The organism is Fictibacillus fluitans, assembly GCF_030418125.1.
Taxonomy (GTDB): Bacteria; Bacillota; Bacilli; order Bacillales; family Fictibacillaceae; genus Fictibacillus_C; species Fictibacillus_C fluitans.
Window position 1 is genome coordinate 1 of the sequence record NZ_JAUHTR010000007.1, and the last position, 55,603, is coordinate 55,603.

A 55,603-nucleotide genomic window follows, 5' to 3' on the forward strand; every position below is an offset into this window, starting at 1 on the left:
AGCTGGCTCATCTGAGCCAGCTTTTTATTATGATTAAAACATCGGATTTTCTTCAAGAAACTTATAAATATTTTCAACCAGCTCGTCCGGCGTTTCGCCGCGCACAATTTCACCATTTACCAATGCGAATAGAGAACGGGCACAGTGACCACAATATCCGAGACAGCCGTATTCAATCACATCCAGATCATAATCCTGTTCCAGTTTTTCAAGTGCACGCTGTGAACCGTTGGCCAGGTTGCTGACACAAAATTCGATAATCGGTCTCATCTTTTCACCTCGCCTTACTTTTCTATCGTATATTGCCCCGGCTTCTCCGTCAAACCCTTTTACTTCTTCCTTTTGTTTTTAGGAAAATAGTTGAGAATTTATAGTAAAATGCTATACTAAGAAGTGTTTGAATGTGAAATCGCTTCCTGAGAAGCTTTAAAAAATGCGGGATTGCCGCTACTAATGTTGCCATTATTTACACATAGTGCCATAGAAAGAAGGGAAAGACAATGAAACACCTTGTATTGCTTGGCGGAGGATATGGAGGTATGCGACTTTTAAAACGTCTTTTAAATTCTCCTGAGCTTCCATCCGATGTCCAAATTACCTTAATTGACAAGCAGCCTTATCATTGTTTGAAAACAGAATATTATGCACTGGCGGCTGGAACGATTTCTGACCACCATATTCGTGTTCCTTTCCCGGAGCACCCACAGCTTAAAATAAAATACGGGATTGTTACTGAACTTGATTTTAACAACAAACAAGTCCAGCTGGCTGACGACGAACCCGTAGCATATGATGAATTGATCATCGGCCTTGGCTGTGAGGATAAATACCATAATGTCCCTGGAGCGAAAGAATATACACTGAGCATCCAGAGTGTGGACAAGTCACGTGAAACGTACCAGGTCCTGAACAATCTTCCTCATAATGGAGTAGTAGGTGTGGTAGGCGCCGGTCTAAGCGGCGTGGAACTTGCCAGTGAACTGCACGAAAGCCGTTCAGACCTTAAAATTATTCTTTTTGATCGTGGTCCAATCATACTTAATGGTTTTAAACCCCGCTTGAGCAACTATGTTCAAAACTGGTTCATTCAGCATGGCGTTGAAGTTGTTAATAATTCCAACATCACCCGTGTGGAAAAAAATGTTTTGTACAATCATGACACCGCCATCGAATGCGATGCGATCGTATGGACAGCCGGCATTCAGCCCAACAAGCTGGTTCGCGATCTTGACGTGGAAAAAGACCCGCAAGGCCGTGTGAAGCTGACGAAGTACCATCACCTTCCTGATAACGAAGATGTGTATGTAGTAGGTGACTGTGCCAGCATGCCTTTCTCACCAAGCGCCCAGCTTGCTGAGGAACAGGCAGAGCAAATTTCTGATATTCTTCTTAAAAAGTGGAAGAATCAGCCGATGCCTGAACTTGAGGAAATCAAGCTTAAGGGAGTTATGGGTTCATTAGGGAAAAAGAGCGGCTTTGGAACCATGGGCGGCGCTTCCCTCATCGGACGTGTGCCTCGTCTGCTAAAATCCGGTATTCTATGGCTTTATAAATATCAAAACTAAAAAGGACTGTAAAAAACCCCGCAGGGCGTCCCTGCGGGGTTTTCATATGATGACAAATCCTTTAGCCGACATCCTTATAACCGTTTAGTTCCATGATGGCATATATGTCCTTAAGCCTTGGGTTGCCTTCTGCTACAATTTCATCATTAATAACAACCACAGGATAGAAGAGGTCTTCTTCCACTATTTGATGCGCAAACTTTTGATTCTCCGCTTCAACCGTCGAAAAGATATCAATAAATTCGATGGTAAACAGTTGATCGGGATATTTACGTGAAATGGCCGCCTGCAGCCATTCCGCGGTTTCTTTGGAAGATGGCAAATTCACGCAGCTTGCACATTTCTGCTCACCGCCGAATACCTTGATCGTAATCTGTTTCCTGTCCATTCGCCTCACCCCAGCTTAAAAGTCCCTGCACGTTTTATTGTAATCGATTACGGGAACTTAATAAAGATGAATTCTTTTTAAATGTTGTGATGCGCGCACATGGATTTTTTGAATCAAAACCCGTATAATAAGGGTAAGTTGTTTATGAAAGGAGTTTTCTATTATGGCTACTGAAGTTTCTATGCGTGATCAAGTTGAAGAAGTTCTAGATAAATTACGCCCATTTTTGCTTCGTGACGGCGGAGACGTGGAGCTTGTTGACATTGAAGATGGAATTGTAAAAGTCCGTCTTATGGGTGCTTGCGGAAGCTGCCCTTCCTCCACGATTACACTAAAAGCCGGTATTGAGCGTGCTCTTCTTGAGGAAGTACCCGGCGTTGTTGAACTGGAACAAGTATTCTAATAATCGCTTATAAAAAACCCCCGTACCGCGTGAACTGTAATGGTTCATCGAGGTACGGGGGTTTTATTTATGCCGGGAGGCAAAGCTGCTGGACAAGAACGCCTTTCACATCAGGAGAAACCACCTTGCATACATAGCCCTCAAATGCGCTGGCGATCTGGCCGCATACCTTTGTGCCTGAACCTGCAGGTACAAAAGAAACCATGGCAGGCCCCGCTCCGCTGATGGCTGTTCCATAGGCGCCTGCTTCAGCAGCTTTTTTCTTGATCTCTGTAAAATCCGGAAACCACTGCTGCCGGTAAGGCTCGTGAAACCGGTCCTTGTTCATCATCTTGCCTGCTGTTCTCCAATCCCCCCGCAGCAGTGAAGCTACCAGTACATTGCTGACCGCACTTGCCTGAACCGCTTCAGCGTGCGCCAGGTTTTCGGGCAATGCTTCCCTCGCCATGCTTGTGGCAAGCTCAAATGATGGAATAGTGAGAACCAGTTCAACCGATAAATCGGTGACATGAACGGTTTCCACCAGGTTTTCATCATACCAGCTGATCGCCAGACCCCCAATTAAGGATGGAACCACATTATCCGGATGCCCCTCCATCTTGCAGGCAAAAAGTGCTTTTTCGTCCTTTGAGAGCGACAGAGAAAGCACGCGGTTTGCCCACTCAATCCCTGCCACGATTGCTGCTGCACTGCTTCCCATCCCTCTGGATAATGGAAGTTCGCTTTCCACTTCCAGGGAACAGCAAGGCAGGTCTTTATTATAGGCACCAGCAACCATTGTTGCTGCCTGGAGAATCAAATTATTCTTTTCGCCATTGAGGCTTTCAAGCTCTTTTCCGAAGTATGTGATCTTCTGCTCACGGGATGGAAAAACATTCACCGTTAAATACATGGACAACGCCATGCCCACCGAATCAAATCCAGGTCCTAAATTAGCCGTGCTGCCCGGTACTTGGATAGAAAAAGGAGCAAAGGTCATTGTAATACACAACCCTTCATGGCCTCCCTTAAATCTTCCAGTTGATTGGATACTTTTACTGGATTGACCGTAACCGTGTCCATCGCTGTTTCCGGGTCTTTCAATCCGTTTCCTGTCAATACCGCTACTACTTTTGTCCCGGGAGCAAGCTGGCCGCTTTTCACAAGTTTCCATACCCCTGCAATGGAAGAACAAGAAGCCGGCTCGGCGAAGACGCCTTCCTTCCTGGCCAGCAGGTGATACGCCTCCACAATTTCCTCATCAGATACACTGTTTACACCGCCGCTGGACTGCTCTACGGCTTCCAGGGCAAAATTCCAGCTGGCCGGATTTCCTATGCGAATAGCTGTTGCAATGGTTTCGGGATTTTTGACAACGGCTTTATTTACAATCGGCGCAGCTCCCTCCGCCTGAAATCCTTGCATACGGGGAAGCCCGGTTCCTAACTTTTCATTATATTCTTTAAAGCCTTTCCAGTACGCTGAAATGTTTCCGGCATTCCCCACCGGGATGGCAAGAACATCCGGTGCTGAACCAAGTGTGTCCACAATTTCAAAGGCTGCAGTCTTCTGGCCCTCGAGACGGAACGGGTTTACTGAGTTAACAAGTGTCAATGGCTCTTCTTCGCTCAATTTCCGTACCATTTGGAGCGCTTCGTCGAAATTCCCTTCAATTTCAAATACTTCCGCACCATACATTTTTGCCTGTGCCAGCTTGCCAAGAGCTACTTTACCGGACGGGATGACGACAAGACAGCGAAGACCAGCTCTCGCTCCATACGCAGCTGCTGCGGCACTTGTATTCCCTGTGGAAGCACAGATGATGGCTTTGCTGCCTTCTTCTTTGGCTTTTGCCACAGCCATTACCATTCCACGATCTTTAAACGATCCTGTTGGATTCGCTCCTTCATATTTAACAAAGAGCTCGATCCCCCACTCTTTAGAAAGATGCTCAAGCGGTATAAGCGGTGTATTGCCTTCCTGCAGAGAAAGTTCAGGTGTTTGATCGGTAACCGGTAAAAAGTCCTTATATTTATGAATTAATCCTTTGTAGCTCATTGTGCTCCTCCTTCTACGCGGTAGTGGCTTTTGATTTGATTAACAACCCCGGAATCCTTGAGCTGCTGATAGATTTTGTCATTTTGCTGCTTGGTCGTCGTATGGGTGACAAGTACCACCTCGGCCACACCGTTATCTCCAACCGGCTGCTGAAGCAGCTTTTCCAAGCTTACTTCATTCTGGGCGAAAACCGATGTCAGTGCAGAGAATGTGCCTGCCTCATCTTTAACATGCAGCCTGTAGAAATACTTTCCAGAGATTTCATCGTCCTTCTTGAGCTGCTTATCAAATTGGGGAGCTACAACGCTTCTACCGTTAACACCGAGGCGCATATTCCTAACAACAGCTACAAGGTCTGACACGATGGAAGTTGCGGTGGGCAACTGGCCGGCACCAGGGCCAAACAGCATGGTCTCGCCGACTGCCTCGCCATAAATATAGACGGCATTGTACTCATTTTGCACGGCCGCAAGCGGGTGGGAATCCGGCAGAAGTGTCGGTTCCACACTGACTTCCACCTTGCCATTGTCTTTCTTTGCATTTCCGATCAGTTTCATGGTGTAGCCAAACTGACGTGCATATTCCAGGTCTTCGCTTGTGATGCTTGAAATTCCTTTTACCTCCACATCATCCAGATGAATATTCATGGAAAAACCGAGAGAAGCCAGAATGGCCATTTTGCGTGCCGCATCAATTCCTTCCACATCGGAGGTAGGATCCGCTTCAGCATAACCCAGCTCCTGGGCTTCTTTTAAAACTTCTTCAAAGGTCAAGTTTTCTTTATCCATTTTCGTTAATATATAATTGGTGGTTCCGTTGACAATCCCCATCATTTTCGTAATCCGGTCAGATGCCAGTCCATCTACCAGCGTACGGATAATCGGGATTCCCCCGGCTACACTCGCTTCATAAAATAAGTCGCATCCATTTTCTTCAGCTGCTGATAAAAGTTCAGCGCCATGTAATGCCATAAGGTCCTTGTTGGCCGTAATCACATGCTTCTTGTTGCTGAGCGCCTGCAGAATATATTCTCTTGCCCGCTCAATTCCGCCGATCACTTCGATCACCACATCAATTTCAGGGTCCTTAACGACCTCATCTGCCCTGCTCGTCAATAGCTCGGGCTTAATGTTGCATGACCGTTCCTTATCAAGATTTTGAACAAGCACTCGTTTTATGTAGACCGGACAGCCTACACGGTGAAGCAATTCTTCCTGATGGCCTTCCACCATTCTAACGACACCGCTGCCTACTGTCCCAAGCCCCAATAATCCTACAGATACGTTCTGAACCATTGCCAACACTCCTGTCCTCACTAGAAATACATCTGTTTTTGTATTAAGGACAATTGTAGACGTAATTTGGGCTTGGCACAACCAGTAGTTTTGTAAAGATTTTGGAAGCGTTTTCAGATACAGAGAAGACAAGCACCTTAATGTTAATAAGCTGCTATTGTACTACTTATCGCATAAACCCGCCTTCGGAGTGAAGGATTTGTCCGGTAATCCATTCGCTTTCATCGCTTGCCAAAAAAGCCAATAATCTGGCAGCATCCTCAGATCTGCCTGCTCTTCCTTTTGGAAACAGGGGCAAAAGAGCGAGACGGGTGTCAGCGTCCATCCAGCCTGTATCGGTCGGTCCTGGATTAATCGCATTTACGTTGATTCCCCGGGAGGCCACCTCAGCACTTAATGTCACTGTCATGGCATCAATGGCTCCCTTCGTTGACGCGTAAGCCCATTCACCAGGCATTGGTCCTTTGGATTGCCCGGATGTTATATTAATAATTCTTCCTCCGGTTTTTCCAGTCCAGCGCCGGACAAATTCAGCCGAGAGCATGGCCGTCGCCCGGATATTAATCTCGTAATACTTATCCCAATGTGCTGCTGTAATGGTATCCAGACTGTCATTTACGGAATAACAGGCATTATTCACCAAAATTGCTGGAGATCCCACCATGCGTTCTGCTTCATCGAATAATAGCCTGTACGATGATTCACTGGCCAAATCAAGCTGAATCATACCCGTTGCCGCCCCAATGTCCTTTAGCTCCTGTAGAAGTATACCTGGATCACTTTCTTTTTTCCCCCACGGCATCTCTTCATCATAAGGAGTGTAATACGTAAAGAACACGGATGCGCCTTCATGGGCGAGCGCCCTGCAAAACGCTGCACCCATCCCTTCAAGACGGCTGACACCTGTTACCACAGCGGTTTTTCCTTCCAGTCTCCTGTTCATGTTCCTGCCCCCCTACTTATCCGTTTACTGGTGCAGGAGGTATAAGCCCCTGCAGAACGTTCTCAATATTTTTGCATGCTAACCGGGCCATTTGCATCCGCGTCTCCAGAGTGGCGCTTCCGATATGGGGAAGAGCAACCAGATTGGCATGCTTTAATAGGAAATGATCCGCCTGAATCGGTTCTTCGCGAAAAACATCGAGCCCGGCCCCTCTGATCCACCCCTTGGTCAAGGCTTTGTCCAGCGCTTTTTCAACCACTACTCCTCCCCGGGAAGCATTGAGAAAGATAGCGGATTCCTTCATGGTTTGAAATGCATTTTCATCAAACATATCTTTTGTCTCATTAGTTAGAGGTACAAGGCAAACCACATAATCGGACGTTTTTAGCACGTCTTCAAAGGAGCGGTAGGACAAATTCAGTTTTCGCTCCACTTCTTCTTTCCGGCTGCGGTTATGGTAGAGAATATTCATATTAAAACCAGCCGCTCTCTTGGCAACGGCTTCTCCAATTCGTCCCATCCCGACAATCCCCAGGGTTTTATGATGAATATCCGTTCCTGCAAGCAGCAAAGGGGCCCAGCCCGTCCATTTTCCTTCTTTTATATACTGTGCAGCCTCTGTGATTCTTCTTGCCGTGGCCATCAGCAGAGCAAAGGTCAAATCAGCCGTCGTATCGGTGAGGACGTCCGGCGTATTGCAAATGGTAATCCCTTTTTTAGTTGCATAAGGAACATCAATATTGTCATAGCCGACTGCCAGATTGGCAACCACTTGAAGATTTGGCGACTGATCCATCAGCTCTTCATCAATTTTATCTGAAAGCAGGGTAAGCAGTCCGGTTGCTTTTGCAGCCTCTTCAAGCAGACGTTTACGGGGAACCGGCTTAAATTCATCTTCCCACATCGTCACAACGGCAATTTTCTGTAATTCGTCCATTGTTGTTTCAGGAATTTTTCTTGTTATAAAAATATACGGTTTCATTCTGGCACTCCAAACCTTTTTCCTTATTTTCTCATGTTCCCGCTTTCATTTCAAAAGAAAAAAGCGCTCTTTAATGAGAGCACTTTTATCCGTTTGGAATCAGCCAATCCACCACAGGGATCTGCAGACGGTCTGCCGGAAGACCGATGATTGGGAAAAAGGAGCGTAAAAACTCTTCATTCTGCTCTTCCATCAGCAAATACTCGGTAAATTTATGCTGAGACAGCTCTTTGCCAATCTCCCGTTCATTCTTGTAATGGTTTTCGATCATGTCATAATACCAGACAGGAAAAAGGAGCCTTCCGTACAGCAGTCTCCATCCTTCTCTTTTTAACGGAGTCACCTTCTCATACTCATCCAGGAAGGATGTAACGGTGTCCGGACTGAAATTTCTTTGGTACACGCATGAACGGATCCATTCTGCGATATCACGTACAGGGTGATCTAGCACCCAACCCGTCGGAAGCTTTACATAATCGTTGTCAAACTGCAGCCAGGAGTTCTCCTGAAAGCGTTCATGCACGATGGATGGCCCTTCCTCCTCCCTCATGGAATCCTCCAGGTTGTAATCAATAATGTATTGAATGGCATTCTCTGATAAACCCTCAAAATACGGAAAGGTGGTTAAAAACAACGTGTCAAATTCATTTTTCACCGGCTTGGCAAAGACCTCCTGATACCATTCCTTTGCCTGGTCAACCCGGTTCATCCAAAGCGCCGCCCAGCTTCCATACAAATAACTATCTGTCGGAACCGGCGGAGGAGGAAGGTCTTTGCCGTTTCTGTGGAAATGAGCGAGTTCCTCACCCATCGTTTTCTTCTCTGACGTATCCCGGTCTGATTGTTCAATCTTAAACAGCAGGATGGACTCGCCTTCAATGTTTGCATTGGGCATATTGGTCATCGTTGGAAAAAGCCCCGCAATTCCGGTTTCTCCCTTATATCGCAAATAATCGCTGAAGTATACGATCTCTTCGATCCGGTCAATCGTAATCTTTTTTTGCGGAACAACGAGGTATGGTTCCCCTTCAGAAACAAAATATCGGTATCCGCTGATGCTCCGCTTCCCTTCGCAATATAATTGATAATGATGATAAACGTCTCTCTCGAACATAGCCCTCACCTCAAGTTCTTCAATAATTATAGTCTATGACCCAGGTGCCCTGTTGGTTATTAATTTTTGGCCGGACTCATAAGTTAGGTCTGGACACATATACTATAAAAACCCAAACGTCGCGGAAGATAAGGAGATTTTTTATGAGAGAGAAAAAGGTAGAGAATGTTGAGGAATCGGCCATGCGCCTGCTTTCGGAGCGGGGCGTAACATTAAAAGATATCGCAGAACTTGTTTATTTCCTTCAGGTGCCTTACCATCCAGACCTGGAATTGTCCGTCTGTCTGCATAACGTGGAACGGGTGGTTGCCAAGCGGGAGGTACAAAACGCCATATTGACCGGTATACAGCTTGACATGCTCGCCGAAAAGAAAATGCTGGAGGGACCCCTTCAGGAGATTTTGGAGCGGGATGAGAGCCTGTACGGTATTGATGAAGTGATAGCACTTTCCATTGTTAACATATACGGATCAATCGGCTTTACCAATTATGGTTTTATTGATAAACAAAAGCCAGGCATTCTGGAAAAGCTGAACGATAAATCCAGCGGAAAAGTCCACACTTTTCTTGATGATATTGTCGGGGCGATTGCCGCCGCAGCATCAAGCCGGCTGGCCCACCGTGCGGCAAACGCAGAATAAAAAAAACAGCACCCAATGTGCTGTTTTCATTGCACTCAGATACTGTTTCTTAACAGCATCGAGTGCTTTTTTTATTCAAATGCTTTCCATTCATCCAGGCGATTTACAGTATAGGTAGGCTGGATCTCTACATCAGTGAGGTGTTCTTTCATGGTAACCCCTGTATGCACAAGAAGAGTATCCATACCAGAACGGATTCCCGCAAGAATGTCGGTATCGTAATTGTCACCGATCATCAAGGTTTCCTCTTTGGACGTGCCAAGCTGTTCAAGCGCCATTTCCATAATAACCGCTTCCGGCTTGCCGATAAACACAGGCTCGGTTCTGGTCGAAACTGCCACTACGGAAGTTAAAGAACCATTGCCGGGCAAAAGACCTCTTTCGGTGGGTAAAGCTATGTCCCCGTTGGTCGAAATAAAACGGGCTCCGCCTCTTACAGCGAGACAGGCCAGTGCCAATTTTTCGTAATTAATGGAGCGGTCGATCCCGATTACGACAAAGTCGGGCTGTTGAGAGGTCAGCGTGAAGCCCTTCTCTTCCAGTGCCTGCCGGATTCCTTCCTCCCCGATACAATAAACGCTCGCATCCGGTTTCAGTTTTTCGATGTAATTGGCCGTTGCCATGCTTGTAGTGTATACATGGTCAGACGTTGCAGGGATTTCAAAGTTTTGAAGCACCCTTGCCACTTCTTCTTTGGTTTTGGAAGAATTGTTGGTTACGAATAGGTAAGGCAGTTCTCTGCGGTTTAATTCGTTTACAAATTCAACTGCTTCATCAATTCGTTCTTTTCCTCTGTACATGGTTCCATCGAGGTCAATCAAATATCCTTTATAACTTTTCATCATCTTGACTCCTTTTTTATTGACGGCTTTAGTGTACCAAAAATAGGCGGTTTCTAACAAAGATTGAGATTGGCGAATCAATCATTTTCCTCATGATGTATATTTTTCCATAAAGTACACACTCTATAAAAAAAGGAGGTCATCCTATGGCTAAAAATAATAATGAGACCGTTGTTCCAGGCGTACAAAATGCTCTGGATCAAATGAAAATGGAAATCGCAAGAGAGTTTGGGGTTAATCTTGGACCGGATACGGCAGCAAGACAGAACGGATCTGTAGGCGGAGAAATCACCAAACGCCTCATTCAAATGGCAGAACAGCAGCTTTCATAGAAAAACAGGAGGGTCGCTTCAACATGACCCTCCTGTTTTTTTCTTTTCTTGTTGGATGACATGACGTCTTATTGGCCGGTTGGAACAGGGCTGGTAACAGCCAGAGCCTGTTCAAGGTCGTAAATAATATCATCAATCGTTTCAATGCCAACCGACAGTCTTACCATCTCAGGAGCAACTCCTGCTTTACGCTGCTCTTCTTCGGTCAGCTGCTGATGCGTTGTGCTTGCCGGATGAATGATAAGTGATTTTGAATCCCCCACATTGGCAAGGTGGGAAAACAGTTTCACGCTTTCAATGAGCTTGCTTCCTTCTTTTACTCCACCTTTTACACCAAAGGTAAGAATGGCACCTGCACCTTTTGGCAAATATTTGTTTGCCAGTTCATGGTACTGGTTGTCTTCAAGCCCAGGGTAGTTTACCCAGTCAACAGCAGGATGCTGCTGAAGGAACTTCGCCACCTTTAATGCATTTTCGCAATGGCGTTCTACCCGCAGCGCCAGCGTCTCAAGTCCCTGGATGAACAAAAAGGAGTTGAAAGGCGATACGCAAGAGCCCAAGTCTCTGAGAAGTTGAACACGGGCTTTAATAATATACGCCAGCGGTCCGACTGCTTCTGTATAAACAACGCCTCCATAGCTGTTATCCGGTTCGGTCAAACCAGGGAACTTGCCATTGGTCCAGTCGAACTTCCCGGAATCAATAATCAGCCCGCCAATGGATGTACCATGCCCGCCAATAAATTTGGTAGCGGAATGGACAACGATATCTGCTCCAAATTCAATCGGACGGCAAAGGTAAGGGGTGGCAAACGTGTTATCTACAATCAGCGGAACTCCCGCTTCGTGTGCAATCTCCGCAATGCCTGAAATATCCGCTACGTCAATTTTCGGATTCCCGATGGTTTCGATATAAAGAGCTCTGGTTTTTTCCGTGATGGCATCTCGGAAGGATTGCAGATTATCAAGCTCAGCAAATTTCACGTTGATTCCGAGCTTTGGAAGAGTATTAGAAAACAGGTTATAGGTTCCGCCGTACAAGGAACCTGAAGCAACAACCTCATCACCGGCACCGGCAATGTTTAATATGGAATAAGTAATGGCTGCCTGTCCGGAAGCCACAGCAAGTGCCCCCACTCCGCCTTCCAGCTTGGCAATGGTCTGCTCAAACGCATCCTGTGTCGGATTCATGATCCGGCTGTATATATTTCCGAATTCTTTAAGTCCGAATAAATTTGCTGCGTGCTCTGTGCTGTCAAACTGGTAGGAAGTTGTCTGATAGATCGGCACCGCCCTTGCCCCTGTCGTCGGATCTACCTTTTGTCCCTCATGCAATGAAATTGTTTCAAACCCGTATTCTCTTTCTTCGCTCATGTTCCATCTCTCCTTCTGATTATGTATTTGTTTTTTTAAAGAGCCTATAAAAAAGACCCCTTCCAAAAGAAGAGGTCGCAGTTTACACCGTCGGCTCTCATCTTTCAGAACATACTGTTCTGCTGAAATTAGCACCATGCACAAATGCTGGTTGCCGGGTTTCATCGGGTCAGTCCCTCCACCTCTCTGGATAAGATACATCTGAATATTAAGTTAGTTTGAATAATACTGAACTTTATCCTTCGTGTCAATTGTTTTTTATTGTTAAAAGGTTTGCTGCTGTTTTTGCGAAGGTTTTTTCGCAGCAATCACGTAGCCTGCCACTGAAAAGCACATCAGGAAAAATGCGAGAAAACCGTACACTGCCCCTTCAAAGCCCCTTACCACTTTTAATAGTAAAGGAGATACATTGACCCGCATGCTGCCAGCATACTTGGAAATACCCTCACAAAGAAAGATAATTTTCGTTTTCTGAACCACCAGCTCAAAAGAATGACGACAATACCCGGAACTGCAACGATCAAAAAAGGCATGCCAACCAGCACGTTTATTCCCCCTGCTTTCAATCAAGTCTACCCTACCATATATGTAAATTATTGTAAAAATTATTATTATTTTTACTACTTCCTCATTTTTCTGCTGTTTAACCCAGTCTGTTCAAAGGGTATTCTTATGGGGTGTCAGATAGTCTGATAAAGGAGGTATTTCATGTCTTTTCAAGCCATTGTTCTCGAGAAGAACAACGATGAAGTAGAAATAACGAAAAAGGAATTATCCCTCGGTGACCTTCCAGAAGGAGAAGTTACGATCAGGGTGGCTTATTCCAGCGTCAATTATAAAGATGGGCTGGCAGCGCAAAATCAAAGTTCCATCGTAACCAACTATCCCCTTATTCCAGGTATTGATTTATCAGGAACCGTCACACATTCTTCTTCACCTGACTTTCAGGAGGGAGACGAAGTTCTTGTTACAGGCTACAAGCTCGGGGTATCGCATTTTGGCGGATACAGTGAGTATGCAAGAGTTCCCGCAGAATGGGTGGTTCTCCTGCCTAAGGAACTGTCTTTAAAAGATGCCATGCTGTATGGAACCGCGGGCTTCACCGCGGCATTGTCCGTTCATCGCCTGCAGGAGCACGGAATTACCCCTGAAAGCGGCCCTGTGATTGTGACGGGAGCAACAGGCGGCGTAGGCAGCCAGGCAGTAGCCATGCTCTCCAATCTTGGCTACAGGGTGACAGCAAGTACCGGGAAGGAACCAGAGCACAGTTATTTAAAAGAACTGGGAGCGGCAGAGATCATTGACCGCGAGGAAGTTGTGAAAAAAGACGACCGGCCCCTTTATTCCCAGCGCTGGGCAGCTGCCGTTGATCCCGTTGGAGGCAAAACCCTTGAGTTTTTGCTGAGCTCGATTCAGTACGGCGGTTCTGTTGCTGTTTCTGGACTGACCGGGGGAACCGATATTCATACGACGGTGCACCCTTTTATTTTACGGGGGATCAATCTTCTCGGTATCGATTCGGTTTTTTGTCCGGCATTTCTCAGGAATACCATTTGGGAACGAATTGCATCTGATTTGAAAACAAAGCATGTCGGGGACAAAATGGGAAAAGAAGTGACCCTTGATGAGCTTCCGGACATTTTACGCGCGACAGTGGAAGGCAACAACAAAGGACGGGTTATTGTAAAAGTTCAATGAGTAAAAAAACACAGGAGCCTGTCATCGGGCTCCTTCTTATTTTTCCATAAAAAATAACCCTACCGGTATTCTTCCGATAGGGTGTTACGCGTTTTTCTTTTCAGAAATCAGGTACTTGCAGCAGGAACCGCCTTTAGCGAGACACTGTATTCGTTCAATCTGTTCTGTACCAAGCAATCTTTGGAACAGAGACAGCTCACAGGAACAGGCCTGTTGGTATACATTTGCCACTTTGGCAATGGGGCAATTAAATTCCTTGAGTTCAAATTGTCCGTCAACGCTTTTTTCCCATTCCACCATATAACCGGCTTCATTTTGGATGGTGGCGAGTTCGGCAACTTTTTCCTCGAAGCTTTTATTCTCCATCCGTTTGCTGTATCTTTCATTCAAGCGGTCTTCCCGGCGCACAAACAGTTCGTGCACCGCTTCTTCGCCTGCAATCACTTGTATGTCCTTCATAAACTCGACGGTCAGTCCAGAGTAATTGCGGGGAAATTGTTCATCCGCTGTTTCAGACAATTGATATACACTCAGCGGACGGCCCATCGGCTGCCGGACAAGTGTAGATTCAATCAGTTGGTCTCTCTCTAATGTATTTAAATGGCGGCGTACACCCATTTCGGTAATACCGAGCAGGCCGGCCATTTCTGTAACGGTTAATTTTTTGTGGCGCTTCAATAAATGAATGAGTTCTGAACGGGTAGAGGTGTTATTAGCCATAGCCATAAACCATCACCTTCCTTACCCTTATCTTACAACAACAGTAAACAAAAGTATATTTTAAACAAAAACGTTTAGAAACGCTTCTTACTGCTGATCCTCGGGCAAAAACGCCGAAACAGGACCCAATTCTTTTTCAATATATTCCCTCACTCTGGACGGAAAGCTGCTTAACGGCTCACTGTTGTCTGCCAGTACGGAAAGGATAGCCTCATGGTCTACATTCGAGAACTCCTGCACAAGCATTTTCCTCAGCGCAATAACCTGTTTCAAACCTTTCGCATCAGCCGCGGTAATGACTTTCTCATCTTCCAGTATATCCAGAATGTCATCATAACTGCCCGGGTCCCTCATAATAAATCCATCAATCATGGCATTGCCCACATCCATCATACCTTCAATAATGACATGTGCCGCACGCTCAAGGGCCAATTTTTCAACAGCTGATCCGCTGGCGGAAAGTTCATTTACATTTTTCAGTAAAAACTCAAGATATACCAGGTTTTGTTCTATTTTTTTTCTGTCTACAAAATACATAGCTTTCACCCTGCCTTGTTAATGTTCTTCCTGTTTAGTTTATCACAAAACCTGATACAAATTGGCTATACAGGCTGCTATTTGCAACTTTTCTGTTGTCTGATATGATGAAATGGAAAAGAAGCAATTCGCCGATGGCAAAGGAGGGCTGAAGATGGCCGAAGAACGTTTTTTTCTATACGACGATACAGAAAAGTCAGAAACGCGGTTTGTCAGCTTTATGGGGACAAATACGCGATTTGATCTCGCCATTGTTAAAACAGGAAAACACTATGGCAAGAGCTTGATTCTCGATATGCAAGGCAGCCGTTTTGCCATTATTGGAGAAGATGATCTGGATGAAGAAGGCTATCTGGAGCATGCCTACAATTTGACAGAAGAAGATGCCCAGGAGCTCCGGGAATTTTTATACGAAACCCTTTGATGGGAATTTTTGATCATGCAAAAAAACCATTCCATGGGCAATGTAAGAAGGATGGAAATTTTCCATCGTTACTCTGCCTGAAGGGAATGATTGTTTTGTATAACAAAGACGAAGAGACCTATACGGACTTTTCCAATGTTGAAACCGGAAGACGCTATGTCCTTCCTGAGGACTTTCCGGAGGGTCCTTATGGCTCGCCCATTAACGCCAAACTCGGAAAGTCGACGCCCTGGAAGGAAAACCAGCGGTCTTATAGTGCATTTAACTATGAGTACAAAAATCTTCATGAAGGGCTGGAACGCCAATTTCCTGGTGCCCATCCGACCCATGATGATCCGGATGAAGATACAGAAGAACCTTACCAAAACTACAAGGCTTGAGGTAGTGCCAATAACCCCTTATTTACCGGGGGTTATTTTTTTCAGGACAAAATAAGGACATCCAAAATTGCAGTACTCATAGATGTATTCCGGAAGAGTGCTGATCTTTGTGTCATATGTCGCTTTATCATGGGCATCTTCAAAAAAGCCGCGCAGCCGGAGCTGTTCATAGCCAATATCGCCAACAAGATAATCATATTTATGTAATATTTCACTGTACCTTGACTTCAGCTGTTCCTCGTCAAAGGCCTCTTTGTTATTTTCTACCAGTTCGTAGCAATGCTCACCTATACAAATCATGAACTCACCTCACCTTTATAGTTTACCACGTCCTTTAAAAATACAGCCAACAATTTCTTCGTAAAAAGTTCATTATTGTGGTCACCCTATGGAGAAGGAGGTGAAATCCAAATGAACAAGAAACTGAAAATGGCTGCTCCCCTGATGATTTGTATCGCCGTATTAGCCGGCTGTTCAGATGACGATACAAGAAAAGAAACTACAAGCGGTTATAAATTTTCCAAAACCAATTATAAACAATATAAAAACGATAATGACAATATGGGAACCGACAGAAGATACGGGGACTTCGGTTATGTCCGACATGAATATAAAGGCGAGAACACCAAGCCCCTTTCCGCCAACAAAATACCGAAAATGGACCGCCAGAAACTGGCCGATATGATCACCGACATGGCCATCCGCCTGCCGAACATTAAAGATATGGCTGTTCTCGTGACCGATGAAGAGGTTCTCATGGCCTACGAAACGACAAGCAAGAACAGAATGGCCATCGCAGATAACGTAAAAAGGACAGCCTTCTCTGTCGTCCCGCGCTACTACCATGTCTATGTCTCCGATAAAAAAGGAATGATCGGAAAACTGGAGCAATACCGCTCCGTGAACTACGACACAGACAATGCAGAAGGCATTATTGACCGGCTCATCAAAGAGATGAAGCAGTCACCGCAAGGCTATAAAGTGAGTGACGGCGAGAATCCGAATGGTGAAATGAAGGGTGAAAATGAAAATATGTCCAATACGGACATGAACAGGAGAAAATAAAAAAGCCGGATGAACATCCCGGCTTTTTCTTTTTAGTTGCTTTGAACAGCTTGGTTGGCTGCGTTAACCTGCTCATCTGCATGATACGAAGAACGTACAAGCGGTCCTGACTCACAGTGTTTAAACCCTTTGCTAAGCGCAATTTTGCGCAGTTCAGCAAATTCATCCGGGTGATAGTACTTTTGAACTTTCAAGTGTTTCTTGGTCGGCTGCAGGTACTGCCCTACCGTTACGATATCTACATTGTTGGCGCGGAGATCATCAAAGGTTTCAATAATCTCTTCCCATGTTTCTCCAAGTCCGATCATGATGCTGGACTTTGTCGGGATGTTTGCGTTCATTTCTTTTGCACGGCGCAAAAATTCAAGTGTGCGGTCATATGTCGCACGTGCGCGGACTCTTGGAGTCAAACGTTTGACGGTTTCAATGTTGTGGTTCATGATGTCGGGTTTCGCGTCCATCAATGTCTCAAGGTTTTCATAAACCCCCATCATGTCAGAAGGCAATACTTCAATCGAGCAGAATGGATTGCGTTTGCGGATGGCCCGTACGGTTTCTGCAAACACGGCAGCTCCGCCATCTTTCAAATCATCACGTGCAACCGCTGTAATAACTACGTGCTTTAATCCCATTTGTTCTACAGATTCGGCCACGCGTTCCGGTTCCTGCAAGTCAAGCTCTGTTGGCAACCCCGTTTTTACTGCGCAAAAACGGCAGGCACGGGTACATACATCGCCCAAAATCATAAAGGTAGCAGTTTTTCTTACTGCCCAGCACTCATGAATGTTCGGGCATCGCGCTTCTTCACAAACCGTATGTAGCTTTTTCTCGCGCATCATTTTTTTGAGGCCCTTATAATTATCGTTTGTGTTCAGCTTTATTTTTAGCCATTCCGGTTTCCGGATGTGCTCTTCCTTCTTAGCCAAGATCCTCACTCCAATTCATCGTCCTGCACAACGGATTCAGTCGTGCTTTAAAAGTAGAGATACACTAGAAACTTTAACATACATGCCAAAAAAACTCCAATCAAGGATTTTCCATCATTTATATAAAATGAAATTTCTTTTAGCAACCAAACTAAAGATATGATGCAAGAAAGGAGTTGATCTACTCACCATGAAAAAATGGCTAAGTCTTTTCTTAGTTGCTTCATGTATCGGGTTCATTCTGCCCGTCAAACAAGCACAGGCTGCGACTCCTTCTTACAGTAAAGAAGATGTCCAGCGGCTCGCTCTTTATAAGAAGATGGAAACCATCACGAACATTCCCTGGTACTATTTTGCCGGTGTTGACCAATATGAGCGAAGCGTCCGCCGTGCAAGAACCGACATTCCCAAAGCCTCGGGTCTTGTAGGCATTTATTTCTCACCCATACAGTGGTCCGGGCCTTTAAACCCAAACATGGATGATAAAAACCCAGGCTCCATCCGGATTTTTGGCGGTGCGGGCATGGATGGAAACAACGACGGAATCGCTGACCGTAATAACGATGAAGATTTGCTTTATACCTTTTCCGATTTCATAAGTAAGTATGGATTCGATGAAGAGAATTTTAAAATTGGCTTGTGGGATTTTTACCGGAGGGATAAAGCGATCAGTATCGTCATGGAAAACGCCAAAATCTACAAATCGTATGGAACGGTGGCGCTCACCCGGCATTCATTTGTTGTTCCTCTGCGCTCCAACTACAGCTTTAAAAATACGTGGGGAGACCGGAGGGGATATGGCGGTCTTCGCATCCACGAGGGCACCGACATTTTTGCTGATTACGGAGTTCCCGTTAAAGCGACCTCCTACGGTATTGTGGAAATTAAAGGATGGAACCGGTTTGGCGGCTGGCGAATCGGAATACGCGATATCAACAATGTTTATCACTATTTTGCTCACCTTTCCAGCTTTAATAAAGGCATAAAAAAGGGCAGCATTGTTGAGCCGGGAATGGTCGTCGGTTATGTAGGAAGCTCAGGATACGGGCCACCCGGAACCTCCGGCAAATTCCCGCCTCATCTGCATTACGGCATGTACCGCGATAACGGCTATACGGAATGGGCTTTTGATCCTTATCCTTACCTGCGTGCCTGGGAGCGGCAGGACCGGATAGCGAGCAGAAGACATTAAAAAATCCACCCGGCATCAATACCGGGTGGATTTGTTTATTCATTTATCGGGATTTTCTGGAGACACGCACCACATTAAGGATACTTGCCAGCAATCCGCCCCAGATGACCACCATACCAACGAGCATCATTGTAATTGCACTACCCGACATGTCAGATGACCTCCTTTTTCTCTTGCTCTGTGTTATTGTTCCAGCCTTTAGCAGAGAAGAGGATCCCAATTATAATGACAGCTGCAGCCACGAGCCATCCTGCGTACGTAACCAGCTGAGTAGAATAGTCCCCATAGTTACTTGCAATATTTTGCTTGATATTATCGTACATCATGTAACCCAAAACAACTGGTGTTAATACCCCAAGACAGATTTTCCACCACAGACCTGTAAGAAGGTCTGAAACACCGTTTGCATGATGCTGAAGTCCTCCAAGCTGCTTAAAGAACCAGGCTACGAGAATAACTTCTACCAGTCCCGCAAGAGCGATACCGAGATTATTGATAAAGTAATCCACTACATCGAGCAAATACATTCCGCCATTTGTAGCGTAAAGAAGAGAAATAACGGTAGCAATCAGTCCGCCTGTAAGCACTGCTTTTGTACGGGAGATATTGAACTTCTCCTGCACGGCAGCTACATAGGTTTCACAAATGGAGATCAGGGAAGTCATTCCTGCAAAAACAAGGGAAAGGAAGAACAAGACCCCGAATAATCCGTTAAGTCCAGGGAATTCATTGATGATGTTCGGAAAGACCACGAAGGCAAGTCCTATGCCGCCGCTTACCACCTTCTCCACCGGAACCCCTTGCTGCATGGCCATGAATCCTAATGCGGCAAATACACCAATACCCGCCAGCAACTCGAATCCTGAATTCGCAAATGCTGTTATAAACGCATTGTTGTTGATGTCCGATTTTTTCGGAAGATAACTGGAATACGTAATCATTATGGCGAAAGCAATGGACAGCGAGAAGAAAATCTGGCCGTAGGCAGCTACCCAAACTTTACCGTCCGCAATCTTGCTCCAATCCGGCTTAAAAAATGCTTCGAGCCCCTGTGTGGCTCCATCGAGCGTTAATGCCCGTACAACGATGATCAAAAACATGACCACAAGCGCCGGTATAAATATTTTATTAAGTCTTTCTATCCCTTTGGATACGCCTTTGTATAGAACAATAAGGGTAACCAGCCAGACGAAAAGGAGAGGAACCACTACTCCCGGTACAAGTCCTCCGATTTCACCCGGCTTCTCTGAAAGTTTTAATACCTTGCCAAAGAAAAAGCCTTCTGTATCTGCCCCCCATTTGGTGCCGAGCGAATAAATACAGAACTTTACCGCCCAAGCGATGATGACCGCATAATAGGTTGAAATGACGAAGGCAATCAGTACCTGCCACCAGCCCAGCCATTCAGCTTTTTTGTTCATTCTGAAAAGCGAAAGCGGAGCCGAACCCCTGAATTTGTGCCCGAGGGTAAATTCCAGAATCAAGATAGGAATACCTGCTGTTAAGAGCGCAAATAAATAAGGAAAGAAAAAGGCGCCTCCCCCATTTTCATACGCTACTGCCGGGAATCTCCAGATATTACCCAGTCCGACAGCTGAACCTACAGCTGCCAGAATAAAGCCATATCTTGAACCCCATTGTTGTCTCTTTTCCATCCGTATGCCCCCTAACTTGTAAGATATATGAAATAATTCAGATAATTTCGTCTTTACTATACGTTTTTCTAGGCAGAAAGTCAAAGGTTTTTTCGGATTTTATGTCGAATCCTGTACTTTTTACCCATAATAAAAGCCCTCCTTCCTTTGTATGGAAAGAGGACTTCATGAGTTTATTTTTTCTCTAACGTGAGAAATTCGTGTGGATATTTATTTTTTTCATCAAGAATACCGTTTGATCGTTCAACAACGTTCCATTCAGATTCATTATATTCGGGAAAGTAAGTATCTCCCTCAAACGACTCGTCAATATGCGTAACGTACATTCGCTCTACATAAGGCATAAACAGACGGAAGACCTCTGCTCCTCCAATCACGCAAAGCTCTCCGTCCTGCCTGTCCAGCGCGTCCTGAACCGTATGCAAAACAGTGCAGCCTTCCGGTTGATATGATTTATCTCTTGTTAAGATAATATTTTCACGTCCGGGGAGCGGCCGTCTGATGGAATCATAGGTCTTGCGTCCCATCAGGATCGGTTTACCCATGGTCACTTTTTTAAAATGTTTCAAATCTGCGGGCAGATGCCATGGCAGATCATTCTGCTTCCCGATCAAACGATTCTTGTCCATTGCGAACACGTAGGAAATCATACGGAAACCTCGCCCTTGATTTTGGGATGATGCTCATAATTCAAAAGCTCAAAGTCATCAATTGTAAAATCAAAAATGGACTTTACTTCCGGATTGATTTTCATGGTCGGCAGCGGCTTCGGATCCCTTGTCAGCTGCAGCTTCACCTGTTCCAAATGATTTAAATAGATGTGAGCATCACCCACCGTATGGATAAATTCTCCCGGTTTGAGGTCACACACTTGTGCAATCATCATGGTCAGCAAGGCATACGACGCAATGTTAAACGGCACGCCTAGGAAGAGGTCTGCGGACCGTTGGTAAAGCTGGCAGGATAATTTTTCATCAGCAACATAAAATTGAAAAAGGGTATGGCATGGCGGGAGTGCCATATTGGGAACATCGGCCGGGTTCCATGCGGAAACAAGCAGTCTTCTTGAATCCGGGTTATGTTTTATATCATGAATCAGATTGGAGATTTGGTCAATGGTCTCCCCGTTTGGCGCCTGCCATGAGCGCCATTGATGGCCGTATACCGGGCCGAGATCACCATTTTCATCTGCCCATTCATCCCAGATAGTTACCTTGTTCTCACGCAAATAGGCGATGTTTGTATCACCTTTTAAAAACCAAAGCAATTCATGAATGATGGAACGCAACGCCAGCTTTTTGGTGGTTACTACCGGAAATCCATCCTGGAGATTGTACCTCATCTGCCGTCCAAAAACAGAGATGGTTCCTGTGCCTGTCCGGTCTTCTTTTTTTGTTCCGTTTTCCAGTGTATCCTGAAGCAAATCCAGATATTGTCTCATTCGGGCCGTGCACCTCTCTTAATCATTTCTACTTCCTCTATCCTACCTTAAATAATACAAGGATTAAAGTCGAAAAATGTTTGTCTCATTTTAATTACATTTTTGAAATTTTCGCGCATTTTGTCTCTATCATTGGTATACTGATAGTGGAGTTAACTTGGTATTGAAATACAGGGGGGATGACCTTGGATTTCAAAAGGCTGTTACAATGGATGTATTACTTGCAGATTGCCTTTTTTGTTAGCGGCGTTTATCTTTTGTTTGTGTATATCCTTACCAGCAATACGAAACGGGTTCAGGTCATGATTGGCGTTCTTTGCTTTAACCTCATAGCGATAAAATTAATGAAAGACCGTTATAAAATTTAAAAAACTGTACTCGAAAATGGAGTACAGTTTTTCTTTATACCATTTTAAGAAGTGCGTCCCTGCCGGACATTCCCACTTCTATGCCAATGGCATATGCTTCGGTTGTAATAGATTCCAACGGTGCGTTTATGAGCTGATCAATCGTTCGTACACCAACAGCTCTCCCTGCAATTATTTTGCGGTCAGAGAGCTTTTCATTAAGGAGGCTCACATCTAAAGCCCCGCACATGATATAGCCTTTGTCATTGTAGACCGCAAGCAAATTGGTTTTGGGCAGCTGGACGGTTACCGCAGTGAATGGGTTTCCGTCAATGATAACCGGGTTCAATTCAATCACGCTTCCACCCCTTTCCTCCTATACTTTATGTACAAGATGAGAAAGAGTGCGTCCACGTTTTACCCAATCATGGATGAGAGCTTCCATTCCAGGAGGTCACGGAGTGTTTCCGGAAGCATAAAGGTTTTATTCTTGTTGCGTGCAATCGCAGGATACAGCTTGCCAAATGTAAACATGTCAATGACGGCAACCCTGTAGATTTCTTCATCTTTGACCGGTTCTCCGTTCATTTCAATACGCCTTACATGCAGCTGCCGGTCTTCAAGCAGCTCTTCCTCTGCCGTAATTCCTGAAAAGGCCATCCGCCCCATCACTTTGCCGCGGAAGCCAAATCCCTTCACTTCCCTGTGAATCATCTCCTGGCTCAGACTGGCATTCACAATTTCCTTTATTTCGTCACCGGTTAAATCCACCAGACATGGATTAATCGGATGCGGACAAATCCGGTGCAGATCGCCTTTTGTTACAGTGCCTGCAGGAAGGCTTTCCAGTATAACGCCGGCATTAATCATGGAATAAGAGGTCCCGCACCATTCCTTCAGTGCATCTGCCATCAGCTGGCCAAATGGCGAAGGCTCATACCATGAGATATGGAGAGGATGCTCCAGTGTTCCCACTTCTTGTTTCAGCTCTGTTTCTCCTTTAAGCCTCAGATCGTTTAAAAGCTGCTGTCCTTCCAGGTCTTCCTCTTCATCGAAGGGGTCAATCAGGACGGCAGATTTAGAGGTGATCTCCTTGGTAGATGCGTCATATTGCACCTGGACTTCTCCCAGATACGTACCGAATTTCCCTGTCTGGGCAATAAGCGTTCCATTGATCTCCCTGCCCCGTGGAAGCACGTGATGCGTATGAGCTCCCAGAATCAGATCGATGCCTTCAATTTCTTCCGCCATTCTTTCATCAAAATTTAATCCCAGATGTGAGAGTACAATGACGATGTCGCTTTTCCTTTTCAGCTCATCAACAATCTCCGGCAGCAGCAGAAAAGGATCTTTCACCTGCCATCCAAGAGATTGATAGAACGCCTGGAAAGCAATGGTTACGCCAGTGACACCAATCTTAAGTCCATCTTTTGTTGTAAAAATCTCAGATACTTTTGCCCATGGCGGGCGCTCTCCCTGGTCATTAAAAATATTGGCCGCAAGAACGGGAAAGTCTGCTTTGGTATAGAGGGCTTCCAGTTCGTCTTTTGTCAGAGTTATGCCCTCATTGTTTCCGATCGTCGCCGCATGCGTGCCGGCCTGATTCAATAAAAGAGTGTTGCCCTGGCCAAGCGTTCCCTCGGTTAGCGGGTTAGCCCGGTCCATAAAGTCACCGCAGTCAAAATAAAAGATGGGCTCTTCTTTTTCCTGCGCTTTTTTTTGCGCCGTTTTTATATGATGAACAATTCGTGTCCAGCTTTCAAAATGGCTGTGAATATCATTCGTATGATAAATGGTTAGTGTATTTAGCATAATGCCCCCTGAACCTTAAGAACCTGCCAAAACTAAGGCAGGTCAAGCTGTATAGTATTTCGATTATAACGCAAGGCTTGTGTGCATTAAAATAAATCCAGCTGCCTTGGCGAAAGCCCTTCATAATCCAGATGAAGCATGTCAATAAACTGTCTCGCGTTATCAGCTGCATCTCCGCCGGAATTATTGTTAAACAGCACAACAATATCTTTGGACTGCTTATTTAACGCTTCAACATGTTGTTTCCATTCCAATAACTCTTTTTTATTATACCTGTACAGATACCGCACTTCTCTCCAGTTAGCTTGTCCATGATTGTTCCATCCATGTACATTTCTCCCATGGAGCCTGATGATGGTTACGTCCGGTGAAGCAGGTTCCAGAACTGTCGGGACTGAGCCCTGTCCTGCCTGGGGTTCATCACAGATGGTATGGATCCATTGCTCGTCCTTCATAAAGTCCACCGTCTTGTCCTTCATTTCATCCGTAAACCAGGATTGATGCCGGAATTCCAGCGCCACCGGAATATCTTCCATCATCTCGCGCGTAAACCTGAGCATCTGGACGCTTTCCTTGTCACATTCCAACCAGGGCGGATACTGAAAAAGAACGGCCTTCATTTTTCCGGCTTCCATCACCGGCTTAATGGACTCCTTAAAAAGGTCGAACATTTCCTTCGTCGTTTCAAAAGGAATTTTCCCTCGGGCATGACCGGTCATTCCCTGATAAGCTTTAATGACGAATGAAAAGCGGTCCGGTGTATCCTTGATCCATTTTTGATAATTCTTCAGCGGCTGTATCGCATAAAACGATGCATCCACTTCCACAACAGGAAAATAACCGCTGTAAAGCTTTAATTTATCGGTAGATTTCGTCCCTTCCGGGTATAAAGACTGGTGATCACCCCAGCCGGTCACTCCAACTAATATCATTGGGATTCTCCTCTTTGACAATAAGTTTACTATTCTATTCCCCAAATTCCATTATGTAAAAAAGCGAACCCCCTTCGGTGTCCGCTTGTATTCATATCTTCTCATTTAAAAAGAAAAAGAGGGAACATACGCACCCGCTTCTTCCATAATTATCTCAAAATCTGATATCGATATCAAGTATTTGCTTCCCGCTTGCCACGCAAAGAGGAGCTTTCTATTTTCATGGATGCCGCAATGTTCCTGGCTGTTCTTTCCATGTTTTGACCCGCTTGTTCAAAAGCTTCTGAGAGCGAAGTAACGCCTGGAACAATGCTGAACAGTGCGTCGATTCCGTGCTCATAAACCACGCTGCTGTCATCAGAGAGAGAGCCTGCGAGCGCAATGACCGGCACCCCGTACTTTTTCGCTGCTTTTGCAACACCAACTGGGGTTTTACCGCAGATGGTTTGACTGTCGATGCGGCCTTCGCCTGTGATCACAAGATCCGCATCCTTCACGACATCCTCAAAGTTGACAGCTTGAAGTACAATTTCGATTCCTCTTTTAAGCTCTGCATTAAGAACTCCCATCAGGCTTGCTCCAAGTCCTCCTGCTGCACCCGCCCCTTCTTTGTTTCTCAATGACATTCCCAATGTTTTTTCAGCGATGTCGGCAAAGTGTGACAGGCTTCGATCAAGCTCTTCCACCATACCGGGAGTTGCCCCTTTTTGGGGACCAAACACAACGGATGCTCCCCTGGGACCTGTTAACGGATTATCCACATCACAGGCAACTTGAATGCGTACTGCCTGAAGCCTCGGATCAAGACCAGATAAGTCAATGGAAGCAAGTTGGGCAAGTGAACCTCCTCCAGGTTCAATTTCATTTCCTGAAGGGTCCATCAAGCTTCCGCCAAGCGCCTGTATCATACCGGCTCCTCCATCATTTGTTGCACTTCCGCCGATTCCCACAATAATGTCCTCTGCACCATAATCCAGAGCAGCCAGGATTAATTCTCCCGTACCTTTAGTTGTAGTGATGAGCGGATTCCTGCTTCCTTGTGGCACAAGATGGAGCCCTGACGCTGCGGCCATTTCAATCACGGCTGTTTTTTTATCTCCCATCATTCCAAAGAACGCCTGAACCGGTTCTCCCAGCGGACCTGTCACCTCACATTCCACGATCGAACCGTTAGTGGCATCCACCAGGGATTGAACCGTTCCTTCCCCTCCATCTGCCATGGGCAGCTTTATATACTCCGCGTCCGGAAAAATCCCCTTAAGTCCCTTTTCAATCGCATGGGCCGCCTCCAACGCCGATAAACTTTCCTTAAATGAATCAGGAGCAATCACAATTTTCACATCCACCACACCTTTCTGCTATCCAAAAAATTTAAACACACCAAAGATCAGTGTCGAGATGACCGCCAGAGTGAGCCCAATCAGAGATTCATAGGGCATAAGCTTCAATCGTTCCTTGATATTCATGTTGACACTTCCTGCCGTTGCGTGAAAGAAGCTGCCGTGCGGCATATGGTCAAGCACTGTGGCACCTGCGTGGACCATTGCAGCTCCCGCAAGGGCTGAAACCCCAAGCCCGATAATCGTACTGGCAAAAACACTGCTCGCCACGGCGGTACCCGCTGTTGTGGACGCAGTAGCACCGGACATCAGGATCCCTGACACAGGAGCCAGTAAAAAGGCCGGCATACCGGAAGCGTTCAAGCCTTGCACAATTACATCCTTTAATGAAGAATTAGCAATAATTCCTGCCAACGTTCCCGTTCCCAGAAGCATGATCGCCACGCCTGACATTTTGCTTAACCCCGAAACTGCATAATCATTAATCTTCTTTGTTTTTTTCATGGCAATGGCACCAATCAGCCCGCCAATCGGCAGTGCAATCATTGGATCAATCGTAATATTGAACAGCGGCCTTAAGGCCAGCAAAACAATGGTAACAAGAGGTCCTGCCAATGCAGCTATAAACAATGGAACATCATTATTGTCTGTTGCATTAATATCTTCTATCTGTACCTCTGTCCCTTTATGAACAAGCCTTTTTGCCAGGATGTAGGTTACAGCTACTCCAAAGACAGCGGGTATCACTCCGGCTGCCATCACGGATGTTAACGGTACATGGAACGCATCTGAAGCGGCAATGGCATTCGGGTTCGGCGACATAATATTTCCTGCCTTTCCGCCGCCAATCATCGCAAGCAGTATCGCTGTTTTGGAAAGACCGGCACGTTTGGCTATGGCAAGTGCGATTGGCGAGACCGTGATAACAGCGACGTCCACGAACACTCCGACAGCGGTCAGGATCATGGTGGCTATGGCCAGTGCCAATAAGGCACGCGATTGCCCAATTTTATTTACGATGGTTTCAGCTATAGAGGAGGCCGCTCCTGATTCGATCAGCACTCCTGCCAGAATACCAGCCGCCAGGATTCTTAATACTGCCGGAATAATATCTTTTGCTCCTGACATCATTAAATTAACCGTTTGGGCAATGTCAGCGCCTCCAATCAATCCCCCGATGAAGGCTCCCGCAACCATTCCGTATGCAGGCGGTACTTTTTTCAAGATCAGTATAATTGCAATCAATAAAGCACTAATTGCCCCTAAAGCGCTTACAGTAATATCCATGTTCTCTTTCCTCCCTGATGAACGAAGCTACTCCGTTTATTGTAAGCGTTTTATTTATCGGAAGCATTGTGAAAGAGAATAAGGATTGAGAACAAAAACGAAAGTATTTTTGTGCAGATGCACAATTACCGAACATCGTGCAAAACGCTAGCCATATACAATTGGATCAGGTCTTTCGCCTGTCGAGGATCTTTGCCTGTTAGTTCCTTGATTTTATCAAGGCGGTACCTCAGCGTATTTCGGTGTATAAACAGGCTTTCCGCGATTTTGTTCAATTCTCCTCCTTCACGGAAATAAGCCTCCAGGGTGTCTGTCAGTTCTCCCTTTCGTCCCCGGTCAAGCAGTCTCTCATAGAACCCGAAGATCTGCTGCTCATGTTCATTCTGAACAAGCTTCGAGAGAAGGATTTCCAGCTGGAAGTCTTCATAATCGTAATAACGGAGAGCAGGCTTTAGTTTAACTCCCACCTGGATTGCCTTTTTCGCCTGTCTGAATGATATTTTGATTTCATTTAGATTTCTGGCAGGCTGTCCCCATCCTAACAAAACATCCTCTCCCACTGCCTTTTGAAGCCTCTTGGATAAAATGTTGATACTTTCTTTTGAATGAACAATGCCGGTTTCTTTAAGCACCACCACTTCGTTATTAAACGTAATGCCTGTTAAAGCTGTGTTTTCCATTTCATACTGAACCAAACGTGCTAAGGTGTGATTGGATATATCTTCTGAGTTCAGAGATTTCAGGAGAAGGACGGTTCTCGGTTTTTCAAGATGAATTCCGAGCAATGCAGCACGTTCCTTCGTCCTTTCTTCATCTACCTGTTCTTCAGAGATCAGCAGATTGACAATCTCGCTCTGCATTCTTTGTTTCCATTGGACTCGCTCAAGCAGAAACGACTGCTCCAAGACGAGTTCTGCTGCCATTTTTACGAGCTGCGCATAATGTTTAATGTCCTCAGGTTCACCTGTAATTCCGATGACACCGACGATTTGGTTGTTAAATCGGATGGGAAGGTTAATTCCCGGTTTTGCTCCCTTCATTTCTCCCGCTTTTCGTGAATCAATTTCAACACTCTCACCTTTTTGAAGAACAAGAAGGGCACCGTCATGGATCTGGTTCATCCTTTCACTCTCCCCAGATCCGATAATCACTCCTTCGTTATTCATAACGTTGATATTTTGGTTTAATATTTTCATGGTTCGTTCAACGATTTCATTAGCCAGTTCATGCGTTAAAAATTGCACGTATCCATCCCTGCCTTCCTGTCTGTATCTTAACCAATTTACCATAGTGAAAATGCACAAGCATAAGAAAAACGGAGCACACGTTTTCGTGTACTCCGCTGCATCTACATATTTCAGATATAGTTTTTCTTATAGCTTATCGCACATAAAACTCAGGAGGCTCGATTCCGAGCAGGCGAAGGTAGGTGAAGCCCTGGCCACGATGGTGAATTTCATTTTCGAGTGCATATTGAAGCCGTGCGAAATGGCTCATTTCCGGGCCAAAGAACGAATCCTGCATTACAACATTCAGCCTTTCCTCATCCATCTCCTGAAACAGCCTTCTCGTTTGATCACGAACTTCCTTGCTGATTTCAAGAAAATCCTCTTTTTTACTTATCCCTTCAAACATGTCCTTGTATTCCCACTTGTCCAGTGCCACACCATTTATATAGCCGCTTTCGATATTCACGATTTCCTTTATCATTTCTGAAAAAGGACGAAGCTTTTCATCCGGCGTAAAATTGAAGAACTTGTCTTCAGGAAAAGCCTCAATGGCTCGCAGCGTCAATCTTCTGTTGCCTTCCATGATTTCAAAAAAATCGTTTTTGGTCAGAAACATTTCAATTCTCCTCCCTTTGTTTCATTTCCTTTTACAAATTCCACTCAGGTAACGAAAACCCTGTTATTTAATATAATCTTTATAACAAAAAAGCCCCGGTATAATAACCAGGGCCTGCTATAACAATTATCCAATTGAAACTTTCATCTCGAAGTTGATAAATTGGCGTAAAACAACATTCATATTATTTATCTGTTTGTTTTTGCTTCTTTTTCAAATAATCCGCACGTATTTTTTCAAGTTGCTGCTTTTTATCAAATTTGGCAGGCTTGTGTTTTTCATGATATTTTGTCACAGCTACCTTACCTTTGGTATCTAATTGATATTTCCCCACTTTGTTCACCTACTTTTCTTGTCCCTAAAGAGAATCTATTCCACTCGATTGGGATATAAAACGATCAAAACAACAGCGGATACTGTTTCTTGATATTACTGAAAAAACAGAAGAAGACGAACTTCAAAAGTTCGCCTCCTACACTAAAAGATAAAATCAAATCGTTCGCCGGCAATACTTAGCCGATTGAACCTTCCATCTCGAACTTGATCAGGCGGTTCATTTCAACTGCATATTCCATTGGAAGTTCTTTTGTAAATGGCTCGATGAAGCCCATTACGATCATTTCTGTTGCTTCTTGCTCAGAAATACCGCGGCTCATGAGATAGAACAACTGATCTTCTGAAACTTTTGAAACCGTAGCTTCGTGCTCCAGTGTGATGTTGTTGTTCAGAATTTCATTGTACGGAATTGTATCTGATGTGGATTGGTTATCCATGATCAGCGTATCACACTTAATGTTGGACTTGGATCCTTCAGAACGGCGTCCAAAGTGTGAAATTCCGCGATAGGTTACTTTACCGCCATGTTTTGAAATGGATTTCGAAACAATGGTGGATGAGCAGTCAGGTGCCAGGTGAAGAACTTTCGCCCCTGCATCCTGATGCTGTCCTTTACCGGCAATCGCGATAGAAAGAATGGTACCTTTTGCTCCGCGGCCTTTCATGACAACTGCAGGATATTTCATAGTCAAACGTGAACCGATATTTCCATCGACCCATTCCATGGTTGCATTTTCTTCGGCAACCGCACGCTTTGTCACCAGATTATAAATGTTATTTGCCCAGTTTTGAATCGTTGTGTAACGCGCATAAGCGTTCTTTTTAACAATGATTTCTACAACCGCACTGTGAAGTGAATTGGTTGAGTAAACCGGTGCTGTACATCCTTCTACATAGTGAACTGAACTGTCTTCATCAGCAATGATCAACGTACGTTCGAATTGACCCATGTTTTCCGAGTTGATTCGGAAATACGCTTGCAGCGGAGTATCACATTTAACGCCTTTTGGCACATAAATGAACGATCCGCCGGACCATACCGCTGAGTTCAATGCTGCGAACTTGTTGTCGGATGGAGGAATAACAGTACCGAAATATTGTCTGAAGATCTCTTCGTGCTCACGAAGTGCTGTATCTGTATCAGTAAACAGGATACCGAGATCAGTAAGATCTTCTTTCATGTTGTGATAAACAACCTCTGATTCGTACTGTGCAGAAACACCAGCAAGGTACTTTTGCTCAGCTTCAGGGATTCCAAGCTTGTCGAAGGTCGCTTTAATTTCTGGCGGCACTTCATCCCATGATTTTTCAGACTTCTCGGACGGCTTTACATAGTACGTAATGTCATCAAAGTTCAAGTCTTTTAAATTTCCGCCCCATTGAGGCATAGGCATTTTATAAAATTGCTCCAGTGATTTCAAACGGAAATCGAGCATCCATTGTGGTTCATCTTTAATTTTGGAGATTTCTTCTACAATTTCTTTTGTCAATCCGCGTTTTGAGCGGAAGATCGAAACGTCTTTATCGCGAAATCCATATTTGTATTCGCCGATCTCAGGCATTTTTTTAGCCATCGTTTCATCCCTCCTTAAAGGATACAGTTCTCTTGCAATGGCACTTATTATCATTGTAGCACATCATGCATTTATCACAAGGAAACAGGCAGGGCACCTTGCTCCTGTCCTGTTCGCCTTTTTAAATCTCTTCTTCTTTTCCGACACCCTTCTCCATTGCCTTCCAGGCAAGTGTGGCACATTTGATTCTGGCAGGAAATTTGGAAACGCCTTGAAGAGCTTCAATATCCCCCAGGTCGAAAGTGGTGTCATCATAATCTTTTCCAAGCATCATATCATAAAAAATATGGGCAAACTTGATCGCATCCTCAACAGATAAGCCTTTTACCGATTGCGTCATCATACTGGCAGAAGCCAGGCTGATGGAGCAGCCTTCGCCATCAAACTTCGCGTCAGCAATCTTCCCATCCTCGACTTTCAGATGGAGCTGGATACGGTCACCGCATGTTGGATTATTCATATTGATGGTCACTGTGTCTTCCCCGAGCTGTCCTTTGTTGCGCGGGTTTTTGTAGTGATCCATAATAACTTGGCGGTAAAGCTGATCTAAATTAGAAGACATGGCCGAAATACTCCTTTGTCGTGACCAATCCTTTTACGAAAGAATCAATCTCGTCTTTGGTGTTATACAGATAGAAGCTTGCACGGGCAGTGGAAGAGGCATTTAACCATTTCATCAGCGGCTGGGCGCAATGATGTCCGGCACGCACTGCGATCCCTTCTGCATCAAGTACAGTAGCCACATCATGAGGATGGACTTCGTCAATGTTGAAGGTTACGATTCCGGCACGTTCTTTCGGTCCGTAAATCGTAATGCCCTCCATTTCTGACATCTGTTCAATCGCATATTTCGCAAGTTCTTCCTCATGTCTGTGAATGTTTTCAAGCCCGATGTCCGATAGAAAATCGATCGCGGCACCAAGTCCGATAGCACCGGCAATAATAGGCGTGCCTGCTTCAAATTTCCACGGCAGTTCTTTCCATGTTGAATCGTAAAGATCAACGAAATCAATCATTTCTCCGCCGAATTCAACCGGTTCCATCTTGTTGAGCAGCGCCTTTTTCCCGTATAGTACCCCAATGCCTGTCGGACCGCACATCTTATGGGAAGAAAAAGCAAAAAAGTCACAATCCAGGTCTTGAACATCAACCTTTAAATGAGGTGTGCTCTGTGCTCCGTCAACCACCATAATCGCTCCGTGTTTATGGGCAATGGCGCCAATTTCTTTTACAGGATTAATCGTGCCAAGAACATTGGAAACGTGCATAACCGATACAATCTTAGTATGTTCTGTTACAGTGTTTTCCACGTCAGCAAGATCAATGGAACCATCTTCTTGCAAAGGGATATATTTCAGTGTTGCTCCGGTTTTCTTTGCCACCTGCTGCCATGGAATAATGTTGCTGTGATGCTCCATCGGCGTGATGACGATCTCATCGCCCTCTGACAGGTTGGACAGACCGTAGCTCGCTGCGACTGTATTGATGGATGTTGTTGTCCCCCGTGTAAAAATCACTTCCTGCGTGGACTTTGCATTAATAAAACGGCGGACTTTTTCGCGTGCACCTTCATAGGCATCCGTTGCCCGGGTACCCAGCGTATGGACACCCCGGTGAACGTTTGAATTGTACTCGCGGTAATACTTTTCCAGCGCTTCAATGACAGGTACCGGCTTTTGGGAAGTTGCGGCACTATCAAAGTAAACAAGCGGTTTTCCATTCACTTCCTGATGCAGGATCGGAAACAGCTTTCTTACTTCTTGTGCGTTCATTATCTTACTTTCCTTTCTATTACCTCAACCAAACGTTTTTTCACGGATTCAAGCGGCATCTCGTTAACAACAGGTCCAAGGAATCCGTGGATGATCAATCGTTCAGCCTCAGCTTTTGATATACCGCGGCTCATAAGATAGAACAATTGAATCGGATCAATACGTCCGACTGAAGCAGCATGGCCTGCTGTTACATCGTCCTCATCGATCAAAAGGATCGGGTTGGCGTCGCCACGTGCTTTTTCACTCAGCATCAGGACGCGTTCTGTCTGTTCACCGTTCGATTTTGTTGCGCCATGCTCAATCTTCGTAATTCCGTTAAAGATGGAGCTTGCAGCATCCTTCATTACACCATGTGTCAGGATGTAGCCTTCTGAGCTTTTTCCGTGGTGGAAGATTTGAGCCACAAAGTTTTGCTTTTGGTCACCGAGTCCGATATTTACCGTCTTCGTATCGGTAAATGAACCATCACCCACAAGGTGAGTTGTGTTGTCTGAAACCGTATTTCCGTCGTTCAGCTGACCCAGAGCCCATTCGATTCTGGCATCGCGTCCCACACGGCCTCTGCGGTTAATGTAAGAAGTCATGCCTTTTGCCAGGTTGTCTACAGCACCGTAAACGACTTTCGCCCCAGAACCTGCAAAAACTTCTGACACGATGTTGGAAACTGACTCTGCTTCATTGTTCATGGAAAGGTAGTTTTCAACATAGGTGACAGAACTGTTATCTTCGGCTGCCACGATTACGTGGTTTACAAGACCTGCCTGCTCGTCATCATGGAAATAAATCGCTTGTAGAGGAGCCTTTACTTCAACATTTTTTGGAACATAGATAAATGCTCCGTTGCTGACCAATGCTGCATGAATGGCTGTCAGGCGGTTTTCATCAACGCTGACTCCATCGTTCATGAAATATTTCTGAAGAAGGTCGCCATGTTCTTTCACAGCTGTAGCAAGGTCAGTAAAAATAACGCCTTGTGAAGTTAACTCTTCCGTTACTGATGAACGAAGCGTTTTACCGTTTTGAATCACAAGTAAATTCCCTGCTTCACTATCTTCGCCAATAAGGGCTTTCACTTGTTCAGGCAGTTCAGTTCCGTTTTCTTTGCTGCTGATATGATTAAATTCTGTAAGATTCCATTTATCAATTTTCGTTTTATCCGGCTTTGGCATTGGCAGCTGCTGTGCCAGCTCCAAAGCGCGCAAGCGAAGATCCAAAAGCCACTGTGGTTCCTGGCGGCTTTCAGAGAACTTGCTTACATAATCTTTGTCGTATTTAAATGAAGTTTCAACTGACATGTACAAATCCTCCTAACTTGCTTACGCCTCTTGGCCAACAGTTTCGTCTTCGATTCCTAGTTCTTCTTTAATCCAGTCATAGCCTTCTGCTTCAAGGCGCTGCGCAAGTTCAGGTCCTCCTGATTTAACAATGCGGCCTTGCATCATTACATGGACTTTATCCGGAGTAATGTAGTTAAGCAAACGCTGGTAGTGAGTGATGATCAAGCATCCAAACTCAGGGTTTCTCATTTCATTTATGCCCTTGGCAACCACTTTAAGCGCATCAATGTCAAGACCGGAGTCAATTTCATCAAGAATCGCAATTTTTGGTTCAATCATCATTAATTGAAGAATTTCGTTGCGTTTCTTTTCACCGCCGGAGAAGCCTTCATTCAAATAACGGTGTGCAAATGAGCTGTCCATTTCTAGAAGCTCCATTTTCTTATCAAGTTCACGGATAAATTTCATGAGAGAGATTTCTTGGCCTTCTTCACGGCGAGCATTAATTGCAGAGCGCAAAAAGTCTGCATTCGTAATACCGCTTACTTCACTTGGGTATTGCATCGCCAGGAAAAGACCTGCTTTTGCACGTTCATCCACTTCCATCTCAAAAAGGTCTTCACCGTTGAATGAAACATCACCCTCTGTTACATGATATTTCGGGTGTCCCATTAACGCAGAGGATAAAGTGGATTTACCTGTTCCGTTCGGTCCCATGATTGCATGGATTTCTCCGCCATTTATCTCAAGGTTTAACCCTTTAATAATTTCCTTGTCTTCGATAGAAACCCGCAGGTTTTCAATCTTTAAGTTTGGTGTAGACATATGCATTTACCTCCATCTTATATTTCAATGAAATATATTGTTAATGTGAACAAGAATGAAAGCTTCTCTCATTCCATTCTCAATTTATTCTCATTCTAATATTATAACAAATTTATTTTATCTTCAACCTTAGGGGCTTTTAGGGAAAAGATAAACCACATAGAAAATCAGCATCCAAGATTGAATGCTGACCTCTCTTCATATACTATAGGATTTTCCGTTCCATTTCATTACTTACTTCTAAACTTTTTTGATATTCTTTTTCACGTTCCTGTTCAATGTCCAATCGTTTGTCAAGGTTGCGTTCATACTCAGCGTAACCAATGCCATGATTCTTGTGCATAGCCTTTTCCATTTCAGCAGTATGGTTAACTTTAATCGAGTGAATAATAAATCATCCTTTCGTGTTATGAACACTTATTGTGAACTACAGTTATCCTAACAAACATGTTATATCACATCAATTTCCATATGATGTGATATAAAAAAGACGAAAAGGGTATGAACCCCCATACCCTCAATGCCTGCTATATCCTTATAAATGCGGTTATATCCTCACCAATTCTCCCATTTTCTGAAAAACGAAAAAAAGAAGCTCCCTCAGGAACTTCTTTTAATGCATGGGATTATTTAATTCCTGGATGCACTCCTGAACCAGTGTCACTCCTTGGCTCATCGCTGCTCCTCCGCCAAAAGCCGCAGCCACTCCAACTGCTTCCAGGATTTCATTTTCACTTGCTCCCTGGTCCAGACATCCTTTTGTGTGATAAATAATGCAATATTCGTCCTGGGCGCAAATGCTGATTCCCAGTGCAATCAATTGCTTGTGTTTCTCCGAGATTTCCCCCTCTTTAAAACAGTTCCGGGTAAATTCGTTGTAGGAATGAGCCAGTTCCGGCATATGATCCGTGTACTTTCCAAGACCTTCCTTATACCTGATCAAGTGAAATTGGGTGGAATTTTTTCCTGGCATTTCTTGATGTTCCATATGTCCTGATCCTCCTGTACTTAAAGTAGACAAGCCTTAGTATGAGTTATTGCTTCTTTTCTTATGCCCTTCACTTTTTCCAGCCATAATTTTTATTTCTCCTTAAAAAGGGAATATAATGAGAGAAATTAAACAAAGAATTTTTAGAAACAGAAGGAGAAAAGGATGGAAGAAGAAAAAGTTAAGAAATCATTGATTGCCGGATCTGTTGGATTAGGGACACTAGCAGCTGCAGCAGGAACTGCCGCATTTTATTCTTCATTTATTGAACCTTACTGGTTTGACATTAAAAAAGTGACCATCAAGCTGCCGCATCTTCCTGATGCGTTTAAGGGACTTCATATTGTTCAAATCAGTGATTTCCACCTGGGGTTCCATTTCAGGGCAAGACACATCAATAAGATGGCTGAAAAAATACAGGAGCTAAAACCGGATCTTGTGATTTTTACTGGAGACCTGGTCAATTCAAAGCGTTCCCGCAGGTCGGCGGTAAAAAGCATACCGGGCTTAAAAAGCATCGATGCTCCACTGGGGAAATTTGCTGTGCTTGGAAACCATGATTACCTTGAAAACATCGACACAATCGATGAGCTATTGAGAAAAAGCGGCTTTGATCTGCTTGTAAATGAGAACAGAAAACTTACCAAGGGGAATGACAACTTCTATATTGCCGGCATGGATGATTACTTGCAAGGAGATGCAGATATAGAGAAGTCTCTGGAGGGTATTCCGGAGGATCAATTTACTCTTCTTCTGGCTCATGAACCTGATTATTTTAAGGTAAGCTCAAAATTCCCCATCGATCTTCAACTGTCGGGCCACAGCCACGGCGGGCAGGTGCGGATGCCGCTGTACGGGCCCATTATCACGTCACGCATGGGAAGAAAATATCACACCGGCCATTACGAGTCAGAAGAGAAACATCTGTACACCAACAGAGGAATGGGAACGACCCATCTCCCCTTCCGCTTCTTTTGCCGGCCGGAGATTACCTCCATTACGTTAAAATGAAAACATCTTTGTGAAAAATCTTCGTTGCCAGTTGATTTCCGTTTCAGGATGCTCGCTTTCCTCGGGGCGGGCGGTGAGCCTGTAGTCTCACCTGTCCCGCTAATCCCGTAGGAGTCTCGCACCTTCCACTCCAATCAACTATTTTCTTCAATAAAAAGCCTACAAAAATTTTTAAAAAACGGCGCCCGGACCTGGGCGCCGTCTTTTTGCTTATCCTTCATTTTGGGGCGGAAGATGGGTAACATAGGTTCCAGCGATAAAATCATGAATGCTTCTTTTATCTTTTCTTATACCCACCATAAAAGCACTGACGATCAATCCGATTCCAAGTGTTACTACATAAATGATACCACCGACCAGAACCCTCAGTAGCATGGCGCCGATCCCCAGCCTGCTGCCATCAGCTTTAACGACACGCACCCCACAGATTCTTTTTCCAACCACATAGCCATGCCAATAAATGGGGAGCAGCAAGGCATAGAGAAGACTGATGATATCAAGATACCAATTCTCTCCGGGTTGATCTGAAGCAAAATCTCCCGTAATTAAAAATCCGATGATGGCTAATGGAATACCGATAATGATTCCATCCAGCAAACAGGCTCCTACCCTGATCCAAAATCCCGCCGGCTGTTGAACGTCCATCTTGCACCCCTCCCTGATTGGTTAAATAGAAGTCATCTAACTTTATTAACAATGGACAAAAAAAAGAACAGCCTGTGGCTGTCCTTTTAGGGCATCTTATTTGTTTACAGGTACAACCGCACCTTTGTACTTCTTCTTGATGAAATCCTGGATCTCTTTTGAATGAAGAACCTCTACTAAGGTTTTCACTGTTTTAGCATCTTTATCGCCTTTGCGTACAGCGATAATATTGACGAACGGAGAATCTGCTCCTTCAAGTGCAATCGCATCTTTTTGAGGATTTAATCCCGCATCAATCGCATAGTTGGTGTTGATCAGAACTGCGTCACCTTCGCCATTTTGGTAGGCTTTTGGAAGAAGTCCTGCTTCAACGTCTGCTTTGAATTTAAGATTCTTTGGATTTTTCGCAATATCTTTGATTTGGGCATTATAGCCTTTCCCTTTTTTAAGCGTAATAAGTCCTTCTTTTTCAAGAAGTGACAGCATGCGGCCATGATCAGCCACGGAGTTACTCATAATAATGGTGGCGCCCTTTGGAAGATCCTTTAATGCTTTATACTTTTTGGAATACACGCCAATCGGCTCGATATGAATTCCGCCCGCATTTTCAAACTTGTAGTTTTTGTTATCCTTCATTTGTGATTCCAGATAAGGAATATGCTGAAAGTAGTTCGCATCAATCTCTTTGTTCGCTAGAGCTTTGTTGGGCAGTACATAGTCCTGAAACTTTTTGATTTCAAGATCGATTCCTTTTTTCTTCATTAACGGTACAGCCTGTTCAAGAATTTCCGCATGCGGAACATTGGATGCACCAACGACAATTTTGTCTTTAGCAAGCTTTTTGTCTCCTCCGCCATTGGCACCGCAAGCAGCGAGTGCTGTTGTCATGGCAAGCAAAAGAACGAGTGTAATGATTTTCTTCATGATGTTCCTCCTGATAGTCAATTTTTATCTTTTATCCAGACGCCGGGTAATCGTATCCCCGATAAATTGGATAAGAAAGACGATGATTAAAATAATAACAGTGGCAACGAACGTCACATCATTCTGCGAACGCTGGAAGCCGTCAAGGAATGCCCGGTCCCCCAAACCGCCAGCTCCAACCACACCGGCCATGGCAGTATAGCCGACAAGTGCGATAGAGGTTACGGTGATGCCTGAAATTAATGCAGGCAAGCTTTCGGGGATAAGTACCTTAAATATGATTTGGGTATTGCTGGACCCCATGGACTTTGCAGCTTCAATGACTCCTTTATCCACTTCGCGGAGAGCGATCTCCACCATTCGGGCATAAAACGGTGCTGCCCCAATGATCAGTGCCGGCAGCGCCGCATTTGCGCCAAGCATGGAACCAACCAAAAAGAGCGTAAATGGGATAAGCAAAATGATTAAGATGATAAAGGGTATCGAACGGAAAATGTTAACGATCGCTGCTGTTAGCACATTAAAAAACCGGTTGTCCCACAGATTCCCTTTACCCGTAAGAAACAAAGCCAATCCTAAAAATAAGCCAATAATGAAGGTGGCAATGACAGCCACTGCAGTCATGTACAGTGTCTGGCCTGTAGAGGTCAGCATCACATCCCATTCAACATTCGGGAAAAGATTACTCATAAGAAACCACCTCCACTTCTACCTGCTGCTGGTTCATGTAGCTGATCGCTTCAGAAACCTCGCGGTCAGCTCCTACAAGCTGGATATACAATGTTCCATATGCCCCTTTTTGCGTTTGCGAAACCTTGCCCTGCAGAATGTTGATTTGTACATTAAATTTGCGGATAACATCCGTGATAACGGGCTGCTCGGCTTTTCCTCCCACAAATGTCAGCTGCACAATTTTATATTGAGGCTTTTCAAAAGCCAGTTGTTTAATCAGATCCGTAGTTTCTTCTGGTTCTGTGACCTGCTTCACAAAATCCTTCGTAATTTCTTCAGAAGGATGACGGAATACGTCCAGCACCGGCCCCTGTTCTACCACTCTTCCGTTTTCCATAACAGCCACCCGATGACAGATCTTCCGGATCACATGCATTTCATGTGTAATGAGAACAATCGTCAATCCGAGTTTTTCATTTATTTCAACGAGCAGATTGAGGATGCTGTCGGTGGTTTTTGGATCAAGCGCCGATGTCGCTTCATCACAAAGAAGCACTTTTGGATTATTGGCCAATGCCCGGGCAATACCGACCCTCTGCTTTTGTCCTCCGCTCAGCTGGGAAGGATAGGATTCTCCCCGGCCTTCGAGTCCGACGAGCTTAATCAGTTCGTCAACCCTTTTTAACCGCTCAGCTTTACCGATCCCGGCAATTTCAAGAGGGAACGCAATGTTTTCTCTAACGGTACGGGACCAAAGCAAATTAAAATGCTGAAAAATCATGCTGATTTCCTGACGGGCTTTCCGAAGTTCGGCCTTGGTCAGCTTAGACAAATCCTTACCGGCTACCGTTACACTTCCGCTCGTCGGCCTTTCCAGCATGTTGAGCATACGGATCAGCGTACTTTTCCCGGCGCCGCTGTATCCAATTATTCCGAAAATTTCACCTTGCTCTATTGAAAGATCCACCTGGTCCACCGCATTGACCGGACCGTCTTTCGTTTTAAAGATCTTGCGGACTGCATCTAAAGTTATCAAAAGACTGAATTCCTCACTTTCTAAAAAATGCCCTTCTGCGAATATGAGCAGAAGGGCATTCGTTTATATGCACCATTCTCTCATCTCCCAAAGCATATGCTTTGCAGGAATTGGCACCATTTTAAACAGAACATCTGTTTAACGGTTGCCGGGTTTCATCGGGCCAGTCCCTCCACCTCTCGCGATAAGAACGAAATATTTTAAGTTTTCAACTTGCTGTATGGATTTTATCATCACGTACTTTTACTGTCAAACCATTTCTCCTGCCCGGCATCGTTCACTTCGGGCCAAGTACAATAACGATTCGAGTTTCAACTGTTCTCTGTATGTACCTGTAAAAGACAGCTTCCCTTGTTTAATCAGCTTGCCCAGATGACACTCACCCGTGCAAACAAGCCGTATATCTTCAGTACTGCCTGAAACCAGGATGTTTCTTTCCTGCCCTGTAATGGTATTGGTAAAAGTGAAACAAACCGTTTGCTCTTCCGGTGTCACCCTTGCCTTTTGCATGCCGACAAGGGGCTTTAGAAAGTCTGTTCTTTGAATATGATCCGCCCATAGGTCCCAATTCATGAAACATCCCCCTCATAAAATCCCTTTTAAAGAAATTCGTGGAGGAGGAATCTTCTTCCTGTAAGGATCCTTCGACAGTTCACACGGCATCTGTCGATTTTTAGCTTACTTTCTTTTTAGCATGAGGAGGAGGGCCCGGAGGTTTCTTTTTGTTTTTGGGTGGAGGTGGAGCATGGCCTCTGTCCCTCTTTTTTTCATGATGATTCCGCTGCTTTTGTAGATCGCTTTTACCTTTGTTCATCTTGTTCTTATTCTCATGAACAGGTACTGTTTTAACCTTCATCTTTTTTTGGCTTTTAGGCGGAGCCTGCGAAGAGGGCTCCTTTTTAGATTCGTTAGGATGGCTGTGTCCCGGTGGTGTCTTCAATTTTTTATGGTGTTGATCTTTATCAGGGCCGACGGGATGGACCTTAACCGGTTTACTTTGTGCAGTCACTTTCAAATTATCCTGCTTTTGCTTGGCAGGTTTCTGCTGTTTGTGCTTTACAGGTTCTGCAGACTTAACATTTACTTTTTTATTATTATTTTGCAGCGTGTTCGCTTTTTTCTTTCCTTGTTTCTTTAAGCTCTGTTCTTCCGTTACCGGCTTTTGGGATGGTTGTTTATCCACTTTTTCTACATGAATCTTTTCAGGCTGGAGATCTCTGTCGTTCCGTAATACTTTTTCAGGAACTTCTATCTTTTCTTTGCGTTTTTCCTGTTGCTGATCATTTTTTTTCTCCACCTTTTTTTTCAGGTCGGAAAATGACATTTTTTTAACATCTTTTAAAGAAAGCGGATTGTGCTTTTGTTTCGCATCAAGATAAAGCAAATATTTCCCTGGCGATACTCCATTTTTCTTTGCGGCATTTCGCTTTTTCACATCCAGCTTCTTGATTACGATGGCAGCTTTTTTATTATAGAAGGATGCATTGCGTTTGATGGCTGTTACTGCTTCCTGGATTGATGCTGATACTTTCTTGTTGCTTTGATCGACAACAGTAGATGCAATCAGAACATCAGGATTCTTGGACAGATATCCTTGCTGGTCATAAGCATTGAAAACGGAAGAAGCAAATTGAAAAAGGCTGATATCCTTCGCATACTGGAGGGAGTTGACCAGATTCTCTCCTTCAGTATTGAATGCTTTCACATGGATGACCTGAAGGTTTTCATTAACCGCAGCCTCAAGGCTCGGATTGACGTCAAAACTTACATAAGCCGCAACAGTTTCGTCGTTGCGGCTTAAGGGATTTACACCCGAAAATAACACAAATATGAGCAGTGCTCCTATAGTTACTGAAAGTGTAGGAAGAAAAAAGCGGCGTGTCCGGCTTCTGTATAAACTGGAGACGTCATATTCCATTCCAGGCACAAGTTTTTTTCCTTTTGGCAGTTTAACCGAGATAAACGATCCGTCTTTTGTTAAAAGAATCGCTTTTCCTTTCTTAACTTCCATTAAAATACCGTTCTTCATTCCACATATCCCCCCTGAAGGCGAAGGATCTGCTTCGTATCATAACCATCATGCAGCCGGTTTTAGACTCCACAAATAATTACAACCGTTTAACTTCCCCTTATTTAAGGCTGAATATAAGACTTCAATGCTTTAAAGTCCCCCAAATATATTAGCGATACCGCTATTATATACTTTCGATTCCGTTCTATTGTTTTACGACTGCAGGAGACCATGCTCAACAAATCTTTTATGGGAAGTTGTTTTTTCTCCAACAAAAATTCTGCCATTTCCCGGTTCTCAACAAGCAGCCGGGCAATTTCTTTCGCATTTTCACGTGCATCAACGTGCTTCGGGCAATGTTTGCTCAGCACTTTGAAGTTTAAGCTGAAATCTTTGAGCAGTTTTTGGTATTCTTCAATTTCATATACTCGATTTTCAGCCTGGATGCTTTCTTCATAATGATCCATTGCCGCTTTTTGCTCAGCATAGCTGTCCTCTACACGGCCTTCTTCGTCTTCTTCATCAGGCTGAAGATAAATTAACCGATTTTGCCTTACTTCTTTACGAATATAATCAATCACTCTTCTGCGGATTACCATATCAGCAAAAGAAAGGAACCGGCTTCCCTGTCCCTCCTGATATTGATCAATCGCTTCATTGAAGGCATAGAGACCTACACTAAATTCGTCCATTGTTCGATCTATATATTGACTGCAAACCTTAGACGTCACCTTTTTAATAAAGGGCTGATAGGCTTCGATCAGTTCATCCCGTAAAAAATCATTTCCTTTTTGAATGATCATTACTTTATCTTCAAGATTATTTATAGTGTTGTTTTTTAATGTTGATACCAATGCAGTAGACATTATTTCACCTCTTAAATCAGGTTGTTTAACTTTCGGGTTCGAAATTTCCGCAAAAGTCGACAGGAGCATACAAGTTTCAAGCTCTCCTATACATTTATACCATTGATTTGTAGGTTTGTAGGATACAGTTGTATAACAATATTACAGGACTGGCCACTTTTTGTAATCTTTCTGTTACCTTTTTGAAAAACTCCAACCCGGCCTTACGTCCCATCCATTGTCAGAAAGCACTGTCTAGCTTGGTATCATCGCTTATTCAAGGGATCTTTATTTGATTTTGCAGCTGAAAATCTGTGTAAAACGATTTACATATTTTTGTTTTATTTTACCACATTAACCATGTATTGCATGAGAAAATACCCCCTAAAAAAGAATAAAAGACACTGAATGTGCCTTTTACAGGTACTTTTTTAGGTTTTGATACAAAAAATCAACAGATTGCATGGCATAAATCTTGCGTACGGCAATCCCGCGGTTTAAAAACAACAGGCATGGCACACTTGTAATGTTGTAGTTCTCAGCCAGTTCAGGCATCGCATTTAAATTGATTGCGCCGACTTTTGGCTGCTTTATCCCAGGCTGGTTTACAGCTTCCAATGTAATCTCGAGCATCCGCCTGCCCATTTTACAGGTGCCGCAAAGTGGTGTTTGAATATAGAGAGCCGCGGGCTCCTCTGCCGACTGCTCAATATATTCCCTTGTCTCTAAGTTGGTTAAATCCTTCATACTTCTCCCCAATCCTTTAAAAACTGCTCATTTCAAGCATCTTGTCATCATTTTTTTTCGGTGTTCCTCTGCCATCTTTATTATTCGTTATGAAATAAAGCGATCCGTTGTGGACTTGAACATCCCTGAGACGTCCGTAATTGCTGGCCACCGTTTCCATCTGCTTGCCAGAGGTATTTACCCTGAAAATCTTTTCTCCACGCAAACTGGCGATGTAAATCTTGCTGTCCTTAACGGCAATACCAGACGGTGCCCATGTCTCTCTATCCGAATGAAGAAGAGGCTTTTCCATGTTTTCTTTGGATTCATCCCCTTTTATGACCGGCCATCCGTAATTTTTTCCTGCTTTAATCACGTTTATTTCGTCATAATTGGTTGAACCATGTTCACTCGAAAACATTTTCTTACCCTCCCATGCGAGTCCCTGTGGATTGCGGTGTCCGTATGAATACACATAGGAATCGGTAAAAGGGTTATCTTTTGGTATGGATCCATCAGCGTTCATTCTTAAAATCTTTCCTCCGAGACTGTCCTTTTCCTGGGCAAGCGAATCGTCTCCTGAATCTCCGGTTGTGGCATACAGCTTCCCATCCGGTCCAAATTTGATTCTTCCGCCATTATGAATGGAACCGCCCGGTATTTTTTCAAGCAGTACACGTTCTTCCTTCAAGGAATCCTGTCCTGTTTTTAAAGATATGATTCGGTTGTATACCTTTCCCTTTTCCCTGTAAGTGTAGTAGGCATACGCCCTGTGATTCTCCCCGGCCTCAGGATCGAATACAAAGCCCAGGAAGCCTCCTTCTCCTTCAGAAAGGACCTTTTTGGACAACGTCAATGACACAGGGATCTTCTTTCCTTGCCCGGTCACTTTTGTCATCATTCCGGTTCTTTCAGATATATAGGTCTCCCCGTTATAAAAATCCAGCTGCCAGGGAACATTTAGATTTTGGGCCAGAATCTTTGTTTTTTCTTGTGTTCGCTTTTCTTTTTTCCCGGCTTCCTCAGACGAACATGCAGTTGCAGTCATGATCAGCAGCATCATCAGGCAAAAGCGGTACATACATTCCTCCTATCCCAAACAATTTTTATTTATTATAAAACGGGCACCCAGCAAAATATTCGCAAGGTACATCAGTGGTGTTTTTGCCACTTCGCGGTACATCTTATGAACATATAAATGTTCGGCGTTCGGAAGTTCTCGCTGCAGCATTTTACGCAGTTTTACACCCGCTTCATCTGCATCGACCAATATATATACATCTCTGTTTTCAATCTCGATAGCGAGCTCTTCGAGGCGTGAAAGCCCCATCGTTCCATTTGTACATATAATTTCAACTGGCTCATTCAGTATGGATATCAGCTTTTCCTTATCAGATTTGCCTTCAACGATTATTACTTTATCACTGTTGTTATCCATCAATCATCTCTCCTATTTCTTCTAAAGAACAAGTATTAAAACGATTGATATTACTCTTAGTTATTATAATACCCTTTATTTTATTAGAATCCTCTTTCAAATGTTAATAAAACTGCTCTCTCCTTACGCCTTTTCCCACCTTTTTACCATAAGACAGCAACCGAGTAAGGAAAATCGTACTAACTTCTCCTATTATCGTTTAACGGAGCAGAAAAGGGGATATTGTTTCTCTAAGCAACAGCAAAAGCAAATAGCTGTTGAAAATCACTTTTTACCATAAGAGGAGGAATTAGAAATGGCTAAAAACAATAATAACAACAGAGACGGAATGAGTAGAGAAGAAGCAGGTCGCATGGGTGGAGAAAAGACTGCTAAATCCCATGGCAAGGATTTCTATCAAGAGATCGGCAAAAAAGGTGGAGAGTCTACTTCCGAAAGCCATGATAAAGACTTCTACCAGGAAATCGGACAAAAGGGCGGAGAATCCACCGCTTCCAGCCACGATAAAGATTTCTACCAGGACATTGGTAAAAAAGGCGGAGAGTCCACAGCCGACAGCCATGATAAAGATTTTTATCAGGAAATCGGTAAAAAAGGCGGAGAAGCTACTTCCGAAAGCCACGACAAAGACTTCTACAGAGAAATCGGACAAAAAGGCGGTAACAGCCGCAATAACAACGATTAATATAAAAAATTAAACAAAAAAGGACAAGCCCCGGGCTTGTCCTTTTTTAAAACTAAAATTTTGCGGTGCTGTTAACACCAGCCCTCGTCGCATCCCTGTACATAGCTCTTGGGATATTCCTTTGCCGAATCGTTCTTTTTATAGATTTTATCAGCATCGAACTCAAAGCCTTCAGCCATTTCATACTGATTGCCCTGATCGGAAAATACGACGCGTCCGATTTTCTGGTTATCATGGAACAAGGACATATAGCCTGAATCCATTTTTCCATACACATTGGTAGTAATATCTGATTTCGTATCCTTTTGATTTGAACCATCATTCATGTTCAATGAGGTCACTTCCTTCCAGAGAAGATGTTCATATTGTCTCCGGAAAGAAGCGCGCTACTCATTGAATTTTTTTGTAAGGAATTAATCCTCTTTTGTCATTTCCTCATATTGTTCTGCTGACATAAGGTTTTCTGTTTCAGAAAGATCAGAGGCTTCAACCACGATCATCCACGCTTTTTCGTAAGCAGATTCGTTTACTAGTTCCGGGCTGTCGTCAAGCTCTTCATTAATCTCAACCACTTTACCGGAAATAGGCGCATAAAGCTCAGAAACCGTTTTAACGGATTCAACGCTGCCAAAAGGCTCGTCCGCTTTGATTTCGTCTCCTACTTCAGGAAGTTCTACGAATACGATATCTCCCAGCTCATCTTGTGCAAAATCGGTAATACCAATTCTTACTTTATTTCCTTCTTCAACTTTTACCCATTCATGTTCTTCTGAATAACGCAATTCTTTTGGAAAATTCATTTCGTATCCCTCCAGGGTTTGTTGTTATTTATAATAACTATAATATTAAATTTATTATAGTTAAGCAACTATTTTGATGCCCAAGTCTGTTGATATGTATCTTCTTTAAAGCCGACGGTCACGCTTTTTCCATCGGTGGCGATCGGGCGCTTCAGCAGCATGCCGTCAGAAGCCAGCAGTTCAAGCAGTTCCTCTTCGGAAGCACTTTTGATTTTATCCTTTACGCCGAGCTCTCTGTACTTCATGCCACTCGTGTTAAAGAATTTTTTTAATTCCAGACCGCTTTTGGATACAAGCTCCTTGATTTCCTCTTTAGAAGGAGGATTTTCAACGATATGCACGGAATCGAATGGAACATCATGATTTTCAAGCCATTTCTTTGCTTTCTGGCATGTTCCGCATTTTGGATACTGGTAAAAAGTCAGGCTCATCAGCTTCACTCCTTCCTTTCCATAGTAACACAAAATAGTGTTGCCACGTAAAGGGAAATTACTCGTCAGCTGTATCATTATCCATACAAAAAAATGCTCCGGCAAGAAACCGGAGCCAAATGTGAGAGAGTACTTTTAAGATAAGGCAGTGTAATATTAAAATTAAATAACGTACCGTTCTTCTTCCAAAACAACAGCAGCGATTTCACGTTTTTTCTTGATGACATTGGTCGGTGTGTGGCGTGTGAGCTTGCGCAGAGCAGAAAGCATCATGCGAAGCGTATCCCCTTCTTCCACTCCGATAATCGATTCTTTGGCATGAGCTTCGATACGGTTAAATGCTTCCTGAGAGAACACCTGGGTCATTAACAGCTTTTGCGTGTTCTTCTCAAGGCTGGTTCGGTTAATGGCTTTTTCCGTGCGCAATACCGTTGATTCCATCGCATAGACCTCACTTACCATATCGGCAAGGTTTGCAAGGATTTCCTGTTGATGTTCAAGTTTCTGGCCAAACTTTTGGACCGCAAGACCTGCTACCATTAAAATGATTTTCTTGCCCATGCTGACGAGATACTTTTCCTGTTCAAGCGGTTCTGTACCCACTTCCTGAGGCATCATCATCATTAATTCATTCTGAAGCGCAGTTGCCTTTTCAATCAACGGCAATTCACCTTTCATCGCTTTTCGGACAAGTGTCCCCGGAACGAGTAACCGGTTGATTTCATTGGTTCCTTCAAAGATACGGTTGATACGGGAATCCCTGTATGCCCCCTCAACTTCATATTCGGCCATGAAGCCATAGCCACCATGAATCTGGACTGCTTCATCCACCACATAATCAAGGACTTCCGAGGCAAAGAATTTATTTAAAGAGCACTCAATGGCATATTCTGCAATAGCTTTAGCCACTTCTTTTCCATCTTGCTGTGACTCAGCATCCAGTCCGCCCAGACGTTTTTCAAAAAGGCCGACCGTGCGGTATACCGAGCTTTCAGAAGCGTAGGTCTGGACAGCCATGTTGGCGATTTTTTCCTGAATGAGCGGGAAAGAACTGATTTTACGTTTGAACTGTGAACGCTCATTGGCATATTTGGCCGAGACTTCAATTCCCCGTTTTGCTCCGCCCACGCAGCCTACCGCAAGCTTGTAGCGTCCAATATTCAAAATGTTAAATGCGATCACATGGCCTCTTCCCGCTTCACCGAGAAGGTTTTCCTTTGGTACAGGAACATCTTCGAGAATCAGTGTTCTTGTGGAAGAGCCCTTGATTCCCATCTTCTTTTCTTCAGGTCCGGTGGAAACCCCCGGGAAGTCTCTCTCTACGATAAAAGCAGAGAATTGTTCGCCGTCAATTTTCGCATAGACAATGAATACATCCGCAAAGGCGGAGTTCGTAATCCATTGCTTTTCCCCGTTCAAGACGTAATGTGTACCCTCTGCATTCAGCCTTGCAGTGGTTTTTGCCCCCAAGGCATCTGATCCTGATCCCGGTTCTGTCAGGGCATATGCGGCAATTCGGGTCCCTGTGGCCAGATCAGGAAGGTATCGTTGTTTCTGATCTTCATTCCCAAACAATACTATAGGAAGAGAGCCGATTCCCACGTGTGCCCCGTAGCTTAGGGAGAAACCTCTGGCTCGGGCGAACTTTTCCGTAATCAGCGATGATGAAATCTTATCGAGCTCAAGGCCGCCGTAAGCTTCCGGAACATCAGCACCCAGCAAGCCCAGTTCTCCCGCTTTGGTCAACAGCTTTCTTGATATATCAAATTGGTGGTTTTCGATTTTATCAAGCTGCGGTACAACTTCTTTTACAACATAATCTTCAGTCGTTTTTGCGATCATTAAATGTTCTTCTGAAAAATCTTCTGGTGTAAAAAGATCCTCAGCCTGAATATCCTCCACTAAAAAGCTCCCGCCTTTAAACACTTTTTCCATTGTGTTAGACATGTTTTTTCCCTCCTGTTTTGGATTAGCCCACTAATTCAAAAACGCCTGCAGCACCCATCCCGCCGCCAATACACATGGTTACGACCCCAAATTGTTCTCCTCTTCTCTTCATCTCATGAAGAAGAGTCAGCGTAAGTTTAGCTCCTGAGCATCCAAGCGGATGGCCGAGAGCGATTCCGCCGCCGTTGACATTCACACGGTCTTCAGGCAGTCCCAGTTCCCGGATGACCTGGACGGCTTGAGAGGCAAAAGCTTCATTCAGTTCAAATAATCCGATGTCGGCCACTTCCAGGCCCGCAAGCTTTAACGCCTTTGGAACAGCAGCGACAGGGCCGATTCCCATGATCTCCGGAGGTACGCCTGCCACTGCAAAGCTTCTGAATTTCAGAAGCGGAGTCAGACCTTCCGCTTCTGCTTTCTCGCGGTCCATGACAAGTACAGTGGCCGCCCCGTCGCTTGTCTGTGAAGCATTTCCTGCGGTTACCGAACCGTTGATTGAAAAAGCAGGCCGGAGCCGTGCAAGTCCTTCTATAGATGTATCAGGACGAACACCCTCATCCGTATCAACTGTAAATTCTTTTTCTTTCAGTTTATTGTCTTCGCCCAGCCACCGTTTCGTGACGTTAACCGGAACGATTTCATCCTTGAATCTTCCTTCCTTTATCGCACGTGCAGCGTTTTGGTGGCTTTTGACCGCAAACGCATCCTGCTCTTCCCGTGTCACACCAAACCGTTTGGCCACTTCCTCAGCGGTAAATCCCATGCCCATGTAATATTGCGGGACGGTTTCCACCAGCTGCGGATTGGGCTTGATCACGTGTCCTTCCATCGGGAGAAGGCTCATCGATTCCGCTCCGCCGGCCAATACAGCCTGTGCATGGCCGAGCATGATTTTCTCTGCACCATAAGCAATACTTTGCAGTCCTGATGAACAGAACCGGTTGACTGTGATGGCAGGAACGGTATCCGGAAGACCTGCGCGGGCACCGATCAGCCGGGCCATGTTCATTCCCTGCTCGGCTTCCGGTATGGCACAGCCCATAATAAGATCATCGATCGGACCATCATACCCGCCGGCACGCCGCAGTGTTTCTTTTACAGTGATTGCTGCCAGCTCATCCGACCGCATTTGAGCGAAGGATCCTTTTTTTGCTTTACCAATCGGCGTTCTTGCGCCTGCTACGATTACAGCATCTTTCAGCATGTTTTCCCCTCCTTTTAGTTGCGAAGCGGTTTTCCTTTTGTCAGCATGTGCTGCATTCTTGCCTGTGATTTTGGCTCTCCGGCAAGGCTCAGGAAGGCTTCCCGTTCAAGATCCAGCAAATATTGTTCATCGACCATTGTCCCTTCAGGAACTCTTCCTCCTGCAAGCACAAAAGCCAGCTTTTTCGCGATTTTCAAATCATGATCGGATACATATCCCCCGAATCTCATCGTTTCTGCGCCAAGACAAAGGGTCGCATAACCTGCTTCACCGACAACAGGTATTTTTGCGCGCTTTGGCGGCTGATAGCCCTGTTTTGCAAGGGAAAGCACGCGCTGCTTGGCATCATTCAGCAGATGATCTCCATTTACTGAAATACCGTCTTGAGGCCGCAGGTAGCCAAGCTTTGCAGCTTCTTGTGCAGAAGTGGAGACTTTGGCCATCGCGATGGTTTCAAAGACTTGATTAACGACTCCCTGCAGATCAAGCTTCGCACCTTTTGGCAGGCGTTCCACCTGGCGTCGCAGCAGCTCTTTGTTTCCGCCTCCCCCAGGAATCAGCCCGACGCCGACTTCCACGAGACCCATATACGTTTCAGAGGACATTTGCATCCCGGCTGCAGGCATGGAAATTTCCGCTCCGCCTCCAAGACTCATGCCAAAGTTTGCCGTAACCACCGGCTTTTTGCTGTAGCGGACCATATTCATCGTATTCTGGAACTGACGGACCATCATATCGAGTTCAAAAAAGTTATCATCCTGTGCTTCCATCAAGATCAGCATCAGGTTGGCACCGACACAGAAGTTCTTGCCCTGGTTTCCGATCACAAGGCCCTCGTAATTCCGTTCCACTTCCTCAAGCGCTTTATGAACCATCATAATGATGTCCGGCCCTATTGCATTGTTCGGTGATGTAAATTCAAGGCAGGCGACACCATCGCCCATATCAATCAGGCTGGCGCCAGTATTCTTCGTGATGAGGCCGCCTTTATTTTTAAGCAGTGACAGATGAACGGTTTTTGGATTTTCATCGACTTTTTTGTAATCACCTTTATGATAGAACGATACTTCACCGTTTTCAGTCTTATAAAATGAAGGATTTCCGCCATCAACCATCTCATGAATCCAGACGGGAACGGTTTCCCCTTCTTGTTCCATCCGTTTGACCGATTCATCGACACCAATGGCATCCCAGATTTCAAATGGTCCATGCTCCCAGCCAAAGCCCCATTTCATGGCATTATCAATGGCAACAATGTCATCTGCAATTTCGTAGGCTTTTTCTGCCGAGTAGATCAATACCGGTTTGACGATCGACCACAGCATCTCACCTGCCCGGTCTTTACTATATAAAAGCGCTTTCACTTTTTGCTCTGTTGTCTTCAGCTGTTTCGCTTGTTCTGTCGTAGCTGTTTTCAGCTTTTGCCGCGGCTTGTATTCCAGCGTGGAAGGGTCAAGCTCCAGGATTTCTCCTCCCTGCTTGCTCTTCTGTTTCAGATAAAAGCCCTGGCCGGATTTGCTTCCCATCCATCCCTTTTCCACCATCTCATTTAAAAACGGCGGAACATCAAACACTTCCTTTTCTTTGCCTTCCACCTGGTCATACACGTTTTTTGCCACATGCAGGAAAGTGTCCAGTCCGACCACATCCAGTGTCCGGAACGTAGCACTTTTCGGACGGCCGATCAGCGGTCCTGTGACAGAATCTATTTCACCGACACTGTATCCCTGCTTCATCATTTCCTGTACGGTGACCATCAGGCCGTATGTTCCAATCCGGTTGGCAATAAAGTTAGGTGTGTCTTTAGCGACAACGACGCCTTTGCCGAGTATGTTTTCCCCAAATCCCTTCATGAAGGACACAATTTCGGGGCTGGTATCACCCGTTGGAATGATCTCCAACAATTTTAAGTATCTTGGCGGATTGAAGAAATGCGTCCCCAGAAAATGCTTTTTGAAATCATCCGACCGGTCCATTGCCATTGCTTGAACGGAGATTCCGGAAGTGTTAGAGCTTATGATCGACCCTTTTTTCCTGAACTGCTCCACCTGTTCGAAAATCTGGCGCTTTACATCCAGCCGCTCCACCACTACTTCAATAATCCAGTCCACGTCATTCAGTTTGGATAAATCATCTGTAAAGTTCCCCACTGAAATTAAATCGAGATTCTCTTTCACTGCCAGTGGTGCCGGTTTTTGTTTCAGCATGCGTTCCTTTGCCTGGAGCGTGAGCCTGTTGCGGTACTGAGGACTTTCTTCTGTCAGACCCTTGGCTTTTTCAACATCTGACAATTCCCTCGGCACCATATCCAGGAGCAATGTAGGAATTCCCACATTCGCAAGGTGTGCTGCTATTCCTGCACCCATCACACCAGACCCTAATACAGCAGCCTTTTGAATGGTTATGGCCATCTTATTTCCTCCTTCAGCTATTGAATGAACACTCATTCATTTTTAGCCCAAAAAATAAATGACTACTTTTTAAATTTAGTTCTACACCCATCATAAGACATTTCAATTATTTTGACAACATAGAATTTTCTTTCTTTTTTTTAAGGTTTTTGTCATAGTTAAATGGTAAAAAGTTTCTTTTAGTGAAAGGAAGTGGCATGTATGTCCATAAAACTCAGTATTCTCATTCTGCACGGGATCGGTAATCAAGATGAAACCTATGCCGACGACTTTATGAAAGCACTCCGCAGCCACTTTGCAAAAAACATTGCCTCCTTCCATCCTGTCCCGGATTCACAGGTGGAGATGGTGCCCGTTTATTGGGGCAGCGTTTTTAATGAACGGGAGGAAGAATTATGGGCAAAGGTCAATCAGCAGAAAACGTTAAACTATGCCTTTCTTCGCCAGTTCGTTATTCGCTTTTTTGGTGATGCCATTGCGTATCAGCCATCGCCTGTTTCCTTTCCGCATTTGAATCCAAATTATGAAAGAGTGCATGAAGCAGTTGCCGCAGGCATGCACAAACTTAAGGAAAAGACAGGTGATGTGTCCCCTCTTACCGTTGTGTCCCATAGCCTTGGCACAGTGATTGCCAGCAACTATTTTTACGATCTTCAATATCTTCAAGAAAAAATTTCCGACCGCATTAACCAGTTAAAGTCAGATAATCCTCTTGAAAATGGAGAAACGCTTACCAACTTTTACACCCTTGGCACTCCAATGCCTTTATGGACCCTCAGGTATAACGACTTTGACAAACCAATTGATGTACCTTCTCCTCAACTCAAAACGCACTTTCCGAGTTTAAGTGGTGAATGGGTCAATTATTACGATCAGGATGATGTCATTGCCTTCCCCCTTAAATCATTAAATGAAGAGTACAGCCGGTCGGTGAACAAAGATATTGAGGTCAGCAGCGGGAATATTTTTACCTCATGGTCCCCTTTTGCCCATATTTATTATTTCAAGACCAACAAAATTATCAAAGACATTGCGCTTTCCCTATCCAAACAATGGAAAAAGATAAATTGCGTGATGTAATTTTCCGATATTCCGGAAAATTTTCCGGTTTTCCGGAATAGATGTTATTTGACTAGAACACTGGTAATTTTCTAAATGAAAAAATGCCGCTTTCCGTTTTTCCGGAAAATCAGACAGTTTAAAATGTTCACAAATTCTTCAACTCTTTATTTCACAGCTTGGATTTAAGTTGGCATGGAACTTGCAAGACTACAACCGAGTCTGAAAAAGGAGTGAACATCACATGAAGCCTGTATTATCTTCGTTTCAAGATGCCGTTAAAGAAATACCGGACGGCTCCGTTCTTATGGTGGGTGGTTTTGGCCTGGTTGGTATTCCGGAAAATTTAATCCTTGCTCTTGTTGAGGCAGGAACCAGGGATCTGACCATCATTTCAAATAACTGTGGAGTAGATGACTGGGGGCTTGGCCTGCTGCTTAAAAACAAGCAGATCAAGAAAATGATTGGTTCCTATGTGGGGGAAAACAAAGAATTTGAACGCCAGGTACTGGCTGGAGAAATTGAAGTGGAACTGATTCCCCAAGGTACGCTTGCCGAGAGAATCCGTGCGGGCGGTGCAGGTATTCCCGCCTTCTACACACCTGCTGGAGTGGGAACCCCTCTTGCAGAAGGAAGAGAGATCCGGACATTTAACGAAAAGGAATACATGCTGGAGACGGGTCTCCAGGCTGATTTCAGCCTGATCCGCGCAGCCAGGTCGGACAATATGGGAAATCTGGTTTATCACAAAACAGCCCGGAACTTTAATCCCTTGATGGCGGCAGCCGGAAAAGTGACCATAGTGGAAGTTGAAGATCTATGTGAAACAGGAAGTCTGGGTGCGGACGAGATTCACACTCCCGGGATCTATGTTCAGTCTTTGATCGTGGGAACACAGGAAAAGAGAATTGAAAAACTGACAGTAGCAAACTAGCAGATTGGAGGAGAGTACATGAGCACAAAAACACTGGATAAGAAAGCGGTTAGAGAAAAGATTGCCAAACGGGCTGAGCAGGAAATTGAAAGCGGTTTCTATGTCAATCTGGGAATCGGTATGCCGACGATGGTTGCCAATTACATCTCGGCCAACAAAAGCGTGGTCCTTCAGTCCGAGAACGGGCTGCTTGGAATCGGCCCCTATCCGGCTGAAAAAGATGTGGATCCTGACTTAATCAATGCCGGGAAAGAAACGATTACCGCCATCGAAGGTGCTTCGTACTTTGACAGTGCAGAATCCTTTGGCATGATCCGCGGTGGACATATCGATATCGCCATCCTTGGCGGTATGGAGGTATCAGAGAAGGGCGACCTTGCCAACTGGATGATTCCCGGAAAAATGATCAAAGGCATGGGCGGCGCAATGGACCTTGTTCATGGCGCTAAAAAGATCATCGTTATTATGGATCATGTGAGTAAGGACGGCACCAGCAAAATTTTAAAAGAATGCACCCTGCCCCTGACTGGCAA

At 44.6% G+C, this 55,603-nt stretch carries 65 protein-coding genes and 2 riboswitches (1 of these 67 cut by a window edge); of the genes, 15 read left to right on the top strand and 50 right to left on the bottom strand.

Translation table 11 applies throughout. The features are described from left to right. Window positions 1-33 precede the first annotated feature (33 nt). Window positions 34-270 carry a YuzB family protein gene (locus QYB97_RS13615; protein ID WP_301166552.1) on the bottom strand — a complete coding sequence of 79 codons (237 nt, stop codon included), beginning with the start codon at window positions 268-270 and terminating at the stop codon, window positions 34-36. Between the two features lie 230 nt (window positions 271-500). Between QYB97_RS13615 and QYB97_RS13620 the strand changes: the two genes are divergently transcribed. Then, window positions 501-1,565: an NAD(P)/FAD-dependent oxidoreductase gene (locus QYB97_RS13620; RefSeq protein ID WP_301166553.1), complete on the top strand. Its 1,065-nt coding sequence runs from the start codon at window positions 501-503 to the stop codon at window positions 1,563-1,565. A 61-nt stretch (window positions 1,566-1,626) separates the two neighbouring features. Here the strand turns inward: QYB97_RS13620 and QYB97_RS13625 are convergent, their stop codons facing one another. Beyond that, window positions 1,627-1,953, bottom strand: a complete 327-nt coding sequence (locus tag QYB97_RS13625; RefSeq protein WP_301166554.1) for a YuzD family protein — start codon at window positions 1,951-1,953, stop codon at window positions 1,627-1,629. A gap of 163 nt (window positions 1,954-2,116) precedes the next feature. Here QYB97_RS13625 and QYB97_RS13630 point away from each other — a divergent pair, with 163 nt between their 5' ends. After that, window positions 2,117-2,356, top strand: a complete 240-nt coding sequence (locus tag QYB97_RS13630; protein WP_301166555.1) for a NifU family protein — start codon at window positions 2,117-2,119, stop codon at window positions 2,354-2,356. 67 nt (window positions 2,357-2,423) lie between these two features. Here QYB97_RS13630 and thrB read toward each other — a convergent pair whose 3' ends face one another. The 6 genes from thrB to yutH all read right to left on the bottom strand — a co-directional run bounded on the left by thrB (window position 2,424) and on the right by yutH (window position 8,727). After that, complete coding sequence (gene thrB / locus QYB97_RS13635) at window positions 2,424-3,347, bottom strand: homoserine kinase (protein WP_301166556.1); 924 nt, start codon at window positions 3,345-3,347, stop codon at window positions 2,424-2,426. After that, window positions 3,332-4,393, bottom strand: coding sequence for a threonine synthase (gene thrC / locus QYB97_RS13640; RefSeq protein ID WP_301166557.1), 1,062 nt, complete (start codon window positions 4,391-4,393; stop codon window positions 3,332-3,334). The genes thrB and thrC overlap by 16 nt, the downstream gene beginning before the upstream one ends. Beyond that, window positions 4,390-5,688 carry a homoserine dehydrogenase gene (locus tag QYB97_RS13645; RefSeq protein WP_301166558.1) on the bottom strand — a complete coding sequence of 433 codons (1,299 nt, stop codon included), beginning with the start codon at window positions 5,686-5,688 and terminating at the stop codon, window positions 4,390-4,392. Before QYB97_RS13645 ends, thrC begins: the two co-directional genes overlap by 4 nt. 166 nt (window positions 5,689-5,854) lie before the next feature. Then, window positions 5,855-6,631: an SDR family oxidoreductase gene (locus tag QYB97_RS13650; RefSeq protein ID WP_301166559.1), complete on the bottom strand. Its 777-nt coding sequence runs from the start codon at window positions 6,629-6,631 to the stop codon at window positions 5,855-5,857. Window positions 6,632-6,647: 16 nt separating this feature from the next. Continuing rightward, window positions 6,648-7,613 (bottom strand): 2-hydroxyacid dehydrogenase, encoded by a 966-nt coding sequence (locus QYB97_RS13655; RefSeq protein WP_301166560.1) that lies wholly within the window; start codon window positions 7,611-7,613, stop codon window positions 6,648-6,650. Between the two features lie 85 nt (window positions 7,614-7,698). Then, complete coding sequence (gene yutH / locus QYB97_RS13660) at window positions 7,699-8,727, bottom strand: spore coat putative kinase YutH (protein WP_301166561.1); 1,029 nt, start codon at window positions 8,725-8,727, stop codon at window positions 7,699-7,701. A gap of 143 nt (window positions 8,728-8,870) precedes the next feature. Between yutH and QYB97_RS13665 the strand changes: the two genes are divergently transcribed. Continuing rightward, window positions 8,871-9,368 carry a phosphatidylglycerophosphatase A family protein gene (locus tag QYB97_RS13665; RefSeq protein ID WP_301166562.1) on the top strand — a complete coding sequence of 166 codons (498 nt, stop codon included), beginning with the start codon at window positions 8,871-8,873 and terminating at the stop codon, window positions 9,366-9,368. Between the two features lie 71 nt (window positions 9,369-9,439). On the opposite strand, the gene QYB97_RS13670 is transcribed toward QYB97_RS13665, so the two are convergent. Further along, window positions 9,440-10,210, bottom strand: a complete 771-nt coding sequence (locus tag QYB97_RS13670; protein ID WP_301166797.1) for a TIGR01457 family HAD-type hydrolase — start codon at window positions 10,208-10,210, stop codon at window positions 9,440-9,442. A gap of 146 nt (window positions 10,211-10,356) precedes the next feature. Between QYB97_RS13670 and QYB97_RS13675 the strand changes: the two genes are divergently transcribed. Continuing rightward, complete coding sequence (locus QYB97_RS13675; protein WP_301166563.1) at window positions 10,357-10,542, top strand: alpha/beta-type small acid-soluble spore protein; 186 nt, start codon at window positions 10,357-10,359, stop codon at window positions 10,540-10,542. A gap of 68 nt (window positions 10,543-10,610) precedes the next feature. On the opposite strand, the gene QYB97_RS13680 is transcribed toward QYB97_RS13675, so the two are convergent. Both QYB97_RS13680 and QYB97_RS13685 read right to left on the bottom strand, forming a co-directional pair. Then, window positions 10,611-11,915 carry a homocysteine synthase gene (locus QYB97_RS13680; RefSeq protein ID WP_301166564.1) on the bottom strand — a complete coding sequence of 435 codons (1,305 nt, stop codon included), beginning with the start codon at window positions 11,913-11,915 and terminating at the stop codon, window positions 10,611-10,613. Window positions 11,916-12,009: 94 nt separating this feature from the next. Further along, window positions 12,010-12,112: riboswitch (SAM riboswitch) on the bottom strand. A 67-nt stretch (window positions 12,113-12,179) separates the two neighbouring features. Then, complete coding sequence (locus tag QYB97_RS13685) at window positions 12,180-12,485, bottom strand: hypothetical protein (protein WP_301166565.1); 306 nt, start codon at window positions 12,483-12,485, stop codon at window positions 12,180-12,182. Between the two features lie 138 nt (window positions 12,486-12,623). On the opposite strand from QYB97_RS13685, the gene QYB97_RS13690 reads away from it, so the two are divergent. Continuing rightward, entirely contained in the window at window positions 12,624-13,613 is a 990-nt protein-coding gene (locus QYB97_RS13690) for an acrylyl-CoA reductase family protein (protein WP_301166566.1), read from the top strand. Between the two features lie 84 nt (window positions 13,614-13,697). Here the strand turns inward: QYB97_RS13690 and QYB97_RS13695 are convergent, their stop codons facing one another. Together QYB97_RS13695 and QYB97_RS13700 are read right to left on the bottom strand one after the other, a co-directional pair. Next, entirely contained in the window at window positions 13,698-14,339 is a 642-nt protein-coding gene (locus tag QYB97_RS13695) for a helix-turn-helix transcriptional regulator (RefSeq protein WP_301166567.1), read from the bottom strand. A gap of 81 nt (window positions 14,340-14,420) precedes the next feature. Further along, a complete protein-coding gene (locus tag QYB97_RS13700) occupies window positions 14,421-14,870 on the bottom strand; it encodes a DUF86 domain-containing protein (RefSeq protein WP_301166568.1) in 450 nt (149 codons plus the stop codon). A 154-nt stretch (window positions 14,871-15,024) separates the two neighbouring features. On the opposite strand from QYB97_RS13700, the gene QYB97_RS13705 reads away from it, so the two are divergent. Together QYB97_RS13705 and QYB97_RS13710 are read left to right on the top strand one after the other, a co-directional pair. Next, entirely contained in the window at window positions 15,025-15,294 is a 270-nt protein-coding gene (locus QYB97_RS13705; protein WP_301166569.1) for a DUF3055 domain-containing protein, read from the top strand. Between the two features lie 86 nt (window positions 15,295-15,380). Next, a complete protein-coding gene (locus QYB97_RS13710; protein WP_301166570.1) occupies window positions 15,381-15,674 on the top strand; it encodes a hypothetical protein in 294 nt (97 codons plus the stop codon). A gap of 18 nt (window positions 15,675-15,692) precedes the next feature. On the opposite strand, the gene QYB97_RS13715 is transcribed toward QYB97_RS13710, so the two are convergent. Then, window positions 15,693-15,974, bottom strand: coding sequence for a YutD family protein (locus tag QYB97_RS13715; protein WP_301166571.1), 282 nt, complete (start codon window positions 15,972-15,974; stop codon window positions 15,693-15,695). A 111-nt stretch (window positions 15,975-16,085) separates the two neighbouring features. Here QYB97_RS13715 and QYB97_RS13720 point away from each other — a divergent pair, with 111 nt between their 5' ends. Then, window positions 16,086-16,739, top strand: a complete 654-nt coding sequence (locus tag QYB97_RS13720) for a YhcN/YlaJ family sporulation lipoprotein (RefSeq protein WP_301166572.1) — start codon at window positions 16,086-16,088, stop codon at window positions 16,737-16,739. A gap of 32 nt (window positions 16,740-16,771) precedes the next feature. On the opposite strand, the gene lipA is transcribed toward QYB97_RS13720, so the two are convergent. Continuing rightward, window positions 16,772-17,665, bottom strand: a complete 894-nt coding sequence (gene lipA, locus QYB97_RS13725) for a lipoyl synthase (protein ID WP_301166573.1) — start codon at window positions 17,663-17,665, stop codon at window positions 16,772-16,774. A 190-nt stretch (window positions 17,666-17,855) separates the two neighbouring features. Between lipA and QYB97_RS13730 the strand changes: the two genes are divergently transcribed. Next, a complete protein-coding gene (locus QYB97_RS13730; RefSeq protein ID WP_301166574.1) occupies window positions 17,856-18,857 on the top strand; it encodes a M23 family metallopeptidase in 1,002 nt (333 codons plus the stop codon). A gap of 43 nt (window positions 18,858-18,900) precedes the next feature. Here the strand turns inward: QYB97_RS13730 and QYB97_RS13735 are convergent, their stop codons facing one another. The 4 genes from QYB97_RS13735 to QYB97_RS13750 form a co-directional block, all read right to left on the bottom strand. After that, entirely contained in the window at window positions 18,901-19,008 is a 108-nt protein-coding gene (locus tag QYB97_RS13735) for a methionine/alanine import family NSS transporter small subunit (RefSeq protein WP_301166575.1), read from the bottom strand. Between the two features lies 1 nt (window position 19,009). Then, window positions 19,010-20,512 carry a sodium-dependent transporter gene (locus QYB97_RS13740; protein ID WP_301166576.1) on the bottom strand — a complete coding sequence of 501 codons (1,503 nt, stop codon included), beginning with the start codon at window positions 20,510-20,512 and terminating at the stop codon, window positions 19,010-19,012. A 173-nt stretch (window positions 20,513-20,685) separates the two neighbouring features. Further along, complete coding sequence (locus QYB97_RS13745; protein ID WP_301166577.1) at window positions 20,686-21,162, bottom strand: dihydrofolate reductase; 477 nt, start codon at window positions 21,160-21,162, stop codon at window positions 20,686-20,688. After that, window positions 21,159-21,953 (bottom strand): thymidylate synthase, encoded by a 795-nt coding sequence (locus QYB97_RS13750; protein WP_301166578.1) that lies wholly within the window; start codon window positions 21,951-21,953, stop codon window positions 21,159-21,161. The genes QYB97_RS13745 and QYB97_RS13750 overlap by 4 nt, the downstream gene beginning before the upstream one ends. Before the next feature lie 185 nt (window positions 21,954-22,138). Here QYB97_RS13750 and QYB97_RS13755 point away from each other — a divergent pair, with 185 nt between their 5' ends. Continuing rightward, a complete protein-coding gene (locus QYB97_RS13755; protein WP_301166579.1) occupies window positions 22,139-22,321 on the top strand; it encodes a hypothetical protein in 183 nt (60 codons plus the stop codon). Between the two features lie 34 nt (window positions 22,322-22,355). Here QYB97_RS13755 and QYB97_RS13760 read toward each other — a convergent pair whose 3' ends face one another. From QYB97_RS13760 to QYB97_RS13825, 15 genes are all read right to left on the bottom strand, one after another. After that, window positions 22,356-22,658, bottom strand: coding sequence for a YunC family protein (locus QYB97_RS13760; protein WP_301166580.1), 303 nt, complete (start codon window positions 22,656-22,658; stop codon window positions 22,356-22,358). 59 nt (window positions 22,659-22,717) lie between these two features. After that, window positions 22,718-24,112 carry a bifunctional metallophosphatase/5'-nucleotidase gene (locus tag QYB97_RS13765; protein WP_301166581.1) on the bottom strand — a complete coding sequence of 465 codons (1,395 nt, stop codon included), beginning with the start codon at window positions 24,110-24,112 and terminating at the stop codon, window positions 22,718-22,720. Between the two features lie 86 nt (window positions 24,113-24,198). After that, complete coding sequence (locus QYB97_RS13770; protein WP_301166582.1) at window positions 24,199-25,044, bottom strand: DUF72 domain-containing protein; 846 nt, start codon at window positions 25,042-25,044, stop codon at window positions 24,199-24,201. Between the two features lie 173 nt (window positions 25,045-25,217). Then, on the bottom strand, window positions 25,218-26,384 hold the full coding sequence (locus tag QYB97_RS13775) for a glycerate kinase (RefSeq protein WP_301166583.1): 1,167 nt from the start codon (window positions 26,382-26,384) through the stop codon (window positions 25,218-25,220). Window positions 26,385-26,402: 18 nt separating this feature from the next. Continuing rightward, window positions 26,403-27,671, bottom strand: coding sequence for a GntP family permease (locus QYB97_RS13780; protein WP_301166584.1), 1,269 nt, complete (start codon window positions 27,669-27,671; stop codon window positions 26,403-26,405). Between the two features lie 125 nt (window positions 27,672-27,796). Further along, entirely contained in the window at window positions 27,797-28,915 is a 1,119-nt protein-coding gene (locus tag QYB97_RS13785) for a CdaR family transcriptional regulator (protein WP_301166585.1), read from the bottom strand. Window positions 28,916-29,051: 136 nt separating this feature from the next. Then, window positions 29,052-29,516, bottom strand: coding sequence for a DinB family protein (locus tag QYB97_RS13790; protein ID WP_301166586.1), 465 nt, complete (start codon window positions 29,514-29,516; stop codon window positions 29,052-29,054). Between the two features lie 184 nt (window positions 29,517-29,700). After that, window positions 29,701-29,850: a hypothetical protein gene (locus tag QYB97_RS13795; protein WP_301166587.1), complete on the bottom strand. Its 150-nt coding sequence runs from the start codon at window positions 29,848-29,850 to the stop codon at window positions 29,701-29,703. Between the two features lie 178 nt (window positions 29,851-30,028). Next, entirely contained in the window at window positions 30,029-31,426 is a 1,398-nt protein-coding gene (sufB, locus tag QYB97_RS13800) for a Fe-S cluster assembly protein SufB (RefSeq protein WP_301166588.1), read from the bottom strand. 121 nt (window positions 31,427-31,547) lie between these two features. Further along, window positions 31,548-31,988, bottom strand: coding sequence for a Fe-S cluster assembly sulfur transfer protein SufU (sufU, locus tag QYB97_RS13805; protein ID WP_301166589.1), 441 nt, complete (start codon window positions 31,986-31,988; stop codon window positions 31,548-31,550). After that, entirely contained in the window at window positions 31,978-33,198 is a 1,221-nt protein-coding gene (locus QYB97_RS13810) for a cysteine desulfurase (RefSeq protein WP_301166590.1), read from the bottom strand. Before QYB97_RS13810 ends, sufU begins: the two co-directional genes overlap by 11 nt. Further along, window positions 33,198-34,496 carry a Fe-S cluster assembly protein SufD gene (gene sufD / locus QYB97_RS13815; RefSeq protein WP_301166591.1) on the bottom strand — a complete coding sequence of 433 codons (1,299 nt, stop codon included), beginning with the start codon at window positions 34,494-34,496 and terminating at the stop codon, window positions 33,198-33,200. The genes QYB97_RS13810 and sufD overlap by 1 nt, the downstream gene beginning before the upstream one ends. Window positions 34,497-34,517: 21 nt before the next feature. After that, window positions 34,518-35,303, bottom strand: coding sequence for a Fe-S cluster assembly ATPase SufC (gene sufC / locus QYB97_RS13820; RefSeq protein ID WP_301166592.1), 786 nt, complete (start codon window positions 35,301-35,303; stop codon window positions 34,518-34,520). A 205-nt stretch (window positions 35,304-35,508) separates the two neighbouring features. Continuing rightward, a complete protein-coding gene (locus QYB97_RS25295) occupies window positions 35,509-35,658 on the bottom strand; it encodes a YuzK family famiily protein (protein ID WP_206738150.1) in 150 nt (49 codons plus the stop codon). A 258-nt stretch (window positions 35,659-35,916) separates the two neighbouring features. After that, on the bottom strand, window positions 35,917-36,291 hold the full coding sequence (locus QYB97_RS13825) for a carboxymuconolactone decarboxylase family protein (protein ID WP_301166593.1): 375 nt from the start codon (window positions 36,289-36,291) through the stop codon (window positions 35,917-35,919). A 165-nt stretch (window positions 36,292-36,456) separates the two neighbouring features. Between QYB97_RS13825 and QYB97_RS13830 the strand changes: the two genes are divergently transcribed. Beyond that, the gene (locus tag QYB97_RS13830; RefSeq protein WP_301166594.1) at window positions 36,457-37,302 is read left to right on the top strand and encodes a metallophosphoesterase; all 846 of its coding nucleotides are present in this window, start codon (window positions 36,457-36,459) and stop codon (window positions 37,300-37,302) included. Window positions 37,303-37,512: 210 nt separating this feature from the next. On the opposite strand, the gene QYB97_RS13835 is transcribed toward QYB97_RS13830, so the two are convergent. From QYB97_RS13835 to QYB97_RS13880, 10 genes are all read right to left on the bottom strand, one after another. After that, on the bottom strand, window positions 37,513-37,947 hold the full coding sequence (locus tag QYB97_RS13835) for an RDD family protein (protein ID WP_301166595.1): 435 nt from the start codon (window positions 37,945-37,947) through the stop codon (window positions 37,513-37,515). A gap of 96 nt (window positions 37,948-38,043) precedes the next feature. Continuing rightward, window positions 38,044-38,871 (bottom strand): MetQ/NlpA family ABC transporter substrate-binding protein, encoded by an 828-nt coding sequence (locus QYB97_RS13840; RefSeq protein ID WP_301166596.1) that lies wholly within the window; start codon window positions 38,869-38,871, stop codon window positions 38,044-38,046. Between the two features lie 24 nt (window positions 38,872-38,895). Then, window positions 38,896-39,561 carry a methionine ABC transporter permease gene (locus QYB97_RS13845; RefSeq protein ID WP_301166597.1) on the bottom strand — a complete coding sequence of 222 codons (666 nt, stop codon included), beginning with the start codon at window positions 39,559-39,561 and terminating at the stop codon, window positions 38,896-38,898. Next, entirely contained in the window at window positions 39,554-40,579 is a 1,026-nt protein-coding gene (locus QYB97_RS13850) for a methionine ABC transporter ATP-binding protein (RefSeq protein WP_301166598.1), read from the bottom strand. Before QYB97_RS13850 ends, QYB97_RS13845 begins: the two co-directional genes overlap by 8 nt. A gap of 77 nt (window positions 40,580-40,656) precedes the next feature. After that, window positions 40,657-40,770, bottom strand: a riboswitch (SAM riboswitch). 58 nt (window positions 40,771-40,828) lie between these two features. Further along, entirely contained in the window at window positions 40,829-41,152 is a 324-nt protein-coding gene (locus QYB97_RS13855) for an SCP2 sterol-binding domain-containing protein (protein WP_301166599.1), read from the bottom strand. Between the two features lie 100 nt (window positions 41,153-41,252). Continuing rightward, a complete protein-coding gene (locus tag QYB97_RS13860; RefSeq protein WP_301166600.1) occupies window positions 41,253-42,608 on the bottom strand; it encodes an anti-sigma factor domain-containing protein in 1,356 nt (451 codons plus the stop codon). Between the two features lie 104 nt (window positions 42,609-42,712). Then, window positions 42,713-43,456, bottom strand: a complete 744-nt coding sequence (gene sigI, locus QYB97_RS13865) for an RNA polymerase sigma-I factor (RefSeq protein ID WP_301166601.1) — start codon at window positions 43,454-43,456, stop codon at window positions 42,713-42,715. Between the two features lie 396 nt (window positions 43,457-43,852). Beyond that, a complete protein-coding gene (locus QYB97_RS13870) occupies window positions 43,853-44,182 on the bottom strand; it encodes a thioredoxin family protein (protein ID WP_301166602.1) in 330 nt (109 codons plus the stop codon). A gap of 16 nt (window positions 44,183-44,198) precedes the next feature. After that, window positions 44,199-45,242 carry a PQQ-dependent sugar dehydrogenase gene (locus QYB97_RS13875; protein WP_301166603.1) on the bottom strand — a complete coding sequence of 348 codons (1,044 nt, stop codon included), beginning with the start codon at window positions 45,240-45,242 and terminating at the stop codon, window positions 44,199-44,201. Between the two features lie 9 nt (window positions 45,243-45,251). Next, the gene (locus tag QYB97_RS13880; RefSeq protein WP_301166604.1) at window positions 45,252-45,599 is read right to left on the bottom strand and encodes a toprim domain-containing protein; all 348 of its coding nucleotides are present in this window, start codon (window positions 45,597-45,599) and stop codon (window positions 45,252-45,254) included. A 295-nt stretch (window positions 45,600-45,894) separates the two neighbouring features. Here QYB97_RS13880 and QYB97_RS13885 point away from each other — a divergent pair, with 295 nt between their 5' ends. Beyond that, the gene (locus QYB97_RS13885; protein WP_301166605.1) at window positions 45,895-46,284 is read left to right on the top strand and encodes a KGG domain-containing protein; all 390 of its coding nucleotides are present in this window, start codon (window positions 45,895-45,897) and stop codon (window positions 46,282-46,284) included. A gap of 71 nt (window positions 46,285-46,355) precedes the next feature. Here the strand turns inward: QYB97_RS13885 and QYB97_RS13890 are convergent, their stop codons facing one another. The 6 genes from QYB97_RS13890 to QYB97_RS13915 form a co-directional block, all read right to left on the bottom strand. After that, the gene (locus tag QYB97_RS13890) at window positions 46,356-46,610 is read right to left on the bottom strand and encodes a YusG family protein (RefSeq protein ID WP_301166798.1); all 255 of its coding nucleotides are present in this window, start codon (window positions 46,608-46,610) and stop codon (window positions 46,356-46,358) included. Between the two features lie 87 nt (window positions 46,611-46,697). Then, on the bottom strand, window positions 46,698-47,084 hold the full coding sequence (gcvH, locus tag QYB97_RS13895) for a glycine cleavage system protein GcvH (RefSeq protein WP_061972160.1): 387 nt from the start codon (window positions 47,082-47,084) through the stop codon (window positions 46,698-46,700). Between the two features lie 68 nt (window positions 47,085-47,152). Next, a complete protein-coding gene (locus QYB97_RS13900) occupies window positions 47,153-47,515 on the bottom strand; it encodes an arsenate reductase family protein (RefSeq protein WP_301166606.1) in 363 nt (120 codons plus the stop codon). A gap of 162 nt (window positions 47,516-47,677) precedes the next feature. Beyond that, window positions 47,678-49,462: an acyl-CoA dehydrogenase family protein gene (locus tag QYB97_RS13905; protein ID WP_301166607.1), complete on the bottom strand. Its 1,785-nt coding sequence runs from the start codon at window positions 49,460-49,462 to the stop codon at window positions 47,678-47,680. 22 nt (window positions 49,463-49,484) lie between these two features. Further along, window positions 49,485-50,663, bottom strand: coding sequence for an acetyl-CoA C-acetyltransferase (locus QYB97_RS13910; protein ID WP_301166799.1), 1,179 nt, complete (start codon window positions 50,661-50,663; stop codon window positions 49,485-49,487). Window positions 50,664-50,680: 17 nt separating this feature from the next. Next, entirely contained in the window at window positions 50,681-53,077 is a 2,397-nt protein-coding gene (locus QYB97_RS13915; RefSeq protein WP_301166608.1) for a 3-hydroxyacyl-CoA dehydrogenase/enoyl-CoA hydratase family protein, read from the bottom strand. Window positions 53,078-53,278: 201 nt separating this feature from the next. On the opposite strand from QYB97_RS13915, the gene QYB97_RS13920 reads away from it, so the two are divergent. The 3 genes from QYB97_RS13920 to QYB97_RS13930 form a co-directional block, all read left to right on the top strand. After that, a complete protein-coding gene (locus QYB97_RS13920; protein WP_301166609.1) occupies window positions 53,279-54,157 on the top strand; it encodes a chemotaxis protein in 879 nt (292 codons plus the stop codon). Window positions 54,158-54,380: 223 nt separating this feature from the next. Further along, window positions 54,381-55,070 (top strand): CoA transferase subunit A, encoded by a 690-nt coding sequence (locus QYB97_RS13925; RefSeq protein WP_301166610.1) that lies wholly within the window; start codon window positions 54,381-54,383, stop codon window positions 55,068-55,070. An 18-nt stretch (window positions 55,071-55,088) separates the two neighbouring features. Further along, a protein-coding gene (locus QYB97_RS13930) for a CoA transferase subunit B (protein ID WP_301166611.1) crosses the window boundary here: on the top strand, window positions 55,089-55,603 show its 5' portion. The gene runs 163 nt beyond the window's last position; only the first 515 of its 678 coding nucleotides appear in the window; the start codon lies at window positions 55,089-55,091; its stop codon lies beyond the right edge, outside the window.

Coding starts and splice junctions, on each gene's coding strand:
- QYB97_RS13615 (WP_301166552.1), bottom strand. CDS start 270: ATGAGACCGATTATCGAATTTTGTGTCAGCAACCTGGCCAACGGTTCA.
- QYB97_RS13620 (WP_301166553.1), top strand. CDS start 501: ATGAAACACCTTGTATTGCTTGGCGGAGGATATGGAGGTATGCGACTT.
- QYB97_RS13625 (WP_301166554.1), bottom strand. CDS start 1,953: ATGGACAGGAAACAGATTACGATCAAGGTATTCGGCGGTGAGCAGAAA.
- QYB97_RS13630 (WP_301166555.1), top strand. CDS start 2,117: ATGGCTACTGAAGTTTCTATGCGTGATCAAGTTGAAGAAGTTCTAGAT.
- thrC (WP_301166557.1), bottom strand. CDS start 4,393: ATGAGCTACAAAGGATTAATTCATAAATATAAGGACTTTTTACCGGTT.
- QYB97_RS13645 (WP_301166558.1), bottom strand. CDS start 5,688: ATGGTTCAGAACGTATCTGTAGGATTATTGGGGCTTGGGACAGTAGGC.
- QYB97_RS13650 (WP_301166559.1), bottom strand. CDS start 6,631: ATGAACAGGAGACTGGAAGGAAAAACCGCTGTGGTAACAGGTGTCAGC.
- QYB97_RS13655 (WP_301166560.1), bottom strand. CDS start 7,613: ATGAAACCGTATATTTTTATAACAAGAAAAATTCCTGAAACAACAATG.
- yutH (WP_301166561.1), bottom strand. CDS start 8,727: ATGTTCGAGAGAGACGTTTATCATCATTATCAATTATATTGCGAAGGG.
- QYB97_RS13665 (WP_301166562.1), top strand. CDS start 8,871: ATGAGAGAGAAAAAGGTAGAGAATGTTGAGGAATCGGCCATGCGCCTG.
- QYB97_RS13670 (WP_301166797.1), bottom strand. CDS start 10,210: ATGAAAAGTTATAAAGGATATTTGATTGACCTCGATGGAACCATGTAC.
- QYB97_RS13675 (WP_301166563.1), top strand. CDS start 10,357: ATGGCTAAAAATAATAATGAGACCGTTGTTCCAGGCGTACAAAATGCT.
- QYB97_RS13680 (WP_301166564.1), bottom strand. CDS start 11,915: ATGAGCGAAGAAAGAGAATACGGGTTTGAAACAATTTCATTGCATGAG.
- QYB97_RS13690 (WP_301166566.1), top strand. CDS start 12,624: ATGTCTTTTCAAGCCATTGTTCTCGAGAAGAACAACGATGAAGTAGAA.
- QYB97_RS13695 (WP_301166567.1), bottom strand. CDS start 14,339: ATGGCTATGGCTAATAACACCTCTACCCGTTCAGAACTCATTCATTTA.
- QYB97_RS13700 (WP_301166568.1), bottom strand. CDS start 14,870: ATGTATTTTGTAGACAGAAAAAAAATAGAACAAAACCTGGTATATCTT.
- QYB97_RS13705 (WP_301166569.1), top strand. CDS start 15,025: ATGGCCGAAGAACGTTTTTTTCTATACGACGATACAGAAAAGTCAGAA.
- QYB97_RS13710 (WP_301166570.1), top strand. CDS start 15,381: ATGATTGTTTTGTATAACAAAGACGAAGAGACCTATACGGACTTTTCC.
- QYB97_RS13715 (WP_301166571.1), bottom strand. CDS start 15,974: ATGATTTGTATAGGTGAGCATTGCTACGAACTGGTAGAAAATAACAAA.
- QYB97_RS13720 (WP_301166572.1), top strand. CDS start 16,086: ATGAACAAGAAACTGAAAATGGCTGCTCCCCTGATGATTTGTATCGCC.
- QYB97_RS13730 (WP_301166574.1), top strand. CDS start 17,856: ATGAAAAAATGGCTAAGTCTTTTCTTAGTTGCTTCATGTATCGGGTTC.
- QYB97_RS13735 (WP_301166575.1), bottom strand. CDS start 19,008: ATGTCGGGTAGTGCAATTACAATGATGCTCGTTGGTATGGTGGTCATC.
- QYB97_RS13740 (WP_301166576.1), bottom strand. CDS start 20,512: ATGGAAAAGAGACAACAATGGGGTTCAAGATATGGCTTTATTCTGGCA.
- QYB97_RS13745 (WP_301166577.1), bottom strand. CDS start 21,162: ATGATTTCCTACGTGTTCGCAATGGACAAGAATCGTTTGATCGGGAAG.
- QYB97_RS13750 (WP_301166578.1), bottom strand. CDS start 21,953: ATGAGACAATATCTGGATTTGCTTCAGGATACACTGGAAAACGGAACA.
- QYB97_RS13765 (WP_301166581.1), bottom strand. CDS start 24,112: ATGCTAAATACACTAACCATTTATCATACGAATGATATTCACAGCCAT.
- QYB97_RS13770 (WP_301166582.1), bottom strand. CDS start 25,044: ATGATATTAGTTGGAGTGACCGGCTGGGGTGATCACCAGTCTTTATAC.
- QYB97_RS13780 (WP_301166584.1), bottom strand. CDS start 27,671: ATGGATATTACTGTAAGCGCTTTAGGGGCAATTAGTGCTTTATTGATT.
- QYB97_RS13790 (WP_301166586.1), bottom strand. CDS start 29,516: ATGTTTCTGACCAAAAACGATTTTTTTGAAATCATGGAAGGCAACAGA.
- sufB (WP_301166588.1), bottom strand. CDS start 31,426: ATGGCTAAAAAAATGCCTGAGATCGGCGAATACAAATATGGATTTCGC.
- sufU (WP_301166589.1), bottom strand. CDS start 31,988: ATGTCTTCTAATTTAGATCAGCTTTACCGCCAAGTTATTATGGATCAC.
- QYB97_RS13810 (WP_301166590.1), bottom strand. CDS start 33,198: ATGAACGCACAAGAAGTAAGAAAGCTGTTTCCGATCCTGCATCAGGAA.
- sufD (WP_301166591.1), bottom strand. CDS start 34,496: ATGTCAGTTGAAACTTCATTTAAATACGACAAAGATTATGTAAGCAAG.
- sufC (WP_301166592.1), bottom strand. CDS start 35,303: ATGTCTACACCAAACTTAAAGATTGAAAACCTGCGGGTTTCTATCGAA.
- QYB97_RS25295 (WP_206738150.1), bottom strand. CDS start 35,658: ATGGAAAAGGCTATGCACAAGAATCATGGCATTGGTTACGCTGAGTAT.
- QYB97_RS13825 (WP_301166593.1), bottom strand. CDS start 36,291: ATGGAACATCAAGAAATGCCAGGAAAAAATTCCACCCAATTTCACTTG.
- QYB97_RS13830 (WP_301166594.1), top strand. CDS start 36,457: ATGGAAGAAGAAAAAGTTAAGAAATCATTGATTGCCGGATCTGTTGGA.
- QYB97_RS13835 (WP_301166595.1), bottom strand. CDS start 37,947: ATGGACGTTCAACAGCCGGCGGGATTTTGGATCAGGGTAGGAGCCTGT.
- QYB97_RS13840 (WP_301166596.1), bottom strand. CDS start 38,871: ATGAAGAAAATCATTACACTCGTTCTTTTGCTTGCCATGACAACAGCA.
- QYB97_RS13845 (WP_301166597.1), bottom strand. CDS start 39,561: ATGAGTAATCTTTTCCCGAATGTTGAATGGGATGTGATGCTGACCTCT.
- QYB97_RS13855 (WP_301166599.1), bottom strand. CDS start 41,152: ATGAATTGGGACCTATGGGCGGATCATATTCAAAGAACAGACTTTCTA.
- QYB97_RS13860 (WP_301166600.1), bottom strand. CDS start 42,608: ATGAAGAACGGTATTTTAATGGAAGTTAAGAAAGGAAAAGCGATTCTT.
- sigI (WP_301166601.1), bottom strand. CDS start 43,456: ATGTCTACTGCATTGGTATCAACATTAAAAAACAACACTATAAATAAT.
- QYB97_RS13870 (WP_301166602.1), bottom strand. CDS start 44,182: ATGAAGGATTTAACCAACTTAGAGACAAGGGAATATATTGAGCAGTCG.
- QYB97_RS13875 (WP_301166603.1), bottom strand. CDS start 45,242: ATGTACCGCTTTTGCCTGATGATGCTGCTGATCATGACTGCAACTGCA.
- QYB97_RS13880 (WP_301166604.1), bottom strand. CDS start 45,599: ATGGATAACAACAGTGATAAAGTAATAATCGTTGAAGGCAAATCTGAT.
- QYB97_RS13885 (WP_301166605.1), top strand. CDS start 45,895: ATGGCTAAAAACAATAATAACAACAGAGACGGAATGAGTAGAGAAGAA.
- QYB97_RS13890 (WP_301166798.1), bottom strand. CDS start 46,610: ATGAATGATGGTTCAAATCAAAAGGATACGAAATCAGATATTACTACC.
- gcvH (WP_061972160.1), bottom strand. CDS start 47,084: ATGAATTTTCCAAAAGAATTGCGTTATTCAGAAGAACATGAATGGGTA.
- QYB97_RS13900 (WP_301166606.1), bottom strand. CDS start 47,515: ATGAGCCTGACTTTTTACCAGTATCCAAAATGCGGAACATGCCAGAAA.
- QYB97_RS13905 (WP_301166607.1), bottom strand. CDS start 49,462: ATGTCTAACACAATGGAAAAAGTGTTTAAAGGCGGGAGCTTTTTAGTG.
- QYB97_RS13915 (WP_301166608.1), bottom strand. CDS start 53,077: ATGGCCATAACCATTCAAAAGGCTGCTGTATTAGGGTCTGGTGTGATG.
- QYB97_RS13920 (WP_301166609.1), top strand. CDS start 53,279: ATGTCCATAAAACTCAGTATTCTCATTCTGCACGGGATCGGTAATCAA.
- QYB97_RS13925 (WP_301166610.1), top strand. CDS start 54,381: ATGAAGCCTGTATTATCTTCGTTTCAAGATGCCGTTAAAGAAATACCG.